Origin of the sequence: Mycobacterium neglectum, from assembly GCF_002591975.1 — a bacterium.
GTDB lineage: Bacteria > Actinomycetota > Actinomycetes > Mycobacteriales > Mycobacteriaceae > Mycobacterium > Mycobacterium neglectum.
Map to the genome: position 1 here is coordinate 1 of NZ_NVQE01000046.1, position 45,281 is coordinate 45,281.

The window sequence follows — 45,281 nt, forward strand, 5'->3', positions numbered from 1 at the left end:
TTCAGCGGCAACCGACTCGTCCGCGCATTCACCGCCGACCCCACCCGATACCACCAACGCGCCGAGACAAACACCCGTACCTACCGCACCCGCGAACCCAAACCGGCACCATGAGTGTCAGCGATGTCCCGAGACATAAGTGTCAGCGATGTCCCGAGACACCACAGTACCGCGACGGTCGGTTTGCGCGCCCGATTCGCCCGTTCGCGAGCACGGCCGCGACGACGCCGATCACCAACCACATCAGGGCCTGGTTCACCAACGTATAGACCCGGAAGTCGGCCAACACCTCAGCGGGGAAGCCGCCGAGCAGCAGCCCTTCAGGCCCCACGATCGGCCCGGGGACTTCGTCGAAGCTGGGCAACACCATCGCCACGCCAAGCATCACCGAGACATAGCCGACGACCGCCAACGCAGTCGACCGCCACGGTCCCCATTGACGCGCGCACGCCAGCGCGACGGCCACCGCCATGCAGGCTGCCACGACGGACAGTGCCGTCATCGTCAGGAACGCCGAGCTGCGCGCCGCCGTCGTCTCGTCCAGTCCGACGGAGGGCGGGTTCGCCGGATACTTCAGGCTCGGCACGAAGGCGATCGCGGCGAACATGCCCGCCGACAACAGCAACGCCAGACTGGTCGCGTCCGGCGCAAAACCCCGGTGCTCCAACGCCGTTCGAATCACGGTGTGAGCGACCGCGAACAGCACACCCATCACGATGCCGAACACGACGATGCCGACCGCAGCGCCGATGTTCTCCTGCACCGCGCGCGTGAACAGCTCATGACCGTGGGCGTGACCCTCACCGCCCAGTGTCGACTCGACGTGTTCGCGCTCGCCCCCGTAGTCCACGGCGGCGCCGATCAACGGCTCGATCATCACCCGGCTGAACGCGAACGCCGCCAGGCCGGCGACGGCACCGGGCACGAGATACCTTACCGCTGCAGGCATTTCGCTCAGTGGCATGGGAACCCCAGCAGGTGGCGGGCGTCGTGCAGAAACTCGTGGACGTGGGTGTCGCTACCGAACACCGACACGGCGCCCTGGTCGTAGCCGACGAAGTAGTAGGCGATCAGCGCGAGCATCGTGATCGCGGTCAGCCGCGCCGCGATCGCGAGTGATGGCGCGGCGGCCCGGACGTTGATGCGGGGGACGGCGGCTTCGGCGTTGCTCATCGGGAGTCCTCAGTGGTCGTGGTCGTGTGCGGCGGGCAGGGCGTGGTCGCCGGCGTCGGTCAGCACCGGCGCGGTCAGCAGCTCGTGGCGGTCGACGAGCTTCTCCAGCGTGGCGACCCAGTGGTCGTAGTACTCCCACTGTCCGCGTTCGGATTCGGGCGTGTGCTCCCACTCGCCGATCGTCTCGATCAGGGTCTGCTGGAACTCGCTCCACTGGTAGTGGCGGAACTCCGACAGCGCGAGCGCCAGCCCGAAGGCCCGGCGCTGCCATTCGTGGTCGAACTGCGGCGCCGCCTGGTCGGTGGTGCAGGTCTCGTGCAGCTTCATGACGCCTGCCCGGCCAACGCCACGCCGATCATCGACTCGGTGGTCACCAGGTCCATCAGCATCTCGTCGGAGAAATCCTCTGTCCCTGACGGCCTTTCGGGGATGACGAACCACCGCGAGTGGCCGCTGGAGTCCCACACCTTGATCTCGGTGTCGGCGGCCAGATCCAGCCCGACTTCCGCCAGCACCTTGCGCGGTTCGCGGGCCGCGCGGGAGCGGAACGTCGGATCCTTGTACCAGTACGGCGGCAGGCCCAGCACGGGCCACGGGAAGCAGGAGCACAGCGTGCAGATCACCAGATTGTGCACACCCGGCGTATTGGCGACGGCCTGCAGGTGTTCGCCTTCGGCGCCGGCCATTCCCTCGGGAAAGTCGAGTTCGGCAACGGCGGAGGGTGTGTCGACGACGATCTTCTCCGCGAATTCCGGGTCGGTCCACGCCTTTACGACGATCTTCTTCCCGTTGAGCGGGGTCATCTCGGTTTCGAAGTAGCTGAGCACCTTGTCCACCGTCTGCGGGGTGATGACACCTTTCTCGATCAGCAGCGACTCCAGCGCGGCGGCCTTCTTGGCGCTGGCTTCCTCACGGTCGGGCGGGTACGCGAACTGTTCGGTCATCACATCTCCTCGATGGGTTCCAGGTAGGCCTCGAAAAGCTCGGCGTACAGGTTCAGCGGGCCGTCTTCCGCGCGCGGGCCCCAGATCTCGGCCGGTGCGAACTCGACGATGTAGATCGGCATCGGGTCGCCGATGCCGTCGCCGGTGTGGCAGAAGTAGGCGTAGTCGCCCTCGAAGACGCGTTCCACGGTGCCGGTGCGGCCGCGCAGGTAGCCGGGCAGGCGGCTGTGCGCGTCGGCCGGGACGTTGGTGATGCGGACCGTGGAGCCGACGGCGAACTTCGGGTGGGCGACGTCGCGGCGGGGACTGTCCCCAAGCCGCAGATAGGAGATCACCTGATCGTCGACCGCTGCTTCGGCGGAAACCTCTGGCGCCGAGGGAAGTTCGGCCATGCGCTCGGCGAGTTCCTCGTCGGTGACATAGCCCTTGTCGATGAAGAACTGGGTGATGCCGCCCAGCCACTTCTCGTAGTAGCGGAACTTGAAGTAGTCGAAGGGGTTCATCGCCTCGGCGCCGGTGCGCAGGTCGGCCCACGTCCACTCGTCCTTGAAGGCGGTCGGCACCTCGTCGATGGGGTAGGCAGGCAGCGCCGAGCCGAGGTGGTTCGACAATCCCATCATCGCGACGTGGATGCCGAAGATGCGTTTCTCCCATTCCTCGACGAAGACGCGCTTCTCCAGGGTCAGCGGTTCCGGTAGACCTTCCAGGCCGCCGAGATAGTGCTGCAGTTTCATCAGGCCGGGCTTCCTTCGGTCGTCGTTGCGGGTTCTGATTTCTTCGTCATCGCGGTGGCGGCGTACTCCGAGACCAGCCCGAAGGACGCACCGAGGACACACGCGACCGCGGCGACCAGGCCCGGGTGCGAGACGGTCGTGACGGTGATGGTGTTGCCGGTGCCCGCGACCGTCGACACGGTGGAGGCGAAGCCGACGACAACGGCCGGGGTGGTGGCCAGCAGCGGCACCCAGGACGCCTGCACCATCACGGCGCTGCCGACCCCGACGGCGATGGCGGTGACCAGCAGGCTGCCGCCCATCAGGTGTGCGGCGTACAGGCTGGCCGACGCGATCACGACGCCGACGAGGTTCGATGACACCGATCGCACCCATCCGGTGACGCCGCCGCCGACGAAGAAGAACGACGCCCACGCCAGGAACACCACCCAGATGGGTACCGTGATGACTTCGGCGGTCAGCGCGACCGCCAGCCCGCCGAGGACGCCTATACTGAGCGTCAAAGCTGTTCGCGAATCCATGAAATGAGTGTCAGAGCAGCAGGTTTCGGCCGCATTACGGTCAAATTTCTCTGGACGTCAGTACCGGACACGAATCGTGCAAATCCGGACCTTGGCTCCCCCGCAACGTGGATGTAACAGGCCTCGGCTAACTTGACGTCACTCAGGCGGGGCCACGAAAGGACAGCAGCTGATGTCCGACGGGACCAGACCGCAGCGGCAACGCAGGACCATCGTGTTCGCGCTCTACGACAAGGTCACGTTGCAGGACGTCGCCGCGCCGCTGGAGATCTTCGCCCGCGCCAACGACTTCGGCGCGCGGTACGACGTGATACTGGCTTCGGTCGATGGAAAGCCGGTCAACACAACGTCGTTCGTCGTCCTCAATGTCGACACGTCGCTCGACGAGGTGCCCGACCGGATCGACACGCTGGTCGTGCCAGGCGGTGTGCCCGCCGACTTCACCTTCACACCCGGTGAGCACGACATCCCCGAGGAGCAGACGCCGGACGTCGTCGCGTCGGCGTTGGAGATGGTGCGCACCCTGGCGCCGCGGGCGCGCAGGGTGGCGTCGGTGTGCACGGGCGCGTTCGTGCTCGCCAAGCTCGGGCTGCTCGACGGGCGCCGGGCGACCACGCACTGGGCGCACTGCCAGGAGTTGGCGCGGGCCTACCCCGAGATCTCGGTGGACCCGGACTCGTTGTTCGTCCAGGACGGCCCGTTCATCACCGGCGCGGGGATCAGTGCCGGGATCGACCTGGGCCTCGCGCTGGTGGAGAGCGACTACGGCCCGGACGTGGCGCGGCGGGTGGCGCGGTGGATGGTGGTATTCCTGCAGCGGCCGGGCGGTCAGGCGCAGTTCAGTGTGTGGACGGAGGTGGCGGCGCCGGTGTCGACGGGTCTGCGCGAGATCCTGGACGCGGTGGTGGCCGATCCCGGTGCTGACCATTCGATCGCGGCGATGGCGGATCGCGCGGCGGTGAGCGAGCGGCATCTGGTGCGCATGTTCCGCGCGCAGGTGGGGATGACGCCGGCACGTTACGTCGAGCGTGCGCGGGTGGAGGCGGCCAAGGTGCTGCTCGCGGCGAGCGATCACAGTCAGGAAGCGGTGGCGCGACGGGCCGGGTTCGGATCGGCGGCCACGATGCGGCGCACGTTCCGGCGGGCGCTCGGCGTCTCCCCCAGCTCGTATCGCAGGAGATTCCGGACGACGGGCGTGGTGGCTGCGAACTCGGCGCCGTTGGCTGCGAAACTGGCGCGCTGACGTACCGCGGCGGTCGGTTTGCGCGCCCGATTCGCCCGTCGGGTGGTCTCCTTAAGGCATGACGCGAACCAACCTCTCGATGTCGATCTCCGCGGACGGCTACGTCGCCGGCCCCGACCAGAGCGAGGAGAATCCCCTCGGCGTGGGCGGGATCGCGGTTCACCAGTGGCATATCGGGCCGGCCAGCGATCACCCGGTCAACCGGCAGGTGATGTCGGAGATGCTCGACGGCATGGGCGCAACGATCATGGGCCGCAACATGTTCGGGCCCGTCCGCGGCGACTGGGCCGATTCGGACTGGAAGGGCTGGTGGGGCGACACCCCGCCGTATCACTGCCCGGTCTTCGTCCTCACCCATCACGAACACCATCCGATCGAAATGAAGGGTGGGACGACCTTCCATTTCGTGACGGACGGAATCGAAGCGGCCTACGCGCAAGCCAAGGCGGCGGCCGGCGACCGCGACATCTCCATCGCAGGCGGCGCGTCCTGCGCACGGCAGGCGATCACGGCCGGCCTCGTCGACGAGATCGACCTACAGGTGTCGCCGGCGATCCTCGGCTCCGGCGAGCGCCTGTTCGACGGATTCGAGGCCGGCGTCCCCGCGCTGGAACTCGTTCGCGTGCTGCACGCCCCCGGCGTGGCGCACCTCCGCTACGCGATCACCCGGTGACGTCCGCGCCGAGCTCGGCGTAGACCGCGGCCTCGAAGTTGAGGATCGTCTCGAACATCTTGTTGTCGAAGAACGGCAGCAGTTGCGTCGCGATCACGGCGCCAATGCCCGCCGTTCGGTCGATCCAGTAGAAGGAGTTGAACAGGCCCGACCAGTCGCCCGAGCCGGCGCTGCGCATGCCTGGCAGATCGATCAGGTACAGGTGGAAACCGAGGCCCCACCCCTGTGGCACGTCGAGCAGCTCGACCGGGTTGGTCAGCTCGGGGACCGTCGGGTCCATCCTCTTCGGCAGCGGCACGCCGTCGAGGTGGTCGCGCAACGCGAGCTCCACCGTCTCCTCGTTGAGGATCCGCCTGCCGTCGAGCTCGCCGCCGTTGACCCACGCGCGCACAAACCGCCCGTAGTCGTGAATCGTCCCGTACGAGCCGTGGCCGCCTGAATCCCACTCCGGGTCGGCGGGCAGGTCGAGGTCGGTCGGCACCAGGCTGCCGTCCGTCGCTCGGGACAGGACCGGCAACAAGCGCTCACGCTGCTCGTCGCTCGGGTCGAACGTCGAGTCCGTCATGCCAAGCGGGCCGTAGACATTCTCGGCGAGGTAGTCACCCAACGTCTGGCCGCTGACGGCCTCGACGACCTGGCCGACCCAGTCGGTGCTGACGCCGTACTCCCATACCGTGCCGGGATCGTGGACCAGCGGCGCACTGATGCTCTGCTTGATCCCTGAAAGCACGTCCGGGAAGCCGTAATCGGTGCAGTACGTGAAGATCTTCTCGTTGAGGAAGTGATAGCCGCAGCCAGACGTGTGGTTCATCAGCTGGCGGACGTTCGCCTGCGTCTTGGGCGCGCGCAGGACCGGCTGACCATCCTCGAACCCGTCGAGGACCTGGAGTTCGCCGAACTCGGGCACGACCGAGGCCACCGTCGCGTCGAGGTCGAGGCGCCCCTCCTCGACGAGCTGCAGCGCGGCGGTGGTCGCGACGGCCTTCGTCATCGACGCGTTGCGGAACATGGTGTTGGGTCCGGCGTCGCCGGCCGCGCCCTCGTAGAGAACGCCGTCGCGGCCGACGACCGTGGCAGCGATGCCATGCAGGGACCCGTCGGCCGTCACGGCGTTGAGTAGGTCGTCGATTCGCTCAAAGCCCATGTCACACTCCTCTGCCTTCGGGGATCATCGCACGTGCGGTAAATGCGACGGCCAAAATGCTCACGGTTGCTTCACCGCCCGCGGCCGGACCCGGCAATCGCCTCGATCTCACATCTGACTCCGAGCGCACGTGCAAGTCGGGCGTCGGCGGTAACCAGGACGGTGTCGAGCGCTTCAGCGAGGGCGATATAGGCGGCGTCATATGGCGTCACGCCATGACGCAGCTCCCAGATGCGGCCCAGCAGCGGCCGATGCGGCGATCGCTGCAGCGGCAAAATCTCAAGATCCGAAATAGCCAAGGCAGCGCGACGCACTGTCATCTGTTTCGCCGCGACGTGACGGCGCCATACCGAAACCGCCTCCAGATCTACGAGTTCCGGCGCGGCCAAAGCCTCGTTACTCAAGCGGAGTCGGGCGCGCTCCCCCTCGGCGCCGTCGTCGCCGAGCGCCACGGCCAGCACGCTCGCATCAACGACTATCACGCTCTGCCCGGAGATGACTCACAGCGTTCGTGAACAACACCTTCCCACCACGTCGCGTCGCGACACGGTCGAAGACCTCCTCCAAGGTCGGCTGATTCGCATCGGCGATCAGCCGGCTTCGAAGGTATTCCTGCAGAGACTGATGTGCGCGCGCAGCACGCTCCCTCAACACACGATGGGTGTCGTCTGGAACGTCCTTGATCTGCACGCTGGGCATGGCGCCATTTTGGCGCCATTGGCGCCACAGTGCAAGTGACATGGACTGCCGCCCCTTCGCAAATTCCCCCTTGGTCTCACTCGATTGTCGCCCGCGTATGGGATCGATGACGACACCAATTCGTCAGGCGCCTGCATTGCTGCGGGTGGACAAAAGCGTCGATCAGGCTACTTGCAGGCGGCATAGCCTTCGGAAGCTCCTCCGCCTACAGAACCTTCGACAAAAATTCCTGCAGCCGTGGATGTTTGGGGTTGTCGAAGAGTTCAGCGGGCGGCGCGTCCTCGACGATCAGGCCGCCGTCCATGAACAGCACCCGTGAGGAGACTTCCCGTGCGAAGCCCATCTCGTGGGTGACGACGACCATGGTCATGCCGCCCGCGGCGAGATCGCGCAGCACCTCGAGCACGTCTCCGACCATTTCGGGGTCCAGTGCACTGGTTGCCTCGTCGAACAACATGATCGACGGGTTCATCGCCAACGCTCTGGCGATCGCGACGCGCTGCTTCTGACCGCCCGACAACGTCGACGGCTTTACCTGAGCCTTCTCCCTGAGCCCCACCTGATCGAGAAGTTCGAGCGCCTTCTTCTCCGCGGCGGCCTTGTCCATCTTCTTGGTCAGCAGCGGTGCCATGGTCACATTGTCGATGACCGTCATGTGCGGGAAGAGGTTGAAGTGCTGAAACACCATGCCGATGCGCTGCCGGACCTTGTCGAGGTCGATCTTCTTGTCGGTCAGGTCGTACTCGTCGACGACAACCTTGCCGTCGGTGATGTCCTCCAGCTTGTTCAGACAGCGCAAGAACGTCGACTTACCTGATCCGGACGGGCCGATGACGCAGACCACCTCACCTTGACTGACCGTGGTGTCGATGCCCTTGAGGACATCGAGCTCGCCGAAGGACTTCTTGAGTCCCTCGATGCGGATCTTCACGGTGCCTTCGGGTTCGGCGGCCGCGGCCTCCGGGACGAGTTGGCTCATTTGTTGATCCTTTTCTCGAGGCGATCCGAGAGTTTGGTCAGCGCCATGATGACGATGAAGTAGATGATGCCGATGATCAGCCACATCTGGAACGACTGGAAGTTGCGCGCGATGATGATCCGGCCCGTCTGGGTCAGCTCGGCGATGCCGATGACCGACAGGATCGAGGTGTCCTTCAAGGTGATGACGAACTGGTTGATGTAGGACGGGATCATCGTTCGGATTGCCTGCGGCAGAATCACTTTGCGCATCGTCGGCAGATATCCGACACCCAGGCTGCGGGATGCCTCCATCTGACCCTTGTCGACAGACAGGATGCCACCGCGCACGATCTCGGTCATATAGGCGCCCGCGTTCAGCGAGAGGGTGATGATGCCCGCGGTGAACGCCGACATCTCGAAGCCCAACGCGGCGGGGATGCCGAAGTAGATGAAGAAAGCCTGCACGAGAAGCGGTGTGCCGCGGAAGATGTCGACGAAGGTGGTGCCGATTGCGCGCAGCCAAATCGAGCGCGATACCCGCATCAGGCCGAAGATCACGCCAAGCACCAACGCGCACGCGATGGAGATGATCGTCAGGATGACGGTCATCTTCAGGCCTTCCATCAACAGCGGGAAGGTGCCCTTGAGCAGTCCGAAGAACGAGTTGTCTGCGGCTACAGCCTCTTCGCCGAGGTAGGTGTCGAGCACTTCCTGGTAGCGGCCGGATTCCTTGAGGTTTTTCAGGCCGGCGTTGAACTTGGCCAGGAGCTCGGCATTCTGGCCCTTGTTGACCGCGAACCCGTAGCTGGCCCCCTGCTCCTTCGGCGTCACGGTCTTCAGGCCGTTGCCCTGGGTGATGCCGTAGGCCAGGACCGGGTAGTCGTCGAAGACGGCGACGGAGTTTCCGGTCTTCACTTCGTCGTACATCGACGAGGAGTCGGCGAAGTAGACGGTCTCGAAGCCGTACTCGGCCTTGATGGACTCCGCGAACGTCGCACCTTCGGTGCCGTTCTTCACGGCCACCCGCTGGCCCCTGAGGTCTTCGTAGCCCTTGACGTCGTTGTCGGTCTCCAGCACCGCCATCTGGACGCCGGACTCGAAGTACGGGTCGGAGAAGTCGAACACCTTCTTGCGTTCGTCGGTGATGGACATGCCCGCGATGACGCCGTCGACCTGGTTGGCTTGCACCGCTTGCAGTGCCGCGTCGAAGCCCAACGGTTTGATGTCGACCGCGAAGCCCTGGTCCTTGCCGATGTCGCGAAGGAGATCCATGTCGATGCCGACGAAATTGCCCTGTTCGTCCTGGAATTCGAACGGGGCGAACGTCGTATCGGTGGCGACGACGTAGGTCTCGTCTTGCGCGTGCGCGAACGCCGAGTTCAGCAGCCCGGTGCCGAGGAGGGTTATGAGGATCGCGGCAAACAGGACCGCCAATCGGGCTGGCGCACTCCTGTCTCTGTCACACTCGGCTCGCATCGTCGCCTCCCAGCGTCGGCAGTCACGGAGAATTCACGCTAGTGGTCCTGTGCTGTTGGCGCGGCGGATCAGCGAACCGACCGTGCTGTTGATCTCCTGTGAGGCATGCTCCAGGCATGAAGAAACGGCAGCTCGTGATTGCGGTCGCGGTGATCCTTGCCGCGGCGGCGTGCGACAGCTCCACCGAGCCGGCTCCGGAGGCGACGACAGAGGCCACGACGGCGTCGACGTCAGCGGCGGCCTCCACGTCCGCGGCGCCGACCACGACGGCTTCGTCCTCCGCGTGCACCAGGCTCGAGGGAACGGTTGGCGAGGCGGGCCTCTGCACGGTCCACACCGAGACGCCCAACTACACGATCGATATGAGCTTCCCGGTCGACTACCCCGACCAAGATGCGGTGGGTCAGGTCCTGACCTCACAACGCGACGAGTTCATCGCGCTCGTCGAGGAGCCGCCGGTTCGCGATGTGCCCAAGGCGCTCGACATCAAGTCACAGACATTCCGGTCGGGAACTCCGCCCTCAGGTACCGAAAGCCTGGTCTTCGAGGAGTACGTCAACTTCGGTGGTGCTCATCCGGTGACGAACTACGACGCCCTCAGTTTCGACCTGGGTAAGAAGGCGCCGATCACGTTCGAGACGCTGTTCAAACCGGGGGCCGACGCCGTCGCCGTGCTCGATCCCCTGGTGGCGGCCGACTTGGAGAAGCAGTTTCCGAGCGTGACCGTCGGCGACAACCCCGTGGGCGCGGACATGTACAACAACTTCGCCCTCACCGATGACGCGGTGCTCTTCTTCCTCAGCCAAGGCCAGTGGATCATCTCGGCCGCCGGACCGCAGACGGTCTCGATACCCCGCGCCGAACTGGCATCGATCCTGTCCTGACCAGGCTCGATTACGGGTTTGCACTCCGGAGCCAATACCATCGGTGGAGTTATGACCGACAATGCCCTGGCCGCTGCGCCGACCTCCGACACCTCGCGACCTGGCCGTATCTCCGCTGAGGCGGGCCGTCGGCGAACGTTCGCGGTCATCAGCCATCCCGACGCCGGTAAGTCCACGTTGACCGAGGCGCTGGCGCTGCACGCCCGGGCGATCACCGAAGCCGGTGCGGTGCACGGCAAGGCGGGCCGTCGCGCGACGGTGTCGGACTGGATGGACATGGAGAAGGCCAGGGGCATCTCGATCACCTCGACGGCGTTGCAGTTCCCCTACCGCGAGTGCGTCATCAACCTGCTGGATACCCCGGGCCACGCGGACTTCTCCGAAGACACCTACCGGGTGCTGACGGCCGTGGACTGCGCGGTGATGCTCATCGACGCGGCGAAAGGCCTCGAGCCGCAGACGCTGAAGCTGTTCCAGGTGTGTAAGCACCGGGGGATCCCGATCATCACGGTGATCAACAAGTGGGACCGGCCCGGGCGCCATGCTCTGGAATTGATCGATGAGATTCACTCGCGGATCGGCCTGCGGCCCACTCCCCTGACGTGGCCGGTCGGCATCGCCGGAGACTTCAAGGGGGTGCTGGACCGCCGGTCTGGGGACTTCATCCGGTTCACGCGTACCGCTGGTGGTGCGACCGCGGCTCCCGAGGAGCACATAGAGGCGGCGGACGCTTTCGCTGCGGCGGGCGTCGATTGGGAAACCGCGGTCGAGGAGTCCGAGCTGCTGTCGGCAGACGGCTCCGATTACGACCGTGAGGCGTTTTTGGGCGGGGAGTCGACGCCGACGTTGTTCACCTCGGCGGCGTTGAACTTCGGGGTGAATCAGCTTCTCGATGTGCTCGTCGGTTATGCGCCGGCGCCGAGCGGAGCGGTCGATGTCGACGGAGCCCTGCGCGCGATCGAATCACCGTTCAGCGCATTCGTTTTCAAGGTGCAGGCCGGGATGGACTCCTCGCACCGCGATCGGATCGCGTACGCACGGGTGGTGTCGGGGACGTTCGAGCGCGGGGATGTCCTCACCCATGCCGCGACGGGTAAGCCGTTCGTCACGAAGTACGCGCAGTCGGTGTTCGGGCAGCAGCGCGCGACGCTGGACAGGGCGTGGCCGGGTGATGTGATCGGGCTGGCGAACGCTGCTGCGCTGCGCCCGGGCGACACGTTGTATGTCGATGCGGCCGTGCAGTATCCGCCGATACCGAGCTTCTCGCCGGAGCATTTCGCGGTGGCACGCGGCGCTGATCCGAGTAAGCACAAGCAGTTCCGCCGCGGGATCGAGCAGCTGGAGCAGGAGGGCGTGGTCCAGGTGCTGCGGTCAGACCGTCGCGGCGAGCAGGCGCCGGTGTTGGCGGCGGTGGGCCCGATGCAGTTCGAGGTGGCGACGCACCGGATGGCAACCGAGTACAGCGCACCGATCTCTCTGGAGTCATTGCCGTATCAGGTCGCGCGGGTTGTGGACCCCGCAGACGCGGAGTTCATGAACAAGCAGGTGTCATCGGAAGTCATGACCCGCAGCGACGGAGTCATGCTCGTGCTGTTCTCCACGCCGTGGCGGCTGGAGGGCTTCCAACGGGACAACCCCGACGTGAAGCTGGGCTCGCTGGTCGCGGCGGAGGGATAGTGCGGCAGGTCGCGCGGCTCGGCGGAACCATATGTGGTTGGTGCCAACCTCAGCGCGACATTGTCGCTCAAATGGCAATCGCCAGCTTCGTGGGAGCCGATCGACGTAGCCATGGACTGTCTCCGTGAGCGCTTCGTCGACCATTACGGCGAGCCCGCATCCTGGGACTACTCGATCTGGCTGGGATTGACCGACATGAGCTGGCGTGTCGCGGAGGCACTACGCGTCGGATAAGAGAGTGGCATCGGAGTTGCGGAGGGGTAGACCGGGCATACCCTTCAACTCGGACTAATGTCTCTCCTTAGTCTGAATTAATATCGCTAACTCGGATTAGTGCTATCGTTAGTCCGAGTTAGGAGGCGCCGTGGAGCCACCCGCACGAGCGTGGCCGCCTCATGGCCAGGAGACACGACCCTGGACGCAAACACACCGCGGCGGCACGCGGGAGGATCGAACGCTCCGGGCGATCGTCGTCTCGTTACCCCCATTCATCGCGGGTCGCACCGTCGCGCTTGACTCCGAAACAGCTGCCGATCTGGAAGGAGCCACATCCGAGATCGCCAAGCTCGACGGAAGCCACGCCGATGATTTGTCGGCGTTGGGCACGCTCCTCCTCCGCACGGAATCGGTGGCGTCATCGAAGATCGAGCAGATCCAAGCCAATGTCGACGACTACGCCCGCGCGCTACACGGCGTCCGCGCGAACTCGTCTGCCGCCGCCATGGCCGCGGCGACCACCGCCCTGCAGGAAATGATCACCGCGGTCGGCCCGGACACACCCGTCGGCCTTTCCGCGATCACCTCGGCGCACGAAGCACTAATGCGCGACGACGCACAGGAGTCCGCCTTCGCAGGAAAGCTTCGTAGCGTGCAGAACTGGATCGGCGGCAGCGACTACTCCCCGCGTGGCGCGCTCTATATTCCGCCGCCGCCGGAGACGGTGCAGGCCTACATGGACGACCTCGTTGCCTTCACCAATCGCGGCGATATGCCGGCACTGTTACAGGCCGCGATCGCGCACGCGCAATTCGAGTCGATCCACCCTTTCACCGATGGCAACGGCCGCATCGGGCGCGCCCTCATCAACGCGATCCTGCGGCACCGAGGCACGACCACCCGCGTCGTGGTGCCTCTGGCCTCGGCGCTAGTCGCACGCCGCGAGGACTACTTCGATACGTTGGGTAGCTACCGCTCTGGTGACCTCGCTCCGCTCGTGGGCATCTTTGTGCGCGCGACGCGGATCGCCGCGGCCGAATCGCGTGTCACCGCGCAACGGCTTCGCGAAATCCCCGGCCAATGGCGAGAATTGACCGGCCCAGTGCGCCGCAACAGTGCAGCCGCCAAGCTGCTGGCGTTGCTGCCGGACACACCGATTCTGTCTTCTGACGATGCTGTCGCACTCGTAGATGCCCCGCGCAGCAGCGTGTTCGATGCCATCGGCAGGCTGCGTGATGCCGGCGTGCTCCGGGCGTTGACCGATCGCCAACGAAACCAGATCTGGGGCGCCAGTCTCGTTCTCGACGAGCTGGGGGATCTGGACATGCGAATCGCGGCAGCCATCGGTGCTTAGAGGAGGGACTCCAGGCCGACGAACCGATTGATCACCAAGCGGGTAGATGTAAGCAATCAGCGCATGGTGGATCGCGGACCCGACCTGCAAGCCGGCATGGACACCAACCACCGCGATCAGGTTGGCGAACGCGGCGGCGCTACGTCCGGGTGACACTTTGTATGTCGATGTGCCGGTGCAGTATCCGCCGATTCCGAGTTTCTCCCCGGAGCGCAAGGAGCGGCGGAAACCGCCGTTTACCCAAGGCCACCGCACTCGATGGTGGCACCGCACACTAGCCCTCAACCTCGAAGGCGAAATCGGCACGACGTGTGAGCGTGAGCTCGAGTTTCGGCCGGTGGTTTCGGCGCCCGCCTAATGAACCTTCGACAGAAACTCCCGCAGCCGGGAACGTTTGGGATTATCGAAGAGCTCAGCCGGCGGAGCGTCCTCGGCGATGTTGCCGCCGCCCATGAACAGCACCCGCGAGGAGACTTCCCGCGCGAAGCCCATCTCGTGGGTGACGAACACCATCGTCATACCGCCCGCCGAAAGAGTCAGGAAAACAGAGGTCCCCGATTGGTTGGTTGCTCTCCCATTGATGGGTCGGGTGGAAGATGCCCGGTCGGCGCAGGTTGGCAGCGATTTTCGAGAATTTCAGGACGAAAGAACTGATCAGGTCCGCCGAGATCGAGTCGCCGTTCATCGCCATCCGACGCTCGCGATATTGCAACCCCGTCACAGCCGACGGGTCATTCTCAAGCCGTAGGCGGGGTAGCACCACCATCAATCGCAGTGGAGTGCTGGCGCAGCCGCTCGGCGACCTGCCCGAGCCACGCCTTGTAGGTGAATTCAGGTACGGGGTAATAGTTGGCACCCATCGTGCGTGTCACAAGTCGTTCGGCGTCGGGTTCAGTGCACTCGCCAGCCATGTCATCGATTTCTTGGGACAACGTGCGAAGCAACTCCGTAGAGGGTTGTTCGTCCTGAACGTAACTGTCGACAACTTCTTGCCAGTCGGCGGCCTCCAGAACCCAGTCCTCGTGGAAGTATGCCCCGAAGAAATGGCGTAAGGGCTCTGATACCGAGAGCGCGCTCACGGAGTGACCATTCCTGTTAGTACGTACCATCCGCCGGATCCATCGGATTTGAGGATCATCTTGACGCTTGATCCCGGTACTGGGGCGTCGGATCCCCGCGCTAGAACCGATCCGCCTACAAACGGTGCAACCAACTCGAGTTTTCCCTTCGCTCCGTTGGCAATCCAATCATCGAACATATTCTTGTTGTCGTTAAGTGCGGCCCCAAGTGCAGCAGCGGCCTCATCGACCGACCCGAATGTCGATACTTGCCCGAGTCGAGGGTATTCATCCAGTCGGGCGGAGAGGTCATCAAAGGTCCGCCCGACGTGCCGCTCGATGAGATGTCCACCGTTGGCTTCACTGCTATGTAAGAGCGAACCAGCATCCTCGAAGCCGAAAGAGCCCGTAGAGCCGGCGTCGGCACCGCCGCCACCGTGCGAGCTAGGTCCCTCTGACGTCTGGTCAACGTGTGGGGTCGACGGCGCATCGGGAACGTGATGTGTTCCCGCGCTAGCGGCATCGAGACCGTCGTCCAGGTGGCGGGTGGCGTTGAAACCATCAACAGCGTGTTCGATGCCCTCGGTCACGAACTTGCCGCCAGGGATGGGTGCCGCCCCGGCGACATCGAGCACCGCTCCAAGGCGATCCTCGGCGGAGTGTTCGCTCCAGTTGGTGAACACGTCGATGTCGTGGGCGACGTCGGGGATGAGTCCGAGACTGCCTTCGCTCAAGGCGCGACTACCTTCGCCGAATGCCGACGGTTCTTGCGGAAAGGCCTGAACATCAGCGTTTTCGGGCAGGTCAGGAATCGGCACTGCCCCGTGACCGACCTCACCTGCCGCTGCATTGAGATCCTTCAAAATCTCGGTCTGACTAGTCACGTCAATGCGCGCATCGATCAACACCTGACCCAGAGCTTCGAGGTGGTCGCGGCTGGGGCCGGCTCCGGCCCCCGCGACCGTGGCCTGGGCTAGAGCGTCATCGAGTGCGTCTTGAGCGGACGCGACGTTCTCGTGCGCGGCGTCCACCGTGCCCCGCTGCTGGCCGACTACCGATGGATCGGCGCCGACGACGGGAGCTTCCAACGGGTGCTGGGTGTAGCGCCTGTCGTCGCCCTTGCCGTTACCAGCACGCTGGTTGAGGATGCGCTCCAACGCCGTGGGCGGCGCATCAACGTGTTGCCCCGCGACCTCCGACAGTGCTTCATCGAGGTTCGAGGGTTGTTCGTCGTCTGTGGTCTTGCCCTCCCCCAACAGCGCGTCTAACGGCGACTTAGCTGCATCGCCGGCTTCGGCAGTTCCAGGAGGCACCAGCATGTCGCGCCACGTGCCCGCAGATTCCTGCGGCGGCGAGCCAGGTTCCACACGCTCCGACGATTCTGTCTGCGAACCCTTCTCCTCGGTCTTGTTGTCCACGAGCCGCACCGTGGGGTCACTCCGATTTCCGTCGCTCTCGCCCTCGAACTGAACGCCCTCCAGTTCAACGGCTTTCGCTCTAAGCTGCTGCCCGACCAGAGCATCAGTGGCAGCGAGTTGCTCTGCGCGCCAACGAATGAACTCGGCATGCTCGGTCGCAGCGGTCGCGCGGGCTGCGGCAGTATTCACGTCATACGCGCGGTTGTCCGTTACCGAGAGGTCATCACCGACGCTGAAGTCGTCCTGCTCGGCTTCAGCGATGGCTTCGAGCACATGCATGCGCGCGCCCCGAATATCCTCGCTGCCGCGCCTCGCTACATCGGCAGCTTCACGGTGCACATCGCCCTGCAGACGTACTACTGCCTTATCAGCGGTCACTCGGTCCAGCGCCGCGTCCTTGGCGTCACCCTCCCAGGTCGTGCCGCCAGGCGTCAGGATGTTCTGCCTGTGCTGCTCGATCGCAGACTCCAATAGTTCCGCTGATGCGTGCCAGCGAACGGACGCAGAATCCAGATCCGAGCAATCCCACTCCTCGATGTCCGAGCGGCTCGGTACCGCCGTTGACACAGCGGCAGGGTTCACACGGTCACCGCGATGGTGTCCGCATTGCCTCCGTCCGTGGCGTCATAGCGCTCAGCTGCCGCACCTACATCACTAGCCTGGCCAGCGATGCGACTAGCCAGACGGGCGCGAACCGCAGCACTCACCGCATCGAATGCAGCAACTCCAGCACCGCTCGGGCGAGCGCTCACCGAGACATCATCACCATCAGCGAGCACACCAGCGGCCACAGCGACGCTGTCAGCGGCAGCCGACAGCAACCCACCCGCGTGCACATCCAGGTCTTTTGCCATGCCGCCCCCTTAACAAGCCCAGGCTATCGCAGCGGTTGGTGTCCCCTATGCGGCAAATTCAGACACGACCGGTTGACGGTTGGCTTTGTTTGGGAGCTTGGCGGCGGTTGTCGACGACGGCCGAGAATTGACGCGTCTTCGACGGGTGGACTCTGAGGTGGATGCGCCCGGTCCTCGCAACACACGGACGCAATTCGTCCAGCCACGGTTCAGTCCGGCATGTTCAAGCCCGAATTGCCCAGAGGGAATTATTCGTGATGTCGGTTAAGTTCAGCCTGTGAGTCACACCGGCCGATATGCCGACGGCGGCTCGTTCGACCTGCCGTCGGACTGGATTTCCCTCGATCGGGCTCTGCTGGTTGCAGCGCTCGAACGCGCGAAGGAGGCGGTCGACAGCGACGACGCCCTCGACCGACTGGCGAGGTTCTACGATCTTAAGAGCGAATACGCTGGTACAAGCTTCCTGGACGTCAAGCCGAATATCCCTGGCTCGATATGCGCCGCTGACCTCTACGCGGTGAGCCGGCTGAGCATCACCGTCACCAACCTCCAGGGTCGACTTCTTCTCGATGACCCTGACGTTGTCACCACGTCCGAACGACTTCTCGACGCGATTGACCCAGACCTCACGATTAGGGACCTGACATCGACCGCGCTGTCCGCGATGTGGGAACTGCAGCAGCACCTCAGAAGCCTCTTGGCAAGCGACACAAGCCAATCCAACTACTGGGTGTTCGCCGCCAAGCTTTGCGCGCGCAAAAGACCCAAGCTCTTTCCAGTTCGTGACAGCGTCGTGTGCCGGTACCTCTCGGGCGGAAAGGAACTCGCCGGTTCAGTCAGCCAGGTGCAGCAAGGCCGCCTTGGATGGTTCAGCGCTGACATCCAAGTGTTTGCCTATCTCGCCTCAGACGAGGAACTCCTTCGTTCGCTCAATTCACTCGCGAACAGAGCTCAAGCGAGAGATATACGCGTTGATGATGAAGTCCTTCGTCTCCTCGACGTCCTGCTGTGGACGCGCGGCCGAAAAGCCTGACTAGGACGCTCTCGCCCGGTCACGTCCGCCTCGTCGGCTTGCACGGCTTCACCTGCTCGCGCGTTGCGAGATTGAAGGATCCGCTCGCGACGACGTACAACACGTGATACTTCGGCCTCCATTCAGCGCTACCACCAACATAAAACGCCGAACGTAGGCGATCGGGATCGTGGTGCCAGAGCGTCAGTTCGAGGCCATCGCCTTCGATGTCGATATAGCCATCATCCTTCACCGCAACCACTTTCACGCGGATGATCGGTTGACCGTCCTCAAATGACTTCTTCCCGTGGATCCAGTGCATCCCGTGGCCGGGCATATAGGACCCGCAAGTGCGATCGAACATGGCTGCACTCCCGAACTCCGGCCTCCGCGCGGGAGGCGCTCTTGCCGACACCGGTCGGTGTTGGCCGCTTCGTCATCCGAGCCACCCACGAGCGTGGGGTTGGCGTGCCGTCCAGTCGGAGCTTGGCGACGACATCTCATGAAGCAAGGTCAGCCTATGTCGACGGTCGGACATTGGGGCCGCTGCGGCAGTGAAGCATCGGATTGGAACAATTGCGTCGCGATCCGCGCGACAGTGGATGTGGCTACCCGCTCCGTCGGAACAGCTCTGCTGGGCGCCCTCTACCTCGGACCGTCGTGGAGCCCGTCGCATCGAGATGTGGTTCCATCGTGCGCCGAAATGTGTCGCGCTGCAGGGTCTCTCCGGCGATCGCCTCGTGCACGAGCCGTAGGTCGCGAAGCGTGAATTCCTCACCGAGGAGGCCGGCGGGGTCCGGCTTGTCGAGGTATCCGGCGCGGACGTGATCGACCGCCCGCTTGATGATGCCTTCATGGCCCCAAGGCAAGCGCCCGGGACTGTCAACGGGAACGAGCCTGGTTCTGTCGGCTATCCGCGACTCCAGTTGTTCAAGCCGCACGACGGCGACGTGTGCGACGGACAGCACCCATCCGCGTTCGTCGCGATGCGGGTCATCGAAGACGTGCAACTGGCGTGGATGCAGTCCCCGCACGTTGGCCTTCACCCGCAGAGACCGGTCGACGGCGTCGGCGAGCGTTTCCCCTTCGTGCAGGAAGGTTCCCGGCAGAACCCACCCGGTGGACGTCGGCCTGCGTACTTCCAGCACAACCAACCTTTGGTGGGCGTCCACCGTGAGCACGGCAGTGTCCACTGCGACGGACGGTCGCGGATAGTCGGCGAGGGTCCGCCCGCTGGAGTCTTTGTAGCGTCGCTGGCTCATGTCGGTGCCCTAGCGTACAGTGACGATTAATTAGCGCAGATTCGCGCAAAATAGATCGAGGGAGGGAGCGGACGATGACTTCATACAACGATCGGGTGGAAGGTGTGCTGCTGGCGACCGCGGCGGGGGACGCACTCGGTGCGCCGTATGAGTTCAAGCCGCCGCGCGGCCCGGAACTCGAGGTGGCGATGGCCGGCGGCGGTCCATGGGCAGCCGGCGAGTGGACAGACGATACGTCGATGGCGATCGCGATCGCGGAAGTCGCCGCGACCGGCGCCGACCTGCGGGGTGAAGACGCGCAAGATCTCGTCGTGCAGCGATGGCACGAGTGGTCTCGTACCGCCAAGGACGTGGGGATTCAGACCCGTTCCGTGTTGTCGGCAGCGGCGCGCGACGGCGCCATCACCGCGGCCCGCACCCGTGCGGTGTCGGCCGACCTTCATGAGCGCGCCGGGCGCACGGCCGGCAACGGATCACTGATGCGCACGGCGCCGTTGGCCCTCGCCTACCTCGACGACGAGGACGCGCTGGTCGAGGCGGCGCGTGCGATCAGCAGCCTCACGCACTTCGACCCGGACGCGGCCGACGCGTGCGTGTTGTGGTGCTGTGCTATCCGGCATGCCGTGCGCACTGGAGAGCTCGATGTGCGAATCGGCCTACGTCACATCGATTCTGACCGTCGCGATCTGTGGTCGAAGCGACTGGATGAGGCCGAGTCCGATCAGCCGGCGTCGTTTCCCAACAACGGGTGGGTGGTAACGGCCCTGCAGGCGGCGGTGTCGGCGATCGCCACCACGCCGGTACCCGTTGACGATCCGAGTGAAGAGACCTTCCGCGCCGACCATCTTCGGCTGGCGTTGGACGCCGCGGTGCGGGCTGGCTACGACACGGATACGGTCGCGGCGATCGCGGGCGGACTACTCGGTGCCGTATACGGCGCATCCGCGGTTCCCGGCGAGTGGCGCCGACTGCTGCATGGGTGGCCGGGCTTGACCGCCCATGATCTGGTGGGGCTCGCAACGGCGATCGAGCGCAATGGCAAACCGGACGAGTTCGACTTTTCGTACCCGGGTTCACCGATCGACACGTTCGCCCGTCACCCGTATGACGACGGTGTGTTGCTTGGCGGTGTCGGCGTCCTTCGACAGCTGCCGGAGGAGGTGGGCGCGGTCGTATCGCTCTGCCGGTTGGCGGATGACGACATGCGCGGTGACATACCGCATGTTGAGGTGCGGCTGATCGATCGGCCCGAGGTTGACGAGAACCCGCATCTGGACTTCGTGCTTATGGACACCGTTCGTCTGGCGGAGCAGTTCCGACGAGAGGGCCGCGCGGTGTTGGTCCACTGTGTCGGCGCGTACAGCCGCACGCCGACTGTCGGAGCGCTGTACGGAGCACGCCTGCGCAACATCGACGTCGACGAGGCGCTGCGCGACATCAAGGCCGTCCTGCCGAACTCACATCCGAACCGGTCGTTCCGGGACGGACTGCGACGCTTACAGTCTCGCGACCGTGAATCGCATGGAGCTGATCGTCATGTCGAGAGGTGACGCGTCGCCGAGCGACCAACCATTCGTGTGGCACGGCGTCCTCGACCCTGGACTGCTGCACGATCAGATCGTGACCGGGTCACACCGTTTCGCCGATGCCGCCAAGGCCGGCGACTGGTCGGCCGTGCTGAACATGCTCGACGACCCGACGTTGCCGATCGACATCAATTGGTGGAGACCGGGAGGTACCGCGTGGTTCACGGTCCTCCATCAGGCGGCCTGGCACGGCGCACCGGCCAATGTGGTCGCCGGCCTGATTCGACGAGGCGCACTGCTGTCGCTGACGGAGTCGAGGGGGCGAACCGCCTATGACGTATTCATGGATCGGGCCCGCAAGATCCAGTCGGGCAAAGGTGTTGGCGTAGTCCAGGAGTCGCGCACCCTGCTTGCACAGCAGTTGATGCCGCCACCGTCACCGCTCTCGTCGCACGAAATTCATTCGCTCGACGGTCATCTCGCTGAGGTGATCGACGGACGCATTCGCGGCGTGCTGTTCGACGGCCGCAATCCGCGAGAGGTCCTGCGGTACCCACCAGTCGGGATACTGCATGAAGTGCCGGATCAGCACGTGTGGTTTCCGGTGCCGGGCATGTACGGCGGCTTCGATATCCGACTGCAGGAGAACTTCCTCGATGTGAAGAGTTGGTGCCGCGTTGTCGGCGGGTCCGGCGAGGAGCATCTCATCACGAGCGCGGGCGCGATCCTCGTCGACGAAGGATTTGCGTAATGACGAAAGCCGCATACCGTTGGCACCGACTCCGTGCGGGCGCGCACACCATGACGTCATACCACGGCGTCCTCCTTAGCGTTATCCACGATCCTGATGCGGCGGGAAGCGACCCTAAACAGTCTGTGCCGCAGCGCTGCTCAGGTGGGTGCTCAGCGGGCGACTTCCACGATTCGGCCCGTGATCGCCCAGTGGTCCTCACCCGGCGCGGGGTCGGCGGCCAGCAGCTCCCCGGCCACGCACAGGTGATCAGACGGCGCCCACTTCACGCCACCGCGATAGGCAGAGACCAGACCGGGCACCTCACCGAGCACGCTCCATGGCGGATCGTCCAGCAGCGCCTCGAGGTCCTCGACAGGAACTCCCAGCTGCTCGGCGAGCCGTTCAAGATTCTCCCGCGGCGGTAGCGGCCCCCAGTGGGCCTGGAACGCGCAAATCACCCCATCGAAGATCCCCTTGACCAGTCCACCCCAGACCGGCTCACGGCCGAGTCCAATCGGCGGACGGACCTCGACGCAGACGGCGAAGGGTGCCCCGGCAGTGAGCGGCTCGCCCACCTCGTTGTCTCCGCGGGCGATCGCCCGCCACACCTGTGCCAGCTTCTTCTCGCCCGTGAACGCTCCGAGGTCGGTCCAGCCGAACGAGGCCAGCGGCCGAACTTCCCGCCAATGGGTGAAGGAGCCCGACCGCGGCGCCAGGGCGTAGCGGTAACCGAACCGATACTCCGCCCCCTCTGCGGCCGGCTGCACGTCCCGGCCGTACTCGAAGCGGATCCCGTAGCGGCCGGGAGTGCGGAACGTGTCGATGTTGTAGAGCGCCAGGTTTTCCACGTCGGCGTTCGGCAGCTTCTCGCCGAAGAACTCCGCGTGCAAAACCTGGCCCCGCACCGGTTCGAGCTGCCGGCAGCGACGCCTGATCTCGTGACGCAAATCCTGTTGCCAGACACCCAGTTTCTCGAAGCGGATGTAGTCCGTGGCCCAAGCTTGGACCACAGAGCTGCCCCGGGAGGGGCCGTGTACTTCGCAGCGATCGTTGTGCAGAGCGGACCTACCGATCTCTGGCGGAGGAATAAGGGGTTGCAGCGCTGGCGGGCAGGCAGGTCCCGCACCGCACGGCCGGCTTCCCTACAAGTGAGAGTGCCCTCTCATCGAGGTCAGCCAGCCTGTCCGCGCACCATTTGACGTATTTGGGCCCGGTCCACATGCCTCCACGGGCCGGCCGGCCATTGATTGTGTGGCAGTCGGCGCGGTGCGTACGCGATGTGGACAGGCTATAGCTGCCCAGGATGTTGGTCACATATCCGTCGGGGTGCGACGCGAGCCAGGCCAGATAGCCATCATCGTCGCTGCGGAACTCCCTGACTCCACCCTCGACTGGCATGCTCCCCCTTGCCTGATTCACGCAAACTCAGGCCGACAGTATAGGGATGCACTCCGACAACAAGGCCCGGCTCCAGGCGGCGAACGCGCAGCGAACTACTACGGGCGATGGCCGCGTTGCGCGTTATCTTTGGGCCGCGACGAGCTCGGCCTCAAGTTCCTCGCTGCGCCGTTCCAGTTCGACCCCGCCGCCGGAGCAGCAGCGGTCACAGGCGGCCCATCGATGGGACCCGCTGGCAGGCGGCCAACCCGAACTGTTTCTACGGGGACTGCGAGACGCGAAACCGTGACGGCAGATATGACCGCGACGACGACCGGCAGCCGTGGTGAGAGTACGGCCGAATTCTCAAGGGCGCTAGGAATTACCCCGAAGCATCACCATCGATGTGCACACGCGGCACAGGTCCACGTTTCGGGCATCACGCAGCAGCCGCGCACGTCGCGCCATGGCGGAATGTGCATCGCGGGCATGCCGTAGAGCGCCCGCTGGGTGCGTCCGGCTCCGCAGTTGGGGCACTTCGGGTGCTGCGAGAAGCGAAAATCGAGCAGCGTGGCGTGCCCGTCTTCCTCCATGCGCGTGACGCAACGCGGACACAGGACACCAGGCCAATCGGACGGAAGTTCGGGAAGCAACCAACTCTTCGGATTGAAGGGTCCTTCGACGTAGCTGGCCCACCCCTTCTTGTCCTGGATCAGCACCTCCGACGGATGCCGCAGGGGCGCGTCGACGGTACGGATGTGCGCATGGTCGCGGGCGTCCCACCACGTCAGATCGATGCCCGAATCGCAGCCAGTACAGCGGCCCTCTGAATGCAAGAGGATGCGGGCGGCGGCCACGCTCGAGTGTCCGTAGCGCATCGACGAATCGTTCCGATACTCCGCCTCCTTCAGTGTGAGTTCGAGACGAATCGCGGCGTCGCCGCGAAGCATCCATACGTTGCGCGGATCCTGATCGTGAGGAAAGTTGACGACCGCGGTCAATGTGGTGAGATCCAGCAGTGTGGGACCGGGATAGGGCCATTCGATCACGGCACGATCCGAACGACCATCGATGCCGATGCGTCCGAGTGTGGTCATGATCGACGGGGGGTCCGTGTTGAGCACGACCGCGACCGGGTCGCCTTCGCGCATCTCGCCGAAGCCATACCGCCAAGGCCGGTAGGGACAGCGGGACTCCATGAGAGCGATCGCCGCGTCCTTCCAATCGGTCCCCTCGACGATGTGCAGGCGTTCGGTCGTTGTTTGCTCCACCTATCCATTATGCCATCAGGGTATGACAATTCAGTTTAGACAAAGTTTGCTAGACGTTCCCGCTGAGCGAGCCGGCCGCACATGACACGGCTGCGGTCAGACCAGACGATTCCGTGCCTGCTCGTCCGATACCCGTCGAACGGCCCGGCTCAGCGCATTCATGTCGCGCCTGGCGGTGATGCTGAGGCGCTGTACCTGGTCCCGGTAATCGGCGAACGAATAGACGCGGGCGGATAGCAGGGTGAGCGCCTCTTTGCGGAGCGTCTTGTCCTCGGCGATCGCCTGCTTCATGTCCGCGTGGTCGCGGAGGCGACTCTTCTCAAGCGATGCTGCCGCGCGGCGGTCTTCGGCGATCTGCCGTGCACTTTCGCCGATTTCGGTCAGCTCGTCCCACAGGTCGATCATCGTGAGGTCGATTTGCGGGGACCCCCAGTTGGGGTCCTGCTCGATTTCCGATGCGATCTTGGCGGCGCAGTAGGCGAGCGTGCCTTCGTCGTGGTTGATCATCTCGTTCACGGTCGCGGTGTTTTCCGAATCCATCGGGTCGGCGTACAGCCGGGCTTCGGCTCTTTCGCACAGCGCCTTCTGCGCCCGGAAGTCGCTGATCGCCGGTTGCGTCACCACGACCATGCCCATCACAACAACGACCGCACAGACCAGGACCACGATGCCCACGATGGTCACCAGCGGTAGGTGTGTGGCGATGCCGGTCAGCGTCAGCCCGACACCCAACGCGGCAGAGGGCCAGCCGACCATGAGGGTCCGTTCTCGCAGGTGGAAGTCGTCTGGAGGGATTAGGTCGTCGGGATGGGTCAGCAACTCGTCGCCGCGGTACCGGGCCGCCACGAATGCCAGGTACATCCGGTCCGGCGCGGTCTTCGGCGCCACGTTGGTCAATCGCTCCCAGCGTGACGGCATGTTCGAGCGGGCGAAGACGTCTTTCGCCGAAATCTCGCGGCTCGCCGCCGGCTCTGGCTCGCTCATGCTCATTCCCCTCCGTCGCCAATCTAGTGGCGGGATCCGACACCACTGGTGCCGACTTGTTTGGACATTCTGAGATGTCGGTACCGACGGTTACGGTGCCGCGGTGGATTCCGAAGATATCGTCGACCCTGTCGACGCGTTGCTACAAGAGTTGTTGGCCGCCATCGCTGAGCGCACCGCCGATAGCGAGAGGCGGGACGCGATAATTGATCACATCTTGACGGATCCACCGCTAAGAGAGTGGCCCCTGGAGTCTCGCGAGAAGCTCATTGACGCGTGTGAGTACGTCAAGCGACTTGCCCGCGAAATGAGGCAAAATCGTCAAGGCCCGGTGAGTCCTGACGTCGACTAGGCAGGCGGCAGATTCAGCCGGTGCGCGAGGTCAGGTCCGCCGACCTCACGAATGAAGTCCGGGTCGCCACAGACGACGAGTTGATCTCTGGCCCTGGATAATCCGACGTAGAGGCGCTCGCGGGAGCGCTCGAACTGGCTGGTCTCGTTGACGACGACGACCACGGCGCGACGCTCAAGTCCCTTGAAGCCGAGAACGTGACCGTAGAACACCTGCTCGGCGTCCCAGAAGCTGTCCCAATACGCACTATGCCCGTCCTTCTGCCGCTCGGTCTGTTCCGGATGTCGGCTGCCTGTAGTCAGCAACGCGACATCCTCAGGGCGCCAACCCTGTTCGAGAAGGATCTCGATCTCGTCATCGCCAGCACCCAACGCTTCCTCACGGGCGCAGGCGACGAACTTCACCGCGGGCCCCTCGCCGCCGAGGAAACGCATGGGATGGTCGACGAGTGGCTGAAATGCATTGGCGATCTGGCGGGTGTTGCGGAGATTGTGGTCGAGAATCAGGGGCACAAGCGGCACCGGCGGCGCCCCGTGTCGGTCGAACACCCGCTGCCCTTCGTCGGTGAACACGTAGATGCCGCCCTCGTCGGGATCTTTGAGCGCGATCAGCAGCGGTTCCCACCACGAGTCGGCGAAGTCCTGGGCCTCGTCCACCACAATGGAGTCGAATCGGTGGCCATGGTCGAGTTCCATTGCGAGTTCAGCCATTTGGAGCGGAAGGTCATGTTCCCAGAACTGCGCTGTCTGGGCGTTGGCGATGGATTCGTCAGGACCTTCTGGTGCGCCCCACATCTTCCCGAGGTCGTGGAACTCGCCCACATAGGCGGGCTGTTGTCGCCGCGGCCAGGTGGCGGCGATGCGCTCGAGGTAGGAGGCGAGGCCGTGGGAGTAGCAGACCAACGCGACGCGTTGGCCTTTCGCTGACAGGCGGCGGGCCTGTTCCATGGCCAGGAAGGTCTTGCCGCTGCCCGCTCCCCCGCGGACCTCGACGCGGTTGAGCAGTTTAATGGCGTCCAGGACGACGGCTTGGTGCTCCGTCAGTGCATCGGCGGCGTCCTCGTTGGCCAGCGCTCGGGCGACGACGCTGCGCTGCGGTAATCCCCTTCCGCTCAACGCGGTTGAGAGCTGATCGATGCCTTGCTGCGACAGCAGTGGGCGGTCGAGTTCCTGTCGGATGAGAACATGCTTGAGCATGTCGACGAGCGTCCCCAGGTCGCTGCGGTCGACGACCTTCCACCGCGGACACTCGGGAAGCGCGAAGTCAGAGTCGATCTCGGCGTTGGGAAACACGACGACGTGATCCCAGCGGAGACGGCCCTGGCTCCAGCGGACGTCCTTCTCGATGAAGTCCCGCAGCGCGTAGCAGGCTTCGCGCGCTTGACGGACCGGGTGGATCTTGTGTTCGTGGCCGCGGCGGCGTTGCCACCAGGCCTCGCCGTCGTGCCAGACGTCACCACCCTTGACCTCGACGCAGACGATGCCGGCGCCCTCGATCGCCACGACGAAGTCGACCTCGTGGTCCTTCAGATGGTCGGTGACACGCTGGCCGGGAATGACGCGGTCGTTGGGCTGCAACTGCTCGAGGAGAACCTGATAGACCTTGCGTTCGGCGGCGCTGGCGAGGCGCGGCGTCTCAGACGGCGTGATGGTCATCGGATGTGGCGGTCCCCCATGCCCCCGATTCAACAACAGGGGCACGACAACCGGGGGAGTATCTGCGATCGCGTTTGTTGTCGGAGGCCGCGTTTACAGTCGGCGACGACGCGCGAATCTAGGGGGATCATGCGTGGACGTGGGGTTATTTCAGGCGTGCTCGCGGTGTGCGGGGCGGTGGCGATGTCGAGCCCGGCTGGAGCTGATCAGTACGACTTCATCGCACAGCTCGACAACAGGGGCGTGTACTACGAGTCGATGATCGACATGATCGACATCGGCAAGGAGCTCTGCCACGAGCTGCGCTTCGGGGTGGCGCCGTCGTTGGTGCTCGGCAAGTTGCAGCGGACGGGGTTCGCGCCGGCGGAGTCGGCGATCGTGCTGGTGGCGGCCGTGGACACCATGTGCGTGGACACCAAACCGGCGGTCGTGGGGTGGGCGCGCGACAACGGCTACACGGGGCCGGTGTGATGACGCGCGCGTTCGCGCCGGACCGCATTCATGTCGTCGTCGGCACGCCGTGGAGGGACGCGGTCTTCGAGTTTCTCGACCCGCCGCCGCGCACGCGCGCGTTCCCGGAACTGCGCGATGCGCATCCCGGCGACGGACTGGTTGTGATGTTCGACTGCGAGCCGCGGATCGTGCTCACCAGTGTGGGTCGGGTTGGGACGACCGGCCGGATCGGATTCGCCATGAAGTTGATGGCGTCCCATCGGTCGCCAGTGAGATCGCAGCGGTGTCGCGAGTCGGCGCCGGCCTGGACGCAATCGAAGGACGCTACGCATTGCTCGAAGGTGCGGCGGCCGGGGATGTGGCGCGCGTGCTTGATGCTCACTGGCTCGACGCCGATGCCACGGACATTTTCGGGCGGTCATCGGCCGCCGCTGTACGGCTTCTCCTCGAAGCCGACCGCAGGTGCACCGGTTGCGACCGAGAGTTGGATCTGTCGGACGCGGACGCTATCGAGATTGGGATGGTCGACGCGCTTGAGCTTCGACCGGCCCCGGACGTGAGGTTTGCGCCGACGAACTTCGACGTCGACGATTTCGATGAGCCATTCGAAGCGCCATCGGTGCCAGTCGACTGGCCTGCGGTGCTCTGTCCGGAATGCCAAAAGGCGATGTCTGACAACGGATTCCATCGGTTCCTCGACTACAAGTTCTCGCGCCTCCCTGCCTGCCCGCAGTGTGGTGGGCAGCAGACGCAGCGTGCGCTGTTCGGCATGCTGCCGTTCGAGGTCATCGTGCCGCCGTGGCGTGACACGCGGGGATGTTGTGTCACCGATGACAACTGGACGTGCACGTTGTGCATGCATCGGTGGCGATGATGGCGAGGCGGTCGGATGGGGGTGGCGGCTTCGTGGCCGTGTTCGCGATCCTGTTCGTCGTCGGGCTGATCATCAAGTACATCTGGTGGATCGTGGGCGCGGCGGCGTTGGTGGGCGGGATCTTCGTCGTGCGGGCGTTGGTGCGGCACGCCGAGCAACGTCGACTCGAGGCGGCAGAGCGGGACGCCGAGTTGGCGCGACGTGCTGAGCAGCAACACCGTTGGACGCTGCGAGGTGACACCCGCGGCGTCTATGGGCCGGCCGGCGCGAAAAGGCCGTGCGCTCGGTGCCGCCTACGCCACCCGACGTCGGCGGGGCCGCGACGAACGTGCCTCGGGTGGCGACGGTCGCATACAACGCCGGGGAGCTGACGAAGCTGATCAGGGAGAAGCCGCCGTGTTGGAAGTGGGCGGTGTTCTTCTCCACCCCGTGGCGACTACAGGGATTCTAACGCGACAACCCCGACGTGGAACCGTGATCGCTGGTAGCCCTAGAGCGATAGACGCGGACGCGGTGCGGCTGTCTCTATACCTTCGCAATCAATGACAGGGCTCGCCAGGTCGACTGAGTATCTCGTCGCGCCCTCCTCCGTGCGACATTGCACCCAAACGTCGCAAATTCTGCGGTCGTCCGTTTCGCGTCTCCCTAGAAACGCGCCGGATGACGGGCGCTGATCAGTAGTCTTTGCCATCGTGGCGACGATTCCATTGAGCACCCTGATCGGTGACCTTGATCCGACAAAGTGCAAGCTTCACTGCGCTGTATTCAATGGCAAAGACCATCCCATCGACGTGCTTGCCCGCTCATCGAAAGAGTGGATGCAGTGGAGCCGATGGCGCCCCGCGACTGACGCGTTCAACCGTCAGTTCATCTTCACGCTTGCCCAGGAGCGGGATCGCAGTACACGCTGGCTGTTTGGCGGGGTATTCGAAGTGGTCAATCGACGGCTAGAACCGCTCGCACACTCATACGACCTGGTGTTGCGCGACGACCTAATGGGGCCGTTCATCAAGCGCCTCGAAGTGTCGTTCAAGGCACCAGGACGCCAAATGCGGCTGAACTTCGACACCTACCTCGACAGCATCGAAGTCATGTCGATTCGCGAACACGCCTACGCTGGCGAAGCCTTCCCCGGGCTTAACAAGATCAACCACACGTTTGGCACGCTCGAAGTAGCCATCGAGCAAGGCTGGCACGATTGGCGCGGTGCGCTCCAGGGCATGAAGGGTGTCTATGTCATCCACGACCAGGAAACGGGCAAGGAATACGTCGGATCGGCCTATGGCGATACAGGTATCTGGTCGCGCCTATCCGAATATGTCGCCAGACTGCATGGCGGCAACAAGGGCTTGGTTGAACTGGTCGGCGAGAAGGGACCAGAGTACGCCAAAGCCAATCTCCGCTTTGCTCTGCTGGATTACTGGTCGATGCAGACGCCAGATGAGGATGTGCTCAAACGCGAAAGCTATTGGAAAGACGTACTGCTATCGCGAAAGTTCGGGAACAACAAGAACTAGACGGCGAACTAATTGCCCCTGACTCGTCGAGCATCGCCCGAGGGACGGATTGGGTCCGTCCTGTTTGCGGACGGATTGCATCCTGTTAGTACACGCAGCTTTCGACGGAGTTCACTCTTCCCCTCAGTGGCGCGGCTAAACCAACTCTGTTCACGTCGGCGGCGTTGACCTTCGAGGTGAATCAGCGCCTCGATGTCCTTGTTGGTTATGCGCCCACGCCCCCAGCGGAGCGGTCGATGTCGACGTGGGCCTGCGTGCCATCGAATTACCTTTCAGTTCCTTCCTTTTCAAGGTGCAGGCCGGGGGAGTCGGCGTACCGCGATCACATCGCCTATGCGCGGGTGGTGTCGGGGACGTTCGAATGCGAGGACGTGCTGAACCATGCTGCGACGGGCAAGCCGTTCGTCACCAAGTACGCGCAATCGGTGTTCGGCCAGCAGCGCGCGCGCTGGACACGGCGTGGCCGGGTGATGTGATCGGGCTGGCCAACGCCGCTGCGTTGTCACCCGGGTGACACCCTGTATGTGGACGCGGCCGTACAGTATCCGCCGATACCGAGCTTCTCGCCTGAGCACTTCGCGATCGCGCGAGGCGCGGATCCGATTAAGCACAAGCAGTTTCGCCGCGGGATCGAACAGCTGGAGCAGGAGGGCGTGGTTCAGGTGCTGCGCTCACACCGTCGCGGCGAACAGGCGCCCGTGCTCGCCGCCGTGGGGCCGATGCAGTTCGAGGTGGCCAGCCACCGGATGGCCACCGAGTACAGCGCCCCGATCTCGCTGGAATCCCTGCCGTATCAGGTCGCGCGGGTCGTGGACCCCGCCGGCGCGGAGTTGAGGAACAGGCAGGTGTCAGCGGAAGTCCTTGTGCCGTTCTACACTCCGTGGCGGCTCGAGGGATTCCAACTGGACAACCCCAACGTCAAGCTCGGGTTGGCGGCGGAAGGATAGTCCGCCCCGCTCCTAGGCCTTTGATGTCAGACGTGGATTACCGCGACGCCCTCGAAGTCCTCATCCTGCGTGACGACTGGAAGTTCTTTGGCGGCTTCAATTGCAACGCGGGGTGGAAGATTTCGAGAGAGTGATCGAACAGGCCGCGAACGCTATATCGATGCCGAGTCGTTCACGGTCGGTCCTCCCCCGCTTTGCATGTCGGCATCGGAGTGCGCCCATGGCACCTTCAAATCGAAAGCCTTCACGAATCGGGTGGAGTCGTCTAGGTCGTAATTGTGCATACTTCCCTTAAACACGGAGCCAACAGCACGGACCGTAGCATCACGGTCCGACCAAACTGCCGCCCGCTACGTGCAGCCCTCATACCGGTATCGCAAGCGGAAGCACTGCCAGCGCGCTGCGACGGGACCACTTGAACGCTGAATCGTCGTTCGAGTCCGAGCGCCGTAAACGAACCAGACGTATGCGTTCTCCAACATCCGCAGTCACGAGATCGCCGGGTACTCCACTCACCCATCGGGAACCGAGGGAGGATGCAAGGAAGACTGCAGCGATGCCGTTCGCCGCTCTTTCCACCCGCTCGATCGTTCCCTCAACACAGTCGGTGTCCGGCCAACAAACGGCAGCGTCCCAATGCGCTTGGCAGTCAAGCCTGCGTCGGCAATACCGGCAAGTCGCCGGCGCCGGCGTGGCAACTGAGGCGTCCGCTTCGCGTGCCCGCTCAACGGTTTCCAGTGCGGCTTCCACAGATGTGGAGTTCATGCTCAACGGCAGGAATCCGCGGTTGAGTCGGAACACCTCTACCTGGGCGGGGAGGATCCCGTGCACCTGCTCGACGAGATGGGCGTAGATAGTGAGTTGAAAGATGATCCACGGCTGTAGTGAGTCATCCTTCGAGGTCGGCGTCTTGAGGTCTATGACCACCGCCTCGCGCGGCTTCATCAACACGATGTCCGGAGTTCCGCGTAGCCTCCGAATCGGATCTAACAGTTCTCGCTCTGCATGCACGTCGTCACCCCAGAGAAGGCGTTCAGCCAGTTGTGAGGCCCTCGCCAGCAACCGCGCACGCGTAGGCGGCCACTCGCCGGTAGGTCTGCCACTGAACTCCGCCAACGCCTCGTTGATCGCTTCAGAGAGTCGACTTTGAGGGTTGCCGTTGCGATACCCAGCGGCATCAATCCACAGCTGAACCGCACGGTGAGCGACAGTTCCTGCGTTAGGCGCACTGCCAACACTTGTAATCGGTTTATTCACAACCGGTCCGACTGACGCGGCACACTCCGTCAGTCGCCACGCGCGCGTCGGCGATAACCAGTCGTGAGCATCCCCGAAATCGATATTCACGTCGGCGGCGATATCGCTTCGCACAGTTCGAACACCCTCCCAGGATCACGATCAAGGGTGAACGTGTCAGCGAAGACAACACCTCGAACGCCCTGGACCTCGATTTCTGCTTCAGCCATCACTTCTGCCAGCCGGTCCCCAATGAATGCTGCCTCCGACGCTTCGAGGGGATGACGCACGACGAGTACATGCTCGCCGAGCCTCGGATGCGTAAAGCGCACTGCACCTGGAACATTCGCGACAGGCGACGCATCGTATCCGTGCGACCACGCGTGTAACGCCGCGCCCTCAATCTCCGTGTCGACCGTGAGTGTGCCGTGTTCGAGAACTTCCAATAGGTCGCGCGCGAGACGCCAGTCCAGAAGCGCGTGGTACGACATGTTGCCGTAATCCCGAAGACATCGATAGCACGACGCGCTGCATGTATCAGCGTGGTCACGTTCAGCCAGCCGGCCAAGATACTCGTGTAGTTGTTGAACCAGCTCTTGCAAGATCGGTTGTTGCCCTAAATGTGTCGAGAACCCTGCACCGTTTTCAAGCGTATCGGCTATGAACGCGTACGGAACTGCTTCACCGTTGGCGAGGCCGGTGAAGATCCCGGCGACAAGTTCGAGCGGTTCAATGTCGAGCTTAGCGGCTGCCACCTTTCTGATAAGGAACGCAAGTGAGTACCACGCCGCACGCCGACCATCTTTGAGTTCGGGCACTCCGTAAGGTTGCACGCCGCCGCCGAAATTCAGGCGTAGACACTGTTCGGCGATTGTGCCGTGCTGTGGGCCGATAAACAGAAAGTCAGTCGGCTGCACTGCGCCGAGCGCGACCTCAAACTGGGGACCTGTCGCATCGTTCTGGCTTAGTAGCTCCTTCTCAATCGCGTCGACTGAGACGTAGCCGCCCCAATCCTGCCCACTGGGTGCGGCTTCTCTGAAGCGGAAGAGCCTTCCGCCGTTGTCGTTGATTACATAGCGGTCACCAGGACCAAAGTATGCAACTGCGGATCCAAAATCTGTCTGCTGCAGCTGTGCGAAATCTGCATGCGCCCTCGCCGCCATCGCCCGCGGTGTCCAGGCGAAGTTGCCATCGAAATCACGCCCACCCGCCGATCTGAATCCGCGTGGCTCACGCAGCGGAAACGCTGCGAAACCCTCTGGCCCGTTGCCGCATCGCGGGCATGTCGCGACGTTGCCGATGTCGTCGTCAGTCAGATAAGAACAGGAGCGGCACAGATGAATCGAATGCTCGGTACCGAGCACATCCTCCGCCGGATGCTGGGGACGCTGCCCAATAGGCTCAAAATCAACAACACCGACGGACGTGTACACCCGTCCGTCTCGGACGACCTCACTCATCGGCGCAAATTGGCTCACTGCCATCGCCAGATCGCGATCAATCACCCGCGAGGGAGGCCAAGGATATGACCTGTAGGGGCGTCTGAGATATAGATAGCGCACGCTGGTGGGGAATCCGAACATCGGGAGCACACCGCGTTCCGCGAGTCGCTGGCTCAGCTCTTCGTGTCCGGCTCCTGAGACGGCGTCGGAAATCAGCGTTGGCAGTTCCGTAATCACGTCATCGGCCAAGCTATCGCTGTCTGAAGCGAGTGGCGTGCGGTCGGAAACTGCTCGGGCAACCTCCCGAATGACATTGCGGTTCGTTGTGAGCCAGGCTGTGAAAACCGGAGCAGCGTCATTCCAATCGGCCACAGTGCCGAACGCTCCGTGCACGTTGAGCGTCGGCGTGAAAGATCCACCGCTGGCGATGATGCTACGTCCGACATCGGGCATCGCTTGCCGCAGCACCTCAGAGTGCAGAGATCGCATGAAGATCTCACGCCGGTTGACCGCCAAGTATGGCTGAGGAGTGGGATCATTCGTGATCCGCGTCGGCCGGTCGAAGTAGTATTCGTCGTGACTCCGGCCGCGACATACGGTTAGCGCGACGGCAACAGGTGTCCCCCGCCTACCTGCGCGGCCAACACGCTGCTGGTAATTGAAACGTGTCGGCGGCATATTGCCTAACACCACCGCAGACAACGAACCGATGTCGACTCCTGCCTCCATCGTGGTTGTAACACTCAACAGATCAACGCCGTCAGCAAGTGCGACCTCGTTGTCGAGGAACACATTTTGGAATCGCGACTGGCGGGTCTGGGCGTCAATCCGATCAGTTTGGCCAGTCAGTTCCTCGCAGTTAAGGCGAAAGTGGCCAGAATCGGTGGTTGCTTTCCATCCGTAGTAGTCGTTGCCCGGAGACACTGGAGTTCCCTGTGCTGGTAGTGGTTGATGGCATCGTGTGCAGTAGCCGCAGCCACGGACCAGATGCAGCCGTCGACAATTGCCACACACCCAGCCGGCACTGTCACCTTGGCGCAGTACGACGGCGTTGGGATCGATGAGGAAATCGCGGACCGCCGCGCCGCATTGGGTATCAAACTTCGCCCGGAGCTCTCCTTCGGTCGGTCCACCTGCCTGCTCGATGGCTTTCCAGTAGTTCCGGAGTTGTCGCGGTGGGTCGCTGCGCGGATCACGCAACCCATAGAAGCGACGTGTATCAGCGAGCACGCGCAGACTCGACCGTGCATAGGCGAGGTCGTTGGTAGGTGCGATGTCGAGCGGCATGGAGTCGTCCGCAAGTGCCAACCATCCGAGCCCAAGCGATTCAAAATCGCGGCCGACACCGGAGAATAAGCCCTCAAGCATTTCAGTCAGTAGCGACTGATTGATCGTGGCGAGGAGCCGTTGTTGGTCCGCGGAAAGGTTACCTCGCGGGGCAGGCGGTGCGGCGTTCCAGTCGTAAAGGGTGGGCCATCGTCGGCTCCCATTCCCTCCGGTTTCTTTCATGCTGGCATGCGGGCCGCCGGGGTTCATCCCCATGCTGAGTAGCTGGCCGGCGATGGCACCACTGGAGGCCTCGATCGTGGGCCCTCGTCCTAGCCGCGCCGAAAGGGGTGCCTCATCCTCAGGTTTCGTGCCAGGGCGCCCTTCCCAGACATCCCGAATCTGCGAAAACGCCGTCGCATCTCGCTGTTCGAGTCGGCTGTACGCGGCCCATGTCTCGTCGGTACGAACCCGATCAACGACGTTCGATCGGGCTAACTGAATGTCGATTGCGGGATCGCCGCCGCCGTCAAGCTGTCGGTGCAATAGGAGTCGCAAGAGATCCTGATAATGCCGTAGGCCAAGGCCCGATGATAGCTTTGCCGCGTCCTGACGGCTGTCAGTAAAGAGGATCAACTTCCTGTCGCTAGCCGGAAGGTCGGTCGCCAATTCCGTCGTGAGAACCTGGTTGATTTTCTCAAAGCCTGTACGCATCGTTCTGATCGGCGACCGCTGGGCTGCAGGGTCGGTATGAGGAATTGGCCCGGTTGGCCCGCGCCGGATCTCCCAATCGTCACCACATGCCGGACACACTGTCGGATATGGGCTAATTGTGGCGGGGTCGCGGTGCTGACGGGCAGCGGGAGGAACGAATGCGTGAAATGTCCAGCCTGTGTGCCCGCCGCCCGCACCAGTCACGCGAATAGCACCTGATGCTGGCACGAGTGCAGACCGACGGAAGTCGTATCGCACGCGTCCGTTGTCACGTCGCCACGTCGTTTTACCAGGAGCTGTCAGTGCGTTCGGCCAGTACACAAGGTAGTTGGCGGCAGTCCGATCCAACCGGACCTGATCGGGTAGCTTGCCCAGCTCAGGGATGTCTGCCAAAAGTAAAGTATTGACGCGGTTTTGCTGCGTCGCCCCTTCAGGTGTAAATCCTCCGAGCAGAACGTCACCACAGTTCTGGCAGTACAGCAGCTCAAGTACACGGGCACCGCACGTGCAACGCGTAGTTGGCTCGCCGTGCAGACGACCCACAGTCCTCGGCGGACCGCCATGTACCGGCGCATCGGGGCAAGCAGGGTCAGTGCAGGCCCAAAGGCCTGGGATATTGCGAAAGAAGTAATGAGCCCGCAGCTTCGGGTCCTCTGCAACCGGCGCAACCGTGAGACCGTTCAGTAGGCTATTCAGAGCCGCATCCCGCGCATCCGGCAAAGCGTCTGGAAACATCTGTGCAGCAACAACATTAAGCGTCTTCGCTACGGTTGATACGCGCTCAGTGTTCGTGTGATCGAGAAATGCCCTCCGCATGGTGTCGGTCAATCGCCGATCTCGGGCCAGCCGGACTGATCCTTCAGCGTCCGCGGCTAATATCGCCGACACGTCATCGGGCGATCCCAATGGTGCTTCTTGTGGCATGTCGAGTTCACCTTCGACGAAGTCGAATGAACTCGCGTCCACACCGAAGAACTCTTCGAGATATTGCTGATCACGTTGTGCATCAAGCGAAGCCGATGCGGCCAAGATGCGCAGTTGATCCGGCCGCCGATCTAGTCCAAGTCGGTGCTTGAGTTTCCTTAATAGGTAACCGACTTCAGTCCCAGCAGTGCCCCGATAGGTGTGAAGCTCATCCACCACGAGTGTGAAGCGGTTGTCTGGGCTGGCGTCCAACCACTGACGTGTCGAGTCGAAGAAGCTCTGATCACGATCGCGGAGAAGCATCACGTTGAGCATCGAATAGTTGGTGACGAGTACATCTGGAGGCGCATCGATCATGTCCCAGCGGGATCGCATCTCGGCACCGTCGAGTCTCGGCACGAAGAATTGAATGTCTGGGTCACGACTTTGTCTAGCTGCCTGAGCGGCCCGGGCTGAACGCACGTCGGTCTCAGTCAGAACCGCTCGGAGGCGGCTCACGGCGAGCGGGGTTTCACGACTTCCCGTGACAGGCGTCGCGCCGGTGTACCGCCCGAAGTAGAAACGATGTCCCCGACGGTTGGTGTCGAGCCAGTGCCTTGCGGTGTCACTGTCGAGTGCACGCCGCATGCGCATTAGCTGATCGTCGACAAGTGCATTCATCGGGTACAGGATCAGTGTCCGTACAGCTTGCGGACGTTGGCGCTCGTCCGTGCGTTGCGACTGAAAAGGCGCACCTGTAGTACGCCACCAGGGTCGAAAGCTAGCCGGAGAACCCTGCCAGTTGCGGGATTCTTCGAGCAGAGAGGCAATCACTGGCAGCATGAATGATTCCGTCTTACCTGACCCGGTTCCTGCAGTGATAACCATGTTGCGGCCCCTGGCCAGGCCGGCCTGCAACGCGCGCTCTTGGTGCGTATATAGCCGAATTCCTGCTGGTATCAGGCCTGCCGCCGCGAATGCCGCGAGTTCCGCAGGTGCGCCGCAAGCCGTCACTGACTCGTCGAGCGTCCGCGGAACGTTGACATAGTCCGGCCTCAGCTCAATCAGCGGAAAACGGTACGCCCCATTGTCATGGTCGAACAGCTCACGGCGTTCCTGTTCCAAGCGTTCGTCGGCGAGCCCGAACGGCGTTTCGTAGTAACGGAAATACGCGTCGCGCAATCGAAGAAAAGTTCCCATGACATCAAGACCACGTGGATGGACAGTCGCTGGCAACACTGGCAACACATCGACTCCTCTTGATTCAGTTGATAATCGCTAGTCGTTGGCGAACGGAGCGAGCGACCATGCTGGCCACAGATTTAGGCACGTTTCGATAGATCGCAGTCTTTGCGAGTTCACCGAAGGCGGTCGGCTGGCCACTGCACAGGACGAGCGCGCGTGCCTGGAGCGGTGGGAGTGGCGCCCCCTGGTCAACAAACAAAGTGCCTATGTCGTCGTCACCGTCAGCGCGCTCCAGCCGCCAGCGGAAGACCTCAACCCCGTTCTCGGCCAGGGCCCAGAGCACACCGTCAGCATGGACAGTGTGAAACCATTCGTCGCCGTTGCGGTACAGGTAAGACGGTCGGCCTTGCACGGTGATCTGGCAGAGGCCAGAATGGCTTGTCAATCTTCCGCTTACAAACCGTAGGGCGCCATCCAATTGAAGATGTTTCACCGGCGCACCGTACGCGGGTGGCGCAGCGGGTTCTCCGAGCTGCAACGGAGGCAACCTGTTCGCGATATAGTCAGCCGCTCGACCGCCGTAGTCGACGCCACAAATATTCAGTCCTTCAACAAGATCCTTGATCGAATCCGACTGCAGATAAACCTGGGTCGGAGTCGCCAGCCGCGAATCGCTCGTTGCGCACGGGATCGTTTGCACTGAGAGTAAGTCACCAAGTTCCTCGACTAAACCCAGGTGACGATGGCCTGCAAGCACTGTCGTACCACCGCACGACGGCAGCAGCACGGCGACTGGCGGAGCCATCGCCCAACGTCCGCCGACCCAGTCAACTTCGACATGCGCCAACGCAGTCATGTCGCGCAGCCACCGGCCCGTTTCGAACGGCTGAGCATTCAGGTCGGCGTTTCGGGCTAGCCAGGCCACCCGTTGCCGCAGATCCCGAATATCGCCCGCAGCTGTCTCGCTCATCCACGCGAGCATCAGGTCAGCGTCCATCGAACCTCCCCCACGCGGTCTGGTACATCTTCCAGATCGGGTCGTCGGCAATGACAACCTGGCATAGCTCCCGCCAGATCTCGCTATCCCGAGCTGATAGACCGCGAAAGTTTGGCTCCTGCATACGAACCCTGATTACTGACCATCGGTCGCGACGCTTCTGCGCCACCCACGTTGCCTTCGGATGGTTGACCTCGAACATCGGAAAGCTGATTCCATCAAAACCGACTGGCAGGGCCGGCTCGCTCATCTCGTGCAACTGACCGCTTGGAAGTATGAGCCAATTCTCCGTTGCCCCGCGGCGAGCAAGCACGGCATGCCGTTCGCGCTCTCTGTCAGAGCACAGGGCTCCGCAGATCGACTGTGGTAGAGGAAGTTCACGTAACCTGTCATCCGACCAACTAAGGCTGCCAATACCAGTCGAGTTCCGATCGTCTGCACCACCGCGCGCGACGACGAATGTCAGCTCTTCGCCGTCTGCGCGAACGACATGAGTTCCCTCTGCCCACGGGCCGATCCGACTGAAGGGAAACGGGAAGATAGATGCGAGCAGACTACCGGTCGTCCCATCAATGGAGACATCCGACTTACGAGGTTCTGCCCCAAGCGGAAGTGCGAGATCTGGTTCACCGCCCGGAAAGTAGATATTCCTGCCGATGCCGCGAAGAATCGGGAGACCGTTCACGAGCCGAGGACGGATGTTTGCACCCACACGAAGGTTCGCCGCGACCGTGACCGGCAGCGCAGCCATCGCTTTCTCAAGTGAGGCCTGGTCGCTGAAAGTCACGCCGTAGAAAATCGCGTAGCCGGGGAAGATTCCGTCCACGATCGATTGGTTCATACGTTGCCATCCACCGTCAGCCGCGTCTTTCAATACACGTTCAACTACAGGCACAGACTCTGATGCAACGAGATGCACATGTTCCTCGTAGGGCTGCAGCGCATCAACCGACATCCAACCGCCGGCATCTGCATTGTCCGCAAGCACAAGGAGTTTCGATGGCTGAAACTCCGCGACGCAATAGTTTCCGCGCGCGACCAGACCTGCGGTGAGCGCAGTTGAGCTCACCGGCGGCAAGCCATCGACCTCAAACATGGAGCTATACGGATCGGTGGTCAGCAACGCTGTGAACTCTTCGCCATCCGAATGTCCCTCTAACAGATCCTCAGCCACATCCGGTACTGCGGGGATCACCCACCAGGCCGCGCTCCGATCGATATCAACCACCAACCGCAGATCGAGCCGGCGAAGACCCTCGGCGGTGATGATCTTGCCGTCCCAGGCAACCGCTAGCTGGTGTACCAGCGTTCGTATGTAGTCCTCAACAGAAGCCTCGCTGAGCGACACAATGAAGCGCTCACTGAGTCCTTGTGAACGAATGCTCGTCCAGACGCGCAACATCGAAATCAGAGACGCCGGACTTGGTATGCCTTCACTTCCGAGGTTGAGCCTGTCGAAGAACCGAGTAAGCGCGGCGCGGTCGCTCTTACGCACTAGTGTCTGCGAAAGCGGATAGCCAATCCGTGTCAGCTCTGGATGCTCGCGAATTGTCGAGACGCCGAACTTGCCACCGTTCTCGTCCAGCCAGCGATCCAGCCTGGCCCACATCTCAGCGACGGCCGTGAAAGCTCCCTGATCGCGAAGGGCGGCTCGAAGCGCAGTTATCTCGACATAAGATCCGTCCGGCAGCATGGCCTTCGCGAGCGGGATGTAATAGTTGTTGCTTGCTATCGCCCCGTCTCGCGACATCTCAGAAGCGGCCAGCACGCTGAGTGCAAGAATCGGCAGGGTCGGCGGCGGCTCATCCTGCAATCCATGCCGCCAGGTCGCTTCCGCCCTCTCGATTCGAGCGAACATCGATCGCCCTGCCGTGACGTCCACAAGCTGACGCACGGACGCGGCCAGTGACCGGGGGCCGTCTTCCCCCACATCGGCGAGGTCTTGCAGAACCACGCGGTCGACGAACATGACCGCAGGTTGCTCCTCCCTACCGCTGAAGAACTCCGCAGCCAGTCGAGCTTGCCAAGTTTGGTACGCATCCGGCAGGCGTGCCGCCCCTCCGCTCGTCACCAATCCCCCATGTGCACAGAATCGTTAAACTGTGGCAGACAGTAGTCCAGCCGGCAGATGCGGCGACGTGTTTCCACGGTCGGCGTGGCCGACACGCCGTCGGCCTCAGTGCTGTCGCCCGCGGCCAACCTCGGGCGCGGTCACGACTGGATCACCTGGGCGCGCCACGGCCCACAGTTCACCGTTAATTTCGGCGACGGGATCAGATCGGTCCGATCGCGCAGGGACAACGCGTGCCGCGACCAGTTCGCCCTTTCGAGGCACCGGCAAGGCCAGATCAGACGCGACACGTGGGTCGTAGTCCTGGTGACCAAGCACGAGAATGCCCTCTGGGCGAAGGGCAGTGCGGGCGCCTCCGTTACCGCGCGCTCGCTTCATGAAGTCATCCTGCTGGGCTACAGTCGCCAGCTCGGCACGTCGCACGACGCGACCGTGCACGCGCCGGAACAACTCGTTCACCCGCGCCTGCCCATGCTGAGTACCCCGCCGTGCTGTCGCTTTGAAGATCGCATCACGCGTTGCAGCATCGAGCTGATGGAAGAGGTTCGGCGCCAACCCCGGGTGATTACTCCATAACCAGCGGATCTGCTCGCGACCGATGAGAGATAACGATGTCTTCGCGTCGCGGTTCTGGGAGCCTCTTATCGTCTCTGGCGTCACTCGAATAAGGCCTGCTTGCCAAGTCGACACTTCATCATTCGCCGTCACGAGCAGGGCGATTTCGCCGATGACCTCGGGTGGCAGCATCCAGCCGTAGGGCTTCATCGAGTACTTGCAATCCACCTGGACGCCGGCGACGCGGTAGTCCGTCTTGTCGCCGTCATCGAAGTCGAACTCGCGATGCATGTTGATCTCCACCAGCGTGCCCATGTGGGTCTTCTCGGTCTTGTGGAGTTCGTTGAAGTTCCAGCGGCCGGTGTGCTGGCCATCGTAGAGCTGATCGAAGGTATCGCGGAGGCCGGTCGCGATACGATCGCCCGTCGGGTCGAGGCGGAACAGCTCCATTGCGACCGCATCGAGCTCAGAGTCGCCTGCCGGCGCCCACGCGATATCCATCGCTTACACCCCGTCAATCCATCCGACGTGCGAGGCTACCGCCACTCACCGACAAACGTGGCGAAATACGGGCACGCTGTGATGTCCCGTCGATGAGTGCGCTATACCGGTATACGCACGCAGATGGCGACTCGACAAAGGCAGGTTCCTGTGACCGACTACCCGCCCGATGCATACGCTCCTAACGGCAAGTTGTGGTGGGAACTCACCAGTTGGCCAGGTCGTAATCAGGATTACGGCGTCGAGCGGAAACTCTCTGCCTGGTTGCGTTTCAACAAGAACGTAGGTGACACCTTCACGACGAGAGAGACTCGATCCGTGCTCGGTGAGCTCGACGTGCCCAACGCTGACGAACACTTCCAGCGGCGACTTCGCGAGCTGAGGAGCAGAGACGGATGGGTGATCCCCTCACGCAAGTACGACCCGAGCCTTCAGCCGGAGCAATATCGCGTAGATAGGGCCGGTTGGCATCCGGGATGCGGAAAGGATCGACCCAAGAAGACCTCGGTTAGCAAGGCGAAAAGGCGTGCCGTCTTCGACAGGGATGGATGGATGTGCCGAGTATGTGGCGCACGGAGCGGAGAGCCACGCTTCGACGATCCGGACAGGACGGTTGCGCTCACCGTAGGTCACGTGTTGTCCAATGACTATGGGGGTAACGCAGATATCCAGAACCTTCGAGCAGAATGCTCGTACTGCAATGAACCCGTCCGATCGGAGGGACGGAAGCCTGAGTCGCCGGAAGAGATTGAAACATCTATCCGGACGTTGAAGGCGGCCGATCGTCTGAGGCTGGCCCAATGGATCGAATCAGGCAGATACATTCGCGGCGCAGCCGAGGAAATATATGACCGCTATCGTCAGCTTGCGCCGGGTGACCAAGATAGTGTCAAGCAGTCGATCAGGACGCTGGCGGGTCTGAACAAACCTAGGCGCTGAGCACAGCGTGCAGCCGTCTATTAATCCGTCGCTGACGCACCGCCTGCCCCGTAATTGCGGATCGGATCTGCAATCCGACTGCCTCTGCCACAGGTGGTGGGAAGGCATTTCCAATCTGCCGGTATGCAGCCGTCTTTCGGCCAAAAAATTTCCACTCGGGTGGGAACCCTTGTATCGCAGCGGCCATTTCGAGCGTCAATCGCGGTGTGTGATCAATCGGCGTCAACTCGTCTGGGCCGTGATTGGCTAGTCCTCTACCATCGACACCGAGTTCCAACCACGCCGCGCGAGCGCGGGTTGGCCCCAAGTCTGGTCCGCCATGCTTACGCGATCCACCAACGATCGTGGGACCGATGCCATCGGCCCGATCGGCCCACAGGTCGGCTCCTGCCCATCCGTCACGGGCCATAAGGTGGTGCAACGTTTTTCCGACCGTCGGCGGGGTGCCCTTGGCCCCAGGCCACTCAAACCGCTCGAAGTACTCGGGCAGCGCTGCGACCAAAATGAACCGCGGCCGTAACTGCGGAACGCCAAACTCACTGGCATTCAATACTTGCCAGTCTGACTTATAGCCGAGGTCCTCAAGGCGCGCCTTGATCGATTTCCGGTACGTCTGGAACTTTGCCGCCGCTAGTCCGCGCACATTCTCCAGCATGACTGCCTTCGGCTGCGCCTCTTCGACGAGGCGTAGCGCCTCCGGGAACAGGTCGCGCTCGTCGTCCTCGCCCAGTTGCTTGCCGGCAATCGAGAACGGCGGGCAGGGCACACCGCCAGCAAGGAGATCGATGCCACGGTATTGGGTGCCGTCGACACCCCGAACGTCACCTTCGTGGATCTTCCAGCGGCTCCGATTGAGACGCAGGGTTTGGCAGGCATCGGGTTCGATCTCAACGGCAAGCTCATGGCCAAATCCGGCGAGGTCGAGACCAAGCGACTGACCGCCAGCTCCAGCGCAGATCTCTAGGCAACTCAGCTTGCTAGCCATTTCACCCCTCCGTCCACGATTCGAACATTTGTTCGATAGACAACTTTACCGCCGGACGACCGGGTTCGTCAAACCCCTCGGGACGTACCGTATCCACATGGTGACCGCGAACGGCCTCGGCACGCCGACGGCGCCGCAAACGGGGGCGTACGTCACAACACCGGGGCGTTCCAGGAACATGGCTGCAATTCGGCGACGAGACACGAAACCCGAGGTCAAACTACGTTCGGAGCTGCATCGACTGGGGTTCCGCTTCCGCAAAGACCACCCGATCCGTGTGGATGGCAAGCTCATCCGGCCCGACGTCGCCTTCACCAGACGCCGCATCGCAATCTTTGTCGATGGCTGCTTCTGGCATAGCTGCCCAGAACACGGGCGGCAGCCGGGGGTCAACGGCCAATACTGGTCACCAAAGCTAGAGGGCAACGCAAGACGAGACAAGGCGCAGACCGCGGCGCTGCAGTTGGCCGGCTGGACCGTATTCCGTTGTTGGGAACACGAATCGATCGACGCCGTGTTGGTCGCTCTTCAAGAAGTGTTAGCGACGCGGACCGATAAGGCAGCCAACTAGAACTGGCCGCCGAAAGCTGGGAGGACGATGTTCGGCAGCGAGCCGCTCCGCGCAAATCCCGTCGCGAAGGGGAGGATCCGCTCGTACCGTCAACGTTGTGAATACTGTCGTGCTGGACGCCAATGAACTGGCTCGCGATCGGCCTTGCGCTGGGCTGAAGTACCAAATGCTCGAGCACACCGGTCACTTCCCCGCGGCTCGCAGTGATGGTGCCCCCTTCTGCGCTCGAGGAGGTGGTCGCCTCCACACACGCAGATCGCCAAAGGCTGAGGGATCCGTGAACGACCTCAACAAAGTTGCGAAGCCGACCGGGTCTTCAGCTGCTACCAGGCGATGACCACGCCCTCGAATATCGCGAGTTTCTGACTGAGTCCTTCCAGGACCAACTCGGGATCACGATGCTTGACGGGCCAGCGGCTTCCCACGCGGATCTGGTAGCCCGCGCGGTCAGAGGAATTGTCGTGGCATCCACCCGGCGAAAGTGGACCCGGCACGTCGGGGGGATGGCGGCAACGATCCAAATCAGCTGCCCCTACTGAATTCAGATGCCGACAACCGCAATGCTTAGGTCTACGCATAACCTGCTACCACCCACCGGCCGAAAAGACCTGCTGGACGAAACGCCATACGACCGAACTTGATCGCAGATGGTCAGCCAAGACGTACACCGCGTAGATCGCTCGGGCTCGCAGCCAGCACCACAAGCAACAGCATTCACACTGGCACCAGGGCGCCAACACGCAGCACAAGCTATGAACGCAGGGCGATTCCGCTGACGTCGGCAAACGCCGTCGGGACGAAATTCCGACTTGTATGGGTGTCACGGCAGGTGAATGGGATTGCAGTCCATAGCGTGTCGTAGCAGACCGGAGGAATGACTCGCGAAATTCCTGTCACCCGCAGTGCGGGTTGACCCTGGTGGGGT

Annotated in this window: 42 protein-coding genes, 2 pseudogenes and 1 riboswitch; of the genes and pseudogenes, 16 read left to right on the plus strand and 28 right to left on the minus strand. The window is 63.0% G+C overall.

What is annotated here, in order from left to right:
* Positions 1 to 142: 142 nt before the first annotated feature.
* The 6 genes from CSQ99_RS25570 to CSQ99_RS25595 are packed head-to-tail and all read right to left on the minus strand — an operon-like array spanning position 143 to position 3,372.
* Positions 143 to 964 carry a CbtA family protein gene (locus CSQ99_RS25570; RefSeq protein WP_099041810.1) on the minus strand — a complete coding sequence of 274 codons (822 nt, stop codon included), beginning with the start codon at positions 962 to 964 and terminating at the stop codon, positions 143 to 145.
* Positions 955 to 1,173, minus strand: coding sequence for a CbtB domain-containing protein (locus CSQ99_RS25575; RefSeq protein WP_099041811.1), 219 nt, complete (start codon positions 1,171 to 1,173; stop codon positions 955 to 957). The genes CSQ99_RS25570 and CSQ99_RS25575 overlap by 10 nt, the downstream gene beginning before the upstream one ends.
* A gap of 9 nt (positions 1,174 to 1,182) precedes the next feature.
* The gene (locus CSQ99_RS25580) at positions 1,183 to 1,500 is read right to left on the minus strand and encodes a nitrile hydratase accessory protein (RefSeq protein ID WP_099041812.1); all 318 of its coding nucleotides are present in this window, start codon (positions 1,498 to 1,500) and stop codon (positions 1,183 to 1,185) included.
* Positions 1,497 to 2,117, minus strand: coding sequence for a nitrile hydratase subunit alpha (gene nthA / locus CSQ99_RS25585; RefSeq protein WP_099041813.1), 621 nt, complete (start codon positions 2,115 to 2,117; stop codon positions 1,497 to 1,499). The genes CSQ99_RS25580 and nthA overlap by 4 nt, the downstream gene beginning before the upstream one ends.
* Positions 2,117 to 2,851: a nitrile hydratase subunit beta gene (gene nthB / locus CSQ99_RS25590; protein ID WP_099041814.1), complete on the minus strand. Its 735-nt coding sequence runs from the start codon at positions 2,849 to 2,851 to the stop codon at positions 2,117 to 2,119. The genes nthA and nthB overlap by 1 nt, the downstream gene beginning before the upstream one ends.
* Entirely contained in the window at positions 2,851 to 3,372 is a 522-nt protein-coding gene (locus CSQ99_RS25595; protein WP_099041815.1) for a DUF1097 domain-containing protein, read from the minus strand. The genes nthB and CSQ99_RS25595 overlap by 1 nt, the downstream gene beginning before the upstream one ends.
* Positions 3,373 to 3,544: 172 nt before the next feature.
* Here CSQ99_RS25595 and CSQ99_RS25600 point away from each other — a divergent pair, with 172 nt between their 5' ends.
* Together CSQ99_RS25600 and CSQ99_RS25605 are read left to right on the plus strand one after the other, a co-directional pair.
* Positions 3,545 to 4,615 carry a GlxA family transcriptional regulator gene (locus CSQ99_RS25600; protein ID WP_099041816.1) on the plus strand — a complete coding sequence of 357 codons (1,071 nt, stop codon included), beginning with the start codon at positions 3,545 to 3,547 and terminating at the stop codon, positions 4,613 to 4,615.
* Positions 4,616 to 4,673: 58 nt separating this feature from the next.
* Positions 4,674 to 5,288 carry a dihydrofolate reductase family protein gene (locus CSQ99_RS25605; RefSeq protein WP_099041817.1) on the plus strand — a complete coding sequence of 205 codons (615 nt, stop codon included), beginning with the start codon at positions 4,674 to 4,676 and terminating at the stop codon, positions 5,286 to 5,288.
* Here the strand turns inward: CSQ99_RS25605 and CSQ99_RS25610 are convergent.
* The 5 genes from CSQ99_RS25610 to CSQ99_RS25630 form a co-directional block, all read right to left on the minus strand.
* Positions 5,278 to 6,432, minus strand: a complete 1,155-nt coding sequence (locus tag CSQ99_RS25610; RefSeq protein ID WP_099041818.1) for a serine hydrolase domain-containing protein — start codon at positions 6,430 to 6,432, stop codon at positions 5,278 to 5,280. The two genes, CSQ99_RS25605 and CSQ99_RS25610, sit on opposite strands and share 11 nt — an antisense overlap.
* A gap of 71 nt (positions 6,433 to 6,503) precedes the next feature.
* Positions 6,504 to 6,884 (minus strand): type II toxin-antitoxin system VapC family toxin, encoded by a 381-nt coding sequence (locus CSQ99_RS25615; RefSeq protein WP_245909088.1) that lies wholly within the window; start codon positions 6,882 to 6,884, stop codon positions 6,504 to 6,506.
* Between the two features lie 16 nt (positions 6,885 to 6,900).
* Positions 6,901 to 7,173, minus strand: coding sequence for a FitA-like ribbon-helix-helix domain-containing protein (locus tag CSQ99_RS31935; RefSeq protein ID WP_425437879.1), 273 nt, complete (start codon positions 7,171 to 7,173; stop codon positions 6,901 to 6,903).
* Positions 7,174 to 7,336: 163 nt separating this feature from the next.
* Entirely contained in the window at positions 7,337 to 8,110 is a 774-nt protein-coding gene (locus CSQ99_RS25625) for an amino acid ABC transporter ATP-binding protein (RefSeq protein WP_099041821.1), read from the minus strand.
* Positions 8,107 to 9,567 carry an amino acid ABC transporter substrate-binding protein/permease gene (locus tag CSQ99_RS25630; RefSeq protein ID WP_099041822.1) on the minus strand — a complete coding sequence of 487 codons (1,461 nt, stop codon included), beginning with the start codon at positions 9,565 to 9,567 and terminating at the stop codon, positions 8,107 to 8,109. The genes CSQ99_RS25625 and CSQ99_RS25630 overlap by 4 nt, the downstream gene beginning before the upstream one ends.
* A gap of 116 nt (positions 9,568 to 9,683) precedes the next feature.
* Here CSQ99_RS25630 and CSQ99_RS25635 point away from each other — a divergent pair, with 116 nt between their 5' ends.
* The 4 genes from CSQ99_RS25635 to CSQ99_RS25645 all read left to right on the plus strand — a co-directional run bounded on the left by CSQ99_RS25635 (position 9,684) and on the right by CSQ99_RS25645 (position 13,698).
* Positions 9,684 to 10,451: an esterase gene (locus tag CSQ99_RS25635; protein ID WP_099041823.1), complete on the plus strand. Its 768-nt coding sequence runs from the start codon at positions 9,684 to 9,686 to the stop codon at positions 10,449 to 10,451.
* Positions 10,452 to 10,502: 51 nt separating this feature from the next.
* A complete protein-coding gene (locus tag CSQ99_RS25640) occupies positions 10,503 to 12,128 on the plus strand; it encodes a peptide chain release factor 3 (RefSeq protein WP_099041824.1) in 1,626 nt (541 codons plus the stop codon).
* Positions 12,129 to 12,239: 111 nt separating this feature from the next.
* On the plus strand, positions 12,240 to 12,362 hold the full coding sequence (locus CSQ99_RS31720) for a hypothetical protein (protein ID WP_281258512.1): 123 nt from the start codon (positions 12,240 to 12,242) through the stop codon (positions 12,360 to 12,362).
* 130 nt (positions 12,363 to 12,492) lie between these two features.
* Positions 12,493 to 13,698 (plus strand): Fic family protein, encoded by a 1,206-nt coding sequence (locus CSQ99_RS25645; protein WP_099041825.1) that lies wholly within the window; start codon positions 12,493 to 12,495, stop codon positions 13,696 to 13,698.
* Between the two features lie 354 nt (positions 13,699 to 14,052).
* Here the strand turns inward: CSQ99_RS25645 and CSQ99_RS25655 are convergent.
* From CSQ99_RS25655 to CSQ99_RS30830, 4 genes and pseudogenes are all read right to left on the minus strand, one after another.
* Positions 14,053 to 14,232 (minus strand): annotated as a pseudogene (locus CSQ99_RS25655) (peptide ABC transporter ATP-binding protein); the annotation flags it as partial.
* Positions 14,233 to 14,435: 203 nt separating this feature from the next.
* The gene (locus CSQ99_RS25660) at positions 14,436 to 14,777 is read right to left on the minus strand and encodes a contact-dependent growth inhibition system immunity protein (protein WP_099041827.1); all 342 of its coding nucleotides are present in this window, start codon (positions 14,775 to 14,777) and stop codon (positions 14,436 to 14,438) included.
* On the minus strand, positions 14,774 to 16,741 hold the full coding sequence (locus tag CSQ99_RS25665) for an RNase A-like domain-containing protein (protein WP_099041828.1): 1,968 nt from the start codon (positions 16,739 to 16,741) through the stop codon (positions 14,774 to 14,776). The genes CSQ99_RS25660 and CSQ99_RS25665 overlap by 4 nt, the downstream gene beginning before the upstream one ends.
* Positions 16,742 to 16,752: 11 nt before the next feature.
* Entirely contained in the window at positions 16,753 to 17,028 is a 276-nt protein-coding gene (locus CSQ99_RS30830) for a hypothetical protein (protein WP_141562731.1), read from the minus strand.
* Positions 17,029 to 17,305: 277 nt separating this feature from the next.
* Between CSQ99_RS30830 and CSQ99_RS25670 the strand changes: the two genes are divergently transcribed.
* Positions 17,306 to 18,061, plus strand: a complete 756-nt coding sequence (locus CSQ99_RS25670; protein WP_099041829.1) for a DUF6308 family protein — start codon at positions 17,306 to 17,308, stop codon at positions 18,059 to 18,061.
* Positions 18,062 to 18,080: 19 nt separating this feature from the next.
* Here CSQ99_RS25670 and CSQ99_RS25675 read toward each other — a convergent pair whose 3' ends face one another.
* Together CSQ99_RS25675 and CSQ99_RS25680 are read right to left on the minus strand one after the other, a co-directional pair.
* Positions 18,081 to 18,404: a hypothetical protein gene (locus CSQ99_RS25675; protein WP_141562732.1), complete on the minus strand. Its 324-nt coding sequence runs from the start codon at positions 18,402 to 18,404 to the stop codon at positions 18,081 to 18,083.
* A gap of 32 nt (positions 18,405 to 18,436) precedes the next feature.
* Positions 18,437 to 18,548, minus strand: a riboswitch (SAM riboswitch).
* A 100-nt stretch (positions 18,549 to 18,648) separates the two neighbouring features.
* The gene (locus CSQ99_RS25680; RefSeq protein ID WP_099041831.1) at positions 18,649 to 19,302 is read right to left on the minus strand and encodes an NUDIX hydrolase; all 654 of its coding nucleotides are present in this window, start codon (positions 19,300 to 19,302) and stop codon (positions 18,649 to 18,651) included.
* A 74-nt stretch (positions 19,303 to 19,376) separates the two neighbouring features.
* Here CSQ99_RS25680 and CSQ99_RS25685 point away from each other — a divergent pair, with 74 nt between their 5' ends.
* Complete coding sequence (locus CSQ99_RS25685) at positions 19,377 to 20,852, plus strand: ADP-ribosylglycohydrolase family protein (protein WP_099041832.1); 1,476 nt, start codon at positions 19,377 to 19,379, stop codon at positions 20,850 to 20,852.
* Positions 20,824 to 21,579: an ankyrin repeat domain-containing protein gene (locus tag CSQ99_RS25690; protein WP_245909089.1), complete on the plus strand. Its 756-nt coding sequence runs from the start codon at positions 20,824 to 20,826 to the stop codon at positions 21,577 to 21,579. The genes CSQ99_RS25685 and CSQ99_RS25690 overlap by 29 nt, the downstream gene beginning before the upstream one ends.
* A 152-nt stretch (positions 21,580 to 21,731) precedes the next feature.
* Here the strand turns inward: CSQ99_RS25690 and CSQ99_RS25695 are convergent, their stop codons facing one another.
* The 4 genes from CSQ99_RS25695 to CSQ99_RS25715 all read right to left on the minus strand — a co-directional run bounded on the left by CSQ99_RS25695 (position 21,732) and on the right by CSQ99_RS25715 (position 27,200).
* Complete coding sequence (locus tag CSQ99_RS25695) at positions 21,732 to 22,571, minus strand: hypothetical protein (protein WP_099041833.1); 840 nt, start codon at positions 22,569 to 22,571, stop codon at positions 21,732 to 21,734.
* A 762-nt stretch (positions 22,572 to 23,333) separates the two neighbouring features.
* Positions 23,334 to 24,209 (minus strand): hypothetical protein, encoded by an 876-nt coding sequence (locus CSQ99_RS25700; protein ID WP_099041834.1) that lies wholly within the window; start codon positions 24,207 to 24,209, stop codon positions 23,334 to 23,336.
* Positions 24,210 to 24,305: 96 nt separating this feature from the next.
* Entirely contained in the window at positions 24,306 to 25,193 is an 888-nt protein-coding gene (locus tag CSQ99_RS25705; RefSeq protein ID WP_099041835.1) for a hypothetical protein, read from the minus strand.
* Positions 25,194 to 25,541: 348 nt separating this feature from the next.
* Positions 25,542 to 27,200: a nuclease-related domain-containing DEAD/DEAH box helicase gene (locus tag CSQ99_RS25715; RefSeq protein ID WP_099041837.1), complete on the minus strand. Its 1,659-nt coding sequence runs from the start codon at positions 27,198 to 27,200 to the stop codon at positions 25,542 to 25,544.
* 129 nt (positions 27,201 to 27,329) lie between these two features.
* Between CSQ99_RS25715 and CSQ99_RS25720 the strand changes: the two genes are divergently transcribed.
* On the plus strand, positions 27,330 to 27,671 hold the full coding sequence (locus tag CSQ99_RS25720; RefSeq protein ID WP_099041838.1) for a DUF732 domain-containing protein: 342 nt from the start codon (positions 27,330 to 27,332) through the stop codon (positions 27,669 to 27,671).
* Here the strand turns inward: CSQ99_RS25720 and CSQ99_RS25725 are convergent.
* Positions 27,653 to 27,913: a hypothetical protein gene (locus CSQ99_RS25725; protein WP_099041839.1), complete on the minus strand. Its 261-nt coding sequence runs from the start codon at positions 27,911 to 27,913 to the stop codon at positions 27,653 to 27,655. The two genes, CSQ99_RS25720 and CSQ99_RS25725, sit on opposite strands and share 19 nt — an antisense overlap.
* Before the next feature lie 23 nt (positions 27,914 to 27,936).
* Between CSQ99_RS25725 and CSQ99_RS25730 the strand changes: the two genes are divergently transcribed.
* The 4 genes and pseudogenes from CSQ99_RS25730 to CSQ99_RS25745 all read left to right on the plus strand — a co-directional run.
* Positions 27,937 to 28,527, plus strand: a complete 591-nt coding sequence (locus CSQ99_RS25730; RefSeq protein WP_099041840.1) for a hypothetical protein — start codon at positions 27,937 to 27,939, stop codon at positions 28,525 to 28,527.
* Positions 28,527 to 28,898, plus strand: coding sequence for a hypothetical protein (locus CSQ99_RS25735; protein WP_141562733.1), 372 nt, complete (start codon positions 28,527 to 28,529; stop codon positions 28,896 to 28,898). Before CSQ99_RS25730 ends, CSQ99_RS25735 begins: the two co-directional genes overlap by 1 nt.
* Before the next feature lie 321 nt (positions 28,899 to 29,219).
* The gene (locus tag CSQ99_RS25740; RefSeq protein ID WP_099041842.1) at positions 29,220 to 30,044 is read left to right on the plus strand and encodes a GIY-YIG nuclease family protein; all 825 of its coding nucleotides are present in this window, start codon (positions 29,220 to 29,222) and stop codon (positions 30,042 to 30,044) included.
* A 122-nt stretch (positions 30,045 to 30,166) separates the two neighbouring features.
* Positions 30,167 to 30,991 (plus strand): annotated as a pseudogene (locus CSQ99_RS25745) (peptide chain release factor 3); the annotation flags it as partial.
* Positions 30,992 to 31,354: 363 nt separating this feature from the next.
* Here the strand turns inward: CSQ99_RS25745 and CSQ99_RS25750 are convergent.
* The 5 genes from CSQ99_RS25750 to CSQ99_RS25770 all read right to left on the minus strand — a co-directional run bounded on the left by CSQ99_RS25750 (position 31,355) and on the right by CSQ99_RS25770 (position 41,810).
* Positions 31,355 to 32,362, minus strand: coding sequence for a RecB family exonuclease (locus CSQ99_RS25750; RefSeq protein ID WP_099041843.1), 1,008 nt, complete (start codon positions 32,360 to 32,362; stop codon positions 31,355 to 31,357).
* On the minus strand, positions 32,335 to 37,752 hold the full coding sequence (locus CSQ99_RS25755) for a DEAD/DEAH box helicase (RefSeq protein WP_099041844.1): 5,418 nt from the start codon (positions 37,750 to 37,752) through the stop codon (positions 32,335 to 32,337). The genes CSQ99_RS25750 and CSQ99_RS25755 overlap by 28 nt, the downstream gene beginning before the upstream one ends.
* Before the next feature lie 64 nt (positions 37,753 to 37,816).
* Complete coding sequence (locus tag CSQ99_RS25760) at positions 37,817 to 38,734, minus strand: sortase family protein (protein ID WP_099041845.1); 918 nt, start codon at positions 38,732 to 38,734, stop codon at positions 37,817 to 37,819.
* Complete coding sequence (locus CSQ99_RS25765; RefSeq protein WP_099041846.1) at positions 38,724 to 40,703, minus strand: hypothetical protein; 1,980 nt, start codon at positions 40,701 to 40,703, stop codon at positions 38,724 to 38,726. Before CSQ99_RS25765 ends, CSQ99_RS25760 begins: the two co-directional genes overlap by 11 nt.
* Before the next feature lie 207 nt (positions 40,704 to 40,910).
* Positions 40,911 to 41,810: a NaeI family type II restriction endonuclease gene (locus CSQ99_RS25770; protein WP_245909090.1), complete on the minus strand. Its 900-nt coding sequence runs from the start codon at positions 41,808 to 41,810 to the stop codon at positions 40,911 to 40,913.
* 201 nt (positions 41,811 to 42,011) lie between these two features.
* Between CSQ99_RS25770 and CSQ99_RS30835 the strand changes: the two genes are divergently transcribed.
* Entirely contained in the window at positions 42,012 to 42,800 is a 789-nt protein-coding gene (locus tag CSQ99_RS30835) for an HNH endonuclease (protein ID WP_141562734.1), read from the plus strand.
* On the opposite strand, the gene CSQ99_RS25775 is transcribed toward CSQ99_RS30835, so the two are convergent.
* On the minus strand, positions 42,790 to 43,785 hold the full coding sequence (locus CSQ99_RS25775) for a DNA cytosine methyltransferase (RefSeq protein ID WP_099041848.1): 996 nt from the start codon (positions 43,783 to 43,785) through the stop codon (positions 42,790 to 42,792). The two genes, CSQ99_RS30835 and CSQ99_RS25775, sit on opposite strands and share 11 nt — an antisense overlap.
* 178 nt (positions 43,786 to 43,963) lie before the next feature.
* Between CSQ99_RS25775 and CSQ99_RS25780 the strand changes: the two genes are divergently transcribed.
* The gene (locus tag CSQ99_RS25780) at positions 43,964 to 44,356 is read left to right on the plus strand and encodes a very short patch repair endonuclease (protein ID WP_245909091.1); all 393 of its coding nucleotides are present in this window, start codon (positions 43,964 to 43,966) and stop codon (positions 44,354 to 44,356) included.
* The last annotated feature ends 925 nt before the right edge of the window (positions 44,357 to 45,281 follow it).

What these genes read in the sequence shown, in the direction of transcription:
- CSQ99_RS31720 (WP_281258512.1), top strand. Translation starts at nt 12,240, where the DNA reads ATGGACTGTCTCCGTGAGCGCTTCGTCGACCATTACGGCGAGCCCGCA.
- CSQ99_RS25720 (WP_099041838.1), top strand. Translation starts at nt 27,330, where the DNA reads ATGCGTGGACGTGGGGTTATTTCAGGCGTGCTCGCGGTGTGCGGGGCG.
- CSQ99_RS25760 (WP_099041845.1), bottom strand. Translation starts at nt 38,734, where the DNA reads ATGGACGCTGACCTGATGCTCGCGTGGATGAGCGAGACAGCTGCGGGC.
- CSQ99_RS30830 (WP_141562731.1), bottom strand. Translation starts at nt 17,028, where the DNA reads ATGGCAAAAGACCTGGATGTGCACGCGGGTGGGTTGCTGTCGGCTGCC.
- nthA (WP_099041813.1), bottom strand. Translation starts at nt 2,117, where the DNA reads ATGACCGAACAGTTCGCGTACCCGCCCGACCGTGAGGAAGCCAGCGCC.
- CSQ99_RS25640 (WP_099041824.1), top strand. Translation starts at nt 10,503, where the DNA reads ATGACCGACAATGCCCTGGCCGCTGCGCCGACCTCCGACACCTCGCGA.
- CSQ99_RS25715 (WP_099041837.1), bottom strand. Translation starts at nt 27,200, where the DNA reads ATGACCATCACGCCGTCTGAGACGCCGCGCCTCGCCAGCGCCGCCGAA.
- CSQ99_RS25680 (WP_099041831.1), bottom strand. Translation starts at nt 19,302, where the DNA reads ATGAGCCAGCGACGCTACAAAGACTCCAGCGGGCGGACCCTCGCCGAC.
- CSQ99_RS25630 (WP_099041822.1), bottom strand. Translation starts at nt 9,567, where the DNA reads ATGCGAGCCGAGTGTGACAGAGACAGGAGTGCGCCAGCCCGATTGGCG.
- CSQ99_RS25780 (WP_245909091.1), top strand. Translation starts at nt 43,964, where the DNA reads ATGGCTGCAATTCGGCGACGAGACACGAAACCCGAGGTCAAACTACGT.
- CSQ99_RS25570 (WP_099041810.1), bottom strand. Translation starts at nt 964, where the DNA reads ATGCCACTGAGCGAAATGCCTGCAGCGGTAAGGTATCTCGTGCCCGGT.
- CSQ99_RS25635 (WP_099041823.1), top strand. Translation starts at nt 9,684, where the DNA reads ATGAAGAAACGGCAGCTCGTGATTGCGGTCGCGGTGATCCTTGCCGCG.
- CSQ99_RS25580 (WP_099041812.1), bottom strand. Translation starts at nt 1,500, where the DNA reads ATGAAGCTGCACGAGACCTGCACCACCGACCAGGCGGCGCCGCAGTTC.
- CSQ99_RS25625 (WP_099041821.1), bottom strand. Translation starts at nt 8,110, where the DNA reads ATGAGCCAACTCGTCCCGGAGGCCGCGGCCGCCGAACCCGAAGGCACC.
- CSQ99_RS25595 (WP_099041815.1), bottom strand. Translation starts at nt 3,372, where the DNA reads ATGGATTCGCGAACAGCTTTGACGCTCAGTATAGGCGTCCTCGGCGGG.
- CSQ99_RS25575 (WP_099041811.1), bottom strand. Translation starts at nt 1,173, where the DNA reads ATGAGCAACGCCGAAGCCGCCGTCCCCCGCATCAACGTCCGGGCCGCC.
- CSQ99_RS25610 (WP_099041818.1), bottom strand. Translation starts at nt 6,432, where the DNA reads ATGGGCTTTGAGCGAATCGACGACCTACTCAACGCCGTGACGGCCGAC.
- CSQ99_RS25685 (WP_099041832.1), top strand. Translation starts at nt 19,377, where the DNA reads ATGACTTCATACAACGATCGGGTGGAAGGTGTGCTGCTGGCGACCGCG.
- CSQ99_RS25725 (WP_099041839.1), bottom strand. Translation starts at nt 27,913, where the DNA reads ATGGGACGCCATCAACTTCATGGCGAATCCGATCCGGCCGGTCGTCCC.
- CSQ99_RS25735 (WP_141562733.1), top strand. Translation starts at nt 28,527, where the DNA reads ATGGCGAGGCGGTCGGATGGGGGTGGCGGCTTCGTGGCCGTGTTCGCG.
- CSQ99_RS25675 (WP_141562732.1), bottom strand. Translation starts at nt 18,404, where the DNA reads ATGTTCGATCGCACTTGCGGGTCCTATATGCCCGGCCACGGGATGCAC.
- CSQ99_RS25775 (WP_099041848.1), bottom strand. Translation starts at nt 43,785, where the DNA reads ATGGCTAGCAAGCTGAGTTGCCTAGAGATCTGCGCTGGAGCTGGCGGT.
- CSQ99_RS25705 (WP_099041835.1), bottom strand. Translation starts at nt 25,193, where the DNA reads ATGAGCGAGCCAGAGCCGGCGGCGAGCCGCGAGATTTCGGCGAAAGAC.
- CSQ99_RS25755 (WP_099041844.1), bottom strand. Translation starts at nt 37,752, where the DNA reads ATGGGAACTTTTCTTCGATTGCGCGACGCGTATTTCCGTTACTACGAA.
- CSQ99_RS31935 (WP_425437879.1), bottom strand. Translation starts at nt 7,173, where the DNA reads ATGTCACTTGCACTGTGGCGCCAATGGCGCCAAAATGGCGCCATGCCC.
- CSQ99_RS25605 (WP_099041817.1), top strand. Translation starts at nt 4,674, where the DNA reads ATGACGCGAACCAACCTCTCGATGTCGATCTCCGCGGACGGCTACGTC.
- CSQ99_RS25690 (WP_245909089.1), top strand. Translation starts at nt 20,824, where the DNA reads ATGGAGCTGATCGTCATGTCGAGAGGTGACGCGTCGCCGAGCGACCAA.
- CSQ99_RS25600 (WP_099041816.1), top strand. Translation starts at nt 3,545, where the DNA reads ATGTCCGACGGGACCAGACCGCAGCGGCAACGCAGGACCATCGTGTTC.
- CSQ99_RS25770 (WP_245909090.1), bottom strand. Translation starts at nt 41,810, where the DNA reads ATGGAGCTGTTCCGCCTCGACCCGACGGGCGATCGTATCGCGACCGGC.
- nthB (WP_099041814.1), bottom strand. Translation starts at nt 2,851, where the DNA reads ATGAAACTGCAGCACTATCTCGGCGGCCTGGAAGGTCTACCGGAACCG.
- CSQ99_RS25765 (WP_099041846.1), bottom strand. Translation starts at nt 40,703, where the DNA reads ATGTTCGTCGACCGCGTGGTTCTGCAAGACCTCGCCGATGTGGGGGAA.